Below are 56,112 nucleotides of genomic sequence, written 5' to 3' on the forward strand. Positions count from 1 at the left end.
TCCGCCTGCGCGCGAGTGCCGGGCCGTCCCGCCGTGGACGACGACATCAATCCCGTCAAGGATCAACGATATGGCCGTTCCGAGAAGAAAAACTTCGCCCTCGCGGCGTGGCATGCGCCGGTCGGCGGACGCGCTCAAGCGCCCGACCTACGCGGAAGACAAGGATTCCGGCGAACTGCGCCGCCCGCATCATCTCGACCTCAAGACCGGGATGTACAAGGGCCGCCAGGTCATCAAGAAGAAGGACGCCTGAGCCGCGCTCAGGTGTGATCGGCGCGGCCCCGCCGCGCCGACTTTCCGGGCCTGCCGACCAGATCGCTCGATGGCGATGCTGATCCGGCGGATGCGATCGCGGGGTTGCGTGGCCCGACCGGGTGCGACTCTCTGATGATCGCTGCCGACGCCCGAATCTGCTCCAACTGTTGCGTTAGAGAGTAGCTCGCGGCCACCCGAACGGGCGCGCCTCGGTAATGGTCTTTCTGAACAACAGGCTTTGCGGATGTCGATCATCGGTTTCCCGCTGCTGCTGATCCCGATCGCGATCTGCAACATCGTCATCTTCATGATGCCCGGCGTCGGTTTCGACGCGGTGCTGGCGCGTGTGCCGCTGCCCTCGGGCGCGGTGTGGACGATCAGCGGCGGCGACATGCTGGTCGCGTTCGGCGTGCTGTTGCTGCTCTTCGAAGTGATCAAGGCCGGCCGGCCCGGCGCCAGATATCTCACCGATCACCTGCTGTCGCTGCTGGTTCTGGCCGGCACCGTGGCCGAGTTCGTGATGCTGCCGCAGTTCGCCAACGCCACGGTGTTTCTGCTGGCGACGCTGATGCTGGTGGATTTCATCGCCGGCATTGCGCTGCGCCGCCGGCCGCAGCCACGTGCCGCGCGGCGAGCAGCGGTCATCTCGATCGAACCGGACGCCGCTTCGGCGGGACCGACTCCCGCTGTCGCCCTCCCCCCCGAACCGGTCAGCCCTTCAGGATCACCTCAAACACCGGTGTCGGCGGCTTCCACGTCGGCGGCTTCGATCGCCGAGGCTGTCCTGCTTGACCGCCCCGAACCGGTCGCGACGCCCGCCGGCTCCGCAAAAATGCCTTCGCCGACACTGCAGCCGGTCGGCGATTCTACCGGCGCTCAGCCGCCCCGCTGAAAATCCAACTTCGTTGTAAGATTAGGACATCCGGCGGGTGCGCCCGGTGGCGCAAACCAGAGCCGTTCGATAGGCCGCCGTGGCCTGGTCCGGCTCGGCGCCAAACAGGCCTCGGGTCTGCTGATAGCCGCCTTCGATGGCCATCAATTGTGCGATGAAATTTGCCGAGGGCCGCACCGGCCGGTCGGTGTAGCGCGTCCGAGATTGCGCCGGCGTCGCCGGCACTGGCATGGGCTCGATCAACTCGGCTTCGACGGCCTCGGCCGGTGGGAAGCCGCGAGTGTCGTCATCCTGCTCGATCCGGATGCCTGCCATCGTTGTTCAACCTGCACCGCTTCGGGACACTTGCCTCTCAACAAGAAGAGCTTCGCAAGTAGTATGCCCGATGGCCTCGTTCCGTTCCCTGGCCCAGGCCGAATTAGGTTTCCAGATTGTTAACGAACTCGGCCTAGCCTGAATAGTCTGGGGTAATCTATTCTGCGGTGGAGAGTTGATCTGGTCCCGTCCCGAAACGAGGCAGCTGTGTCAGCCGCGGATTCCATGTTCGACCAGAAGGCGGCGTCGGCAATTCGCCCGGAGCCATCCCGGATCCTGTCGGCGCTGGGGCAGGCTGCTTTCGTGTGGAATCTGGCCACCGACGCGCTGGCTTGGACCGACCGCGCGTCGGATCTGTTTCAGGACATCCCCGCCGATATCCTCGCGACCGGCAGCAGTTTCGCCACGCTGATCGAACCGTCGCGCACCATCCGCGCCGACGCCTTGCTGAACACCTTCGCTGCGGCGGGGAGCCGCTGCGTGCCGTACCGGATCGAGTACGGGGTGAGGGCCACAACGTCAGCGCCGATCACCTGGATTGAGGAAAGCGGCTGCTGGTACCCCGGTCCGGACGGACGCCCGGCCCGGGTCGAGGGTCTGGTCCGCATCAATAACGAACGTCACGCCCGCGACGAGCAACTGCTCAGGCTTTCACAGCACGATCCGCTGACCGGCGAACTCAACCGCACCCATTTGGTGGCGGCGCTTGCCGAAGCGATCGAGGAGGCGTCGCGCTTCCGCAACGGGCTGTGCTTCATGCTGATCGGCCTCGATCATTTGGCGCGGATCAACGATTCGTTCGGCTTCGACGTGGCCGACGAAGTGATCGCCACCATCGCGCAGCGAATCCGCGCACGGTTGCGTGCCGGCGATCAGTTCGGTCGCTTTTCCGGTAACAAGTTCGGACTGATCCTGAAGAACTGCACGGCGGACGATGCACAGGTCGCGGCCGAGCGTTTCCTCGCCGCGGCGCGCGACGAGATCGTGCCGACTCGCTCCGGCCCGGTGTCGGTGACGACGTCGATCGGCGGGGTGATCTCGCCACGCCATGCCCGCACCGCCGACGAAGCGATCAACCGCGCCCAGGAGGCGTTGTCCGCCGCCAAGCACCGCCGCAGCGGCACGCTGTCGATGTGGCGGCCGAACGTCGAGCGCGACGCCCAGCGCCGGGTCAACATCCGCGTCACCGACGAAATCGTCACCGCGCTCAACGAGCGCCGGATCGTGCTGGCCTACGAGCCCGTGGTCGATGCCGTGACCCGGGGGCCGGCTTTCCACGAATGCCTGGTCCGAATGATGCAGCACGATGGGCAGATGCTACTGGCGCCCGACATCGTGCCGGTGGCCGAGCGGCTCGGGCTGATCCGGCTGGTGGACCATCGCGTTCTTGAACTGGTGGTGGCCGAACTCGCCGCCGCGCCGCAGGCCACGTTGAGCCTGAACATTTCGCCCGACACCACGATGGACGCCGACTGGTGGGCCGGCATCGAGTCGCTGATACTGGCGCACCCCGGCGTCGCCGACCGGCTGATCGTCGAGATTACCGAGACTGTCGCGATCCAGGACATCAACGAGGTGCGGGGCTTCGTCACCCGGTTGAAGAAAGTCGGTGCCAGGATCGCGATCGATGATTTCGGCGCCGGCTACACCTCGTTCCGCAATTTGCGGAATCTCGGTGTCGACATCGTCAAGATCGACGGCGCCTTCGTGCAGAACATCTCCCGCTCCGCCGACGACCGCGCCTTTGTGCAGACGCTGATCGATCTGGCCCGCCGCCTCGGCATCAAGACGGTGGCCGAGTGGGTGCAGGACGACGAGTCCGCGCAACTACTCCGCGATTGGGGCTGCGACTACATCCAAGGCCGACTGATCGGTCTCGCCTCGGCGCACCGGCCATGGCACAGGCCGGACACGGCGGAGACCGCCGCGATCCGGGAGCGTGCCGCGAATTAGCTACCCATCCTTCTTGGGCTGTTCGATCGACATGCGGTCGAGCCGCTCCTGCATGTCCTTCATCTGCCGACGCAGATCGTCGATATTGTCGGCTTCGCGCGCCGGCTCGGCTGGCGTGGCTTCGCCCTCGACCTCGTGACCCGTCTTGCGCGGGACGAACATCGAGAAGGTCTGCTGAAACAGCTCCATGTTGCGGCGGACCGTTTCCTCGAGCGGCGCAAACGGCGTCATGCTCAAGGTCGAGCTCATCTGCTTGCGAAACTTCTCCTGCTCGCGGGTCAGTGAATCGATCGATTGCTCGAGATATTTGGGCACTACCATCTGCATGCTGTCGCCATAGAAGCGGATCAGCTGGCGCAGAAAGGTCGTCGGCAACAGGTTCTGTCCCGCCTTGTTTTCCTGTTCGAAAATGATCTGGGCGAGCACCGAACGGGTGATGTCGTCGCCGGTCTTGGCGTCGTAGACGAGGAAGTCTTCGCCGTCTTTGACCATCGACGCGAGGTCTTCGAGGGTCACGTAGGTACTGGTGCCGGTGTTGTAGAGCCGCCGGTTCGCGTATTTTTTGATTGTGGTTGGTTGGTCTGATTTCGCCATGGCACCCACACGCATGGAGGAAAGGAACCCGCCGCTCCCTGACGACGGGGCAGAGACGCAATGCAATAAAGTAAGCACTTCCAATGCGTTTCGGCTACAGTTTTGTGCGACAAGGCGAAACGGCGGGCACAGGGTGCCTTGAACCGCGGCGACGGCGTGACTTTATGAGCAGGAAAGCCACGTCCGCGATTGACACGCCGGGGCGGCATTCTCAGGATGGCCGCCGACGCTGGCCGATCCAACCGGCACCCGCCGTCCAAACAATTCGTTCAAACAACCCGAGCCCCAGGAGATGTCCATGTCGGACGATGTCGTCATCGTCAGCGCTGCCCGCACCGCTGTCGGAAGCTTCAACGGCGCCTTCGCCAATACGCCTGCGCATGACCTCGGCGCGGTCGCCATCAAGGCGGCGCTCGAACGCGCCGGCATCGAGCCGGGCCGCGTCTCCGAAGTCATCATGGGCCAGATCCTGACTGCCGCACAGGGCCAGAACCCGGCCCGGCAGGCGTCGATCGCCGCCGGCATTCCGGTCGAAAGCCCGGCCTGGGGCGTCAATCAGTTGTGCGGCTCCGGCCTGCGCACCGTCGCGCTCGGCTATCAGGCGCTGATGAACGGCGACTCCGACATCGTCGTCGCCGGCGGTCAGGAATCGATGAGCATGGCCCCGCATGCGCAGTATCTGCGCGGCGGCGTGAAGATGGGCGGCGTCGAGTTCATCGACACCATGATCAAGGATGGTCTATGGGACGCCTTCAACGGCTACCACATGGGCAACACCGCCGAGAACGTAGCGCGGCAGTACCAAATCACCCGGCAGCAGCAGGACGAATTTGCGGTCTCGTCGCAGCAGAAGGCCGAGGCGGCGCAGAAGGCCGGCAAGTTCAAGGACGAGATCGTCCCGGTGACGATCAAGACCCGCAAAGGCGACATCGTCGTCGACAGCGACGAGTATCCGCGCCATGGCGCGACCATCGAGGCGATGACCAAGCTGAAGCCCGCCTTCGAGAAGGACGGCACCGTCACCGCCGCGAATGCCTCGGGTATCAACGACGGCGCCGCTGCGGTCGTGCTGATGAAGGCGAGCCAAGCCGCCAAGGAAGGCAAGACGCCGCTGGCGCGCATCGTGTCGTGGGCGCACGCGGGCGTCGATCCGAAGATCATGGGCACCGGCCCGATCCCGGCGTCACGCGCCGCGCTGAAGAAGGCCGGTTGGAATATTTCTGATCTCGATCTGATCGAAGCCAACGAAGCATTCGCCGCGCAGGCCTGTGCGGTGAACAAGGATCTCGGCTGGGACGTCACGAAAGTGAACGTCAATGGCGGCGCGATTGCGATCGGTCATCCGGTCGGTGCGTCCGGCGCGCGCGTGCTGGTGACGTTGCTGCACGAGATGCAGAAGCGCGATTCGAAGAAGGGACTCGCGACGCTGTGCATCGGCGGCGGTATGGGAATCGCGATGTGCCTCGCGCGTGATTGAGGCATCATCACGCCGCTGCTGCGGCATGATGATGCAGTACGCGTAGCAAGGTGCAGTGCATCAACGAATGTTCAAACGCCCGGCAGATTGCCGGGCGTTTTTGCTTGATGTTCGATCGACGTGCGGATTTTATTCGAGGCGACACAATCGAAATCTACAAAGAATGAGCATTGCGGAGGGAATTAGAAATGGCGCGTGTGGCGTTGGTAACTGGGGGAACGCGCGGGATCGGTGCGGCGATCAGCAAGGCACTCAAGGCTGCAGGTCATGGCGTCGCCGCGACGTATGCGGGCAATGATTCGGCGGCGGCGCGCTTCAGGGATGAAACTGGTATTCCAGTATACAAGTGGGACGTGAGCTCGTTCGATGCGTGCGCGGCAGGCGTGAAGCAGGTCGAAGCCGATCTCGGGCCGGTCGACATTCTGATCAACAATGCCGGCATCACGCGCGACACCGCGTTTCACAAGATGACGCTCGAGCAGTGGAATGCGGTGATCAACACCAATCTCGGTTCGCTGTTCAACATGACCCGGCAGGTGATCGAAGGCATGCGGGCGCGCAAGTTCGGCCGCATCGTCAACATCTCGTCGATCAACGGCCAGAAGGGTCAATTCGGCCAGGTCAACTACTCGGCGGCGAAAGCCGGCGACATCGGCTTCACCAAAGCGCTGGCGCTGGAGAATGCGCGCGGCGGCATCACGGTGAACGCGATCTGCCCGGGCTACATCAATACCGAGATGGTGCAGGCGGTGCCGAAGGATGTGCTGGAAAAGGCAATCCTGCCGCTGATCCCGTGCAATCGGCTCGGCGAAGCCGACGAGATCGCCCGCGCGGTGGTGTTCCTCGCCGGCGAGGACGCCGGCTTCATCACCGGCTCGACGCTGACCATCAATGGCGGCCAGTACATGACGTGAGACGCGCGCCTCGTCGAATCCTGGAGGGCGGACCGGCGATCGGTCCGCCCTCGCCTTTTCAACCGCCAGCCAGCGAATCGACGATGACCCCGCGGACCGCAACGCTGATCGGGCTCTCCGCCATCCTGATGTGGTCGCTGCTCGCGGTACTCACGGTAGGCACCGGAACGATCCCGCCGTTTCAGCTGGCGGCGATGACCTTCGCGATCGGCGCGCTGGCGGCCGGAACGGGGTGGATCTTGCGCCCCGGAGCGCTCCGGGCGCTTCGGCAGCCGCCCATGGTCTGGGCGGTCGGTGTCGGCGGCCTGTTCGGCTACCATGCGCTGTATTTCGTCGCGCTGCGCCTTGCCCCGCCGGCCGAGGCCGGACTGCTGAACTATCTGTGGCCCTTGCTGATCGTGCTGTTCTCCTCGGCGCTGCCGGGCGAGCGGCTGAAGCTGCACCATATTGCCGGAGCACTGCTCGGGCTGGCCGGCACGGCGCTGCTGCTCGGCGGCGGCGCGGGGCTTGACCCAGCGCATTGGCCTGGGCTGGCAGCGGCCTTTGTGGCGGCCTTCGTCTGGGCGACCTATTCGGTGCTGTCGCGGCAGCTGAAAGCTGTGCCGACCGATGCGGTGGCGGGCTTTTGCCTGGCGACCGCGGTGCTCGCCGCATTGGTGCACGCCGCCATCGAAACCACGGCATGGCCGCAGAGCGCGGCGCAATGGCTGGCGATCCTAGCGCTCGGGATCGGTCCGGTGGGGGCGGCGTTCTACGCCTGGGATATCGGCATGAAGCGCGGTGACATCCGGGTGCTCGGCGCGGCCAGCTACGCGACGCCATTGCTGTCGACGACGTTTCTGATACTCGCCGGCTACGCTAACTCCACCGCCACGCTCGCGCTCGCCGCGCTGCTGATCGCCGGCGGCGGCCTGCTTGCCGCCAAGGATATGTTGATCCGCCGCGGATGAACGCTTCGGACACGAGAACGCGGAGCAGCGGGCCTCGCCTGCTGCTCCGCGTCTCTCCTGCGACCTGCGATTAGTAACGGTGCTTCTTGATCACCACGACGCGATCGGCATGGCGGTGATTGTGGCGGTGCCAGCCGCGATGATAGCCACGATCGTGGTGCCGCATCTCGGCGCGCGGACCGTCGCGATACACCTTCTTGATGACGGTGGTTTCAGCCGACGCGATCGAGGGCAATGCGATCACAGCGGCTGTCACGGCGGCAAGGGCAAGACCGAGCTTCATGAGTGTTCCTCCTGATTAAAATCGCAGAGAGAACACCAACACTGCCGTACCGTTCCGGGGGAACTCAGCCGAACCGCAGAAATCGGCTTCGGCGATCACTCCGCGGTTGTTCGCCTCACTGCTCGAGCAGCATCTGGCCATTGGCATATTCGAAGCGCTTCAGCTTCGACAGGAACGACAGCCCGAGCAGATTCTCCGACAGCGCCTCGTCGGGCAGCACCAGCGCATCGACGTCGCGCACGATCAATCCGCCGATGTCGAGCATGGCCAGCCGGGTCCGGGCCGCCTTGATCGTACCGTTGGCGGTGGAAACCTTGGCGGTGTAATCGGCCGGACGCGGTCGCAACCCGAACTGCGCCGCCGAGCGCTCGTTGAGGGCCACCACCGACGCGCCCGTATCGACCATGAAGCCGATGCGCTGGCCGTCGATCCGGCCGTCGGTCTGGAAATGGCCGCGCGCATCGCGCGGGATCGCCACGCTGCGCCCAGCGGTCTGCGCCATCGCGACGGTGGCATGCGGGGCAACACTCGCCTGCGCCGGCCCCGGCGTCATGCGGTCGGCCAACTGAGCCATCGCGGCACCGAGAACCGCAAACACCACGGCAATCATCAAGATGCTACGCATGACGCATACCCACACCAGCCAAAGCACGCGATTGGATCACGCGCGTGCGGCGCTCGCGACCGACGCGGGTGCCACCACTTGTTATTTTGACCAGAAGGGTGAGCAAAGGCTTAAAGCCCGCACCGGAACCGCGGCTCAGCCTGCGATTACGTCCCGCGCGGCTTGGCGCGGCGGGTCGGCGGCGCACTGGCCGGATCTTCCGGCCAGGGATGGCGCGGGTAGCGACCGCGCAGATCGGCCCGCACCCCCGCATAAGAGCCGCGCCAGAAACCCGGCAGGTCGCGGGTCACCTGCACAGGGCGATGCGCCGGTGACAGCAACTCGAGCACCAGCGCGACCTGGCCCCCGGCAACCGAGGGATGCGTCGTCAGGCCGAACAGCTCCTGCAGCCGCACCGCGATGGTCGGACCCTGCTCGGCCTCGTAGTCGATCGGCAGATGACTGCCGGTCGGCGCCTCGAAATGCGTCGGCGCCTCGCGGTCGAGCCGGTTGCGCAGCTCCCACGGCAGCAGGTTCATCAGCGCGTCCGACAAATCGGAGGCGGACACGTCCTTCAGTCCGGTCTTGTCAAACAGCGCCGGCACCAGCCACGCCTCACGCTGCGCGGCAAGGCCGTCGTCCGACAGGTCCGGCCACGGATCGCCTTCGGCCTTGCGCAGGAACATCACCCTTCCGCGCCATTGCTGCAGCTGCTTCGACCACGGCAGGCGATCGAGCCCGGCGGCAATCAACCCGTCGGCCAGCACCTGGGCAGTGTGCTCCGACGGCGTCAGCGCCAGCGGCGCTTCGGAGAGCGTGATGGCATGCAGCCCGCGCCGGCGCCGCGCCCGCAGCGCCATCGCGGCGCGGTCGAAGCTGACCTCGTCGGCGTCGCTGATCTGATCGCCGAAATGCCGCTCGATCTCGGCCAGCGTGATCGGTGCCGCCAGCAGGATGCGCCCCTGCGCTGCCGTGCCGGTCAGTTCCCCCACCGCCAGATACGGCGCCCGCGCCAGCGCCGAGGTTTGCTCAACACTGGCGCCCCGACCATTGGCCAGCACGAACGAGCCATTGCCGCGGTTCTTGGCGATGCGGTCCGGGAAGGCGAAAGCAAGCAGGACACCGGAGCTAAGCGCCTCTCCGGCCGACTCTCTCTGTGCGATACCACCTCGCCCCGAGCCGCGGCGTTGCTCCCCTCCCCCGTTGGGGGGGGGGGGGGGGGGGGGGGGGGCCCGGGGAGGGCGGGGCGGGGGGGCCCCCCCCCCCCCCCCCCCCCCCCCCCCCAGGGGGGGGGGGGCGGGGGGCGCCCCCCCCCCTCCCCGAGGAAGGCCTCGCCTGTGGCCACCCCCCACCCCGACCCTCCCCCGCAAGGGGGGAGGAAGAAGAGGACGCCGCGTCGCGCTTCGAGGATGAGGGCGAATTATCTTCTCTCGTCGCAGCCGCCTGCCTGGCCCATCGCTCGGCCATCTGCCGCGCGCTCATCGCGCGCTGCGAGCGGTCGCGGCGGAAATTGTCGCGGCGGGCGTCGAGATCGGCGCTGTCGCCGCCGAGGCCGCGCTCTGTCAACAGCGCGGCGATCTCGGCGGCCTCCCCGGCATGATCGAAGCGCGCCGCATCGACGATCATCCGCGCCAGCCGCGGCGGCAACGCCATCGCCCGCAGCGCCCGGCCCTCGTCGGTGATGCGGCGGTCCGCGTCGAGGGCGCCGAGCTCGCGCAGCAGCTCGCGCGCCTCCTTCAGCGCCGGTGCCGGCGGGGGATCGAGAAACGCCAGCGACGCCGGGTCGCTCACGCCCCATTGCGCCAGGTCGAGCAGCAGCGACGACAGATCGGCGCTGAGGATTTCCGGCTGGGTGTAGGCCGGCAGCGACGCGGTCTGCGGCTCGTCCCATAGCCGGTAGCAGACGCCCGGCTCGATGCGGCCGGCGCGGCCGCGGCGTTGGTCGACCGCGGCCCGCGAGGCCCGCACCGTCTCCAGCCGCGTCAGCCCGAGGTCCGGTTCGTAGCGCGGCACCCGGGCTAACCCGCAATCGACCACGATGCGCACGCCCTCGATGGTCAGCGAGGTCTCGGCGATAGAGGTCGCCAGCACCACCTTGCGCTGGCCCTTGGGGGCCGGCTGGATGGCGCGGTCCTGCACGGCGGCGTCGAGCGCCCCGAACAGCGGCACGATCTCGATCGACGCATCGTGCACGCGCTCGCGCAGCATGGTCTCGGTGCGGCGGATCTCCGCAGCTCCGGGGAGAAACGCCAGCACCGAGCCGGCATCGCTGCGCAGCGCCGCGGCGATCGCCTCGGCCATCTGCCGCTCCATCGGCGCGTCGCTGCGGCGGCCGAGATAGCGGGTTTCGACCGGAAACGCCCGGCCGCGGCTCTCGACCACCGGTGCATCGCCGAGCAATTCGGCGACGCGCGCGCCGTCGATGGTCGCCGACATCACCAGGATACGCAGATCTTCGCGCAGCCCTTGTTGCGCATCGCGCGCCAGCGCCAGGCCCAGATCGGCATCAAGGGACCGCTCATGAAACTCGTCGAACAGCACGGCGCCGACGCCGGTCAGTTCCGGGTCATCGAGGATCTGCCGCGTGAAGATGCCCTCGGTGACCACTTCGATCCGCGTGGCGCGCGAGACTTTCGAGCCGAACCGAACGCGGTAGCCGACGGTCTCGCCGGCCCGCTCGCCCAGAGTCTTCGCCATGCGTTCGGCAGAGGCGCGCGCGGCGATACGGCGCGGCTCCAGCACGATGATCTTCTTACCCTGCAGCCACGGCGCCTCGAGCAGCGCCAGCGGCACCCGCGTGGTTTTGCCGGCGCCGGGCGGCGCTACCAGCACAGCCGTGCTGCTCGCCTCGAGCGCGGCGGCGAGATCCCCGAGCGCGTCGTCGATCGGCAACGATGTGGCGAAGGTGCGGGGCAAGACTCACTCGTGGGCAGCGGAACGCGCGGATGGTTAACAGAAACCATAATCCGCAGCAAAACCGTCGCAGGTCTTTCGGTCCCAGAAACCCGGCACATTCCTTGATCGGCGCAACACTAACGCAACCGATCCCGCGGAAGATGCGTCCGAGCCGCATCAGACAGGAACAGCGATGACCGCGAACGGCACACATGCTCCCGCCCGCATGCACGGCGACCGGATCGACTGGGTCGACTACGCCAAGGGCATCTGCATCATCATGGTGGTGATGATGCATTCGGTGCTGGGCGTCGAAGCCGCGGCCGGCCAGACCAGCTTCATGCACTACGTGGTCGAGTTCGCCAAACCATTCCGGATGCCGGACTTCTTCCTGATCTCTGGCCTGTTCCTGGCGGTGGTGATCGACCGCGACTGGCGGACCTACCTGGACCGCAAGGTCGTGCACTTCGCTTACTTCTACGTGCTGTGGGTGACGATCCAGTTCGCCTTCAAGGCGCCCTCCTTCGCGGCCGAGATGGGCTGGGCGGGCGTGGCAAAGCTCTACGCGCTGTCCTTCATCGATCCGTTCGGCACGCTATGGTTCATCTATCTGCTGCCGATTTTCTTCGTCGTCGCCAAGGCGACGCGCGGCCTGCCGCCGCTCTTGGTGTGGGGCGTCGCGGCGCTGCTGGAGTCGCTGCATCTGCAGACCGGCTGGATGGTGCCGGACGAGTTCTGCGCGCGGTTCTTCTATTTCTACACCGGCTATCTGTGCGCCCGGCACGTCTTCGCGTTCTCGGACGCGGCGCGTGCCCGGCCGGCGCTGGCGCTCGGCGGGCTCGCCGCCTGGGCCGTGATCAACGCCGCACTGGTGCATGTCGGGCTCAGCGAATGGCCAGTGATCTCGCTGCTGCTCGGGCTCGCCGGCGCCGGCGCCATCATCGCCACCGGCACGCTGCTGGCGCAGAAGCGCTGGCTCGACGGGCTGCGGTTCTGCGGCGAGCATTCGATCGTGATCTATCTGGCGTTCTTCCTGCCGATGGCGATCAGCCGGTCGCTGCTGCTGAAATTCGGCGGCTTCCTCGACCTCGGCGTGATTGCACTCCTGGTCAACATCGCCGGCGTGGTCGGCGCGCTGCTGATCTGGTGGCTGGCGCTGAAGACCGGCGCCCGCTTCCTGTTCGAACGCCCCGATGCGTTCTGGATCGCGCCGAGGAAGAAGGCGACGCGGCTGCAGGCGGCGGAGTAGCGGTCGAGGCAATCCAAAGTAAGCGTCATCCGGAGAGCCCGGCCGGAAACTAAGGCCGAATTCTCAGCCAAATTTTTCAGCCGGGTAGTTTGCTCACAATCTCCGTCATGGCCGGGCTTGTCCCGGCCATCCACGCCTTTTCTGCATTTACGGCCGTAAGGCGTGGATGCCCGGCACAAGGCCGGGCATGACGCGTGGATAGAAAGGTGCCTACTTTCAAAGGGCGTATTTCCGGTCAGGCTCTGAGGTGCCGCCGCGCAGCGGCGGCCTCGAAGGATGGGCCTACAAGCGCACGTGGTAGTCATCCTTCGAGGCGCGCCGAAGAGGGCGCTCACCTCAGGATGACGGACACGCTGCTTGTTAGCGCACCACTCTCACCGCCACACATCCGCCTGTACCACTGCGTCCTCGCGCCAGGCTTCGCGCGCGGCCTTGTTGGCCATCCAGTTCGGCAGGAAGGTCAGCGCCTCGTCGAGGATGTGCGGTGTGTGCAAGCCCGGCGAGTATTCCAGCGCGCGCTTATAGTATTCCTTCAGCGCCGGCTTGAAGGTCGGGTGCGCGCAGTTCTCGATGATCACCTTGGCGCGCTGTTTGGGCGACAGGCCGCGCAGATCGGCGAGGCCCTGCTCGGTGACGATGACCTGGACGTCGTGCTCGGTATGGTCGACATGCGACGCCATCGGCACGATGCAGGAGATCTTGCCGCCCTTGGCGGCCGACGGCGTCATGAAGAACGATAGATAGGAGTTGCGGGCGAAATCGCCCGAGCCGCCGATGCCGTTCATGATGCTGGTGCCCATGATGTGAGTCGAATTGACGTTACCGTAGATGTCGGCCTCGATCAGCCCGTTCATGGCGATCACACCGAGCCGGCGGATCACCTCCGGATGGTTGGAGATCTCCTGCGGCCGCAGCACGATGCGCTCACGATAAAAATCGAGGTTGCGGAGGAATTCGTCATAGCCGTCCGGTGACAGCGACAGCGCGGTTGCCGAAGCATGGGTCAGCTTGCCCTTGCGCAACAACTGCAGCATGCCGTCCTGCAGTACTTCCGTGTAGGCGGTCAGGTTGTCGAACGGTCCCTCCTCGAGGCCAGCCATCACCGCGTTGGCGACGTTGCCGACGCCGGACTGCAGCGGCAGCAAATTCGGCGGCAGCCGCCCCTTCTTCACCTCATGGCCGAGGAAGTCGAGGATGTGGCCGGCGATCGCCTGCGAGCTTTCATCCGGCGCGGAGAAGGCCGAATTGCGGTCCGGCAGATTGGTCTCGACGATGGCGACGATCTTGGAGGGATCGCAGCGCAGATACGGCTCGCCGATGCGATCGCCGGAAGCAACGATCGGAATCGGTTTGCGATGCGGCGGCAGCTGCGTGCCGTAGTACACGTCGTGCATGCCCTCGAGGCGAAGGTCCTGCCAGGCGTTGACTTCGAGGATCACCTTGTCGGCGAGATCGAGCCAGGTCTTGTTGTTGCCGATCGAGGACGACGGGATCAGGCTGCCGTCCTCGCGGATGCCGGCGACCTCGACGATGGCGATATCGAGCTTGCCGAGAAAGCCGAACCAGACGTGCTGGGCGACGTGAGACAGATGGATGTCGATGTATTCCATCCGGCCCGCGTTGATGCGTTTGCGGCAGGTCGGATCGGACTGATACGGCAGCCGCATCTCGATGCCGTCGACCTTGGCGAGCGCGCCGTCGAGCTCGGGCGCGGTCGAGGCGCCGGTCCAGACCGAGACCTTGAATTTCTGACCGCGGGCGTGGTGGGCGTTGATACGCTCTGCGAGCGCCAGCGGGAGCAGTTTCGGATAGCCCGACCCAGTGAAGCCGCTCATCCCGACATTCGCGCCGGACGGAATCTGCGCAGCGGCGTCGGCCGCGGTCATGACCTTGGCACGGAGGTGAGGAGCAAGCACGCGAGAGCTGGGAAGGACCATCACGGTTCTTTCTGTTTGGCTGGGCGCCGTCACGGGAGTGATCCGATTCGTCTAGCCGCTCCGCTGAAAAGCACCATCCGACCTATGGCTGACGGCGCGGCCGGGTCGAACGATAGTTTGACGACCGGCCGGCGACTGCGGTGACGGCACTGCGGCCCAGTGGCGGTGCCGCTTTTTTTTGCGTGGGTTTCTAACACCCACCCGAGAACCGGCCAAATCACGCGGCAGCGATGAAGCAGCAGGTGTTGGTATGCGACAATCGCAGTGCTGGTTCGCTTTGAATGCAAGGAGACGTTTGGCGGGACCTTGGTGGACGCGAGCGCCGATGTGGGACGGATGATTATCCGAGGTGCGATTGATCGGCGATGAGCCAGCTCTGCTACCGATGGGAGTGGCTCTACGACCCGGTCGTAGTGCCCCCTTCAAACTTGAAAACCTCCGGCAGGGCATTGCCGGAGGTTTCTTGGAGGTATTACATTTGGAAAGAAGTCCTGGCGATCTCCTTCGCTGCCACCGGCGACTCTGCGCCGATGGTGGAATTATAGGCATCGATTGATTGACTTCAATAGCTGACTTACTCATCGACTGGCCGAATATTGAGCAATGGCGTCCCCAACCGAGAGATGGTGCAGGATTTAAAGGGTCAGCTGACGCGTTGATCGTCAGACCCCTGCGGGATGTTTCTGCGGCTGAGTTCCTACGCCCACGCGCAGACAATGATAACAGCCCATACGCGACAAAACCCCGGCGGTTGCCCGCCAGGGTTCAGTCGCTTCACCGCTAGGAGCGGATCAGAAGGTGCGCTGAGCGCGGAGGTTGCCGCTCCAGACGCCCTGATCCTTGTACTCATAGATCGCGCCGGGAGGCTTGGTAGCGCCCGGTGCGGTCAGCACGACAAGACCGCTATTGGCTTGATCCAGATAGGTGTACATGAACTCACCCGAGAAGGTGAGGTTCTTGACCGGATTCCAGCGCGTAATGGCGCCGATCTGGGCAATCCGGATGTCCGGATTGTATGGACTGCCGAACGCTGTGGAGATCAAAGCGGTCGCGTTGGAGTTGAAGTCCACCGAGCTGTACGACCCGAACACCGATGTCGACCAGGAGGGGCTCCAGTTGTGGTTGAAGGCACCACGCACGCCCCAGGCAGTCGTCTTTTGGATGTTGGTGCCGACGATGTTGTTCAGGCCGCCGAACACGCCGTCAGGTGAGCCGCCGAACGCGATGCTCTGATACACGCCCGGAATTCCCGAGCTGCCGTAGATCGCGAACGAATTCGGGCTGACGCCGCCGATCACGTAGCGGGTGGCGCCGTTTGAATAGGTCGCGGTGATGTTGAAGCTGTCGCCCGGTCCGGTCGGCAGGTTTTTGAGGGACAGGGCGCCCTGCACCGCGTAGCCCCAGGTATCGCTCGGGTGACCGGAGGTCTCGAGCGAGGGGGTGTAGTAGCTGGCGCGGACCTGGTGCGCCGCTGCCGACACCTGGAACAGGCCCCAGGCCTGGTCGACGCGGATCTGTCCGACGATATCCGGGACCGCGACGCCGGCATAAGAGTTGGTGCCGAATACGCCGGCCGGATAGGCGGCATTGATCTGGGCGGCAGTCAGGCCCGGGTTGCTGGTGTTGTACAGGCCGGATTGCAAATAGCTCGACGGATCTTCCAGCGAAATCGCGGCCGACACGCCGTTGCCGAACTGGGCGGTGTAGGAAATCTGGTTGATGCCGGTGACGTCGTCGTAGCCGCCGATCAGGAACGAGGTGTTGTTGCCCGGATAGCCGGTCCAGGGCGTGTCGAACTGCGACACCGCCTTACCAAAGGTGAAGCCGGCGAACTGGATGAATGCGTAGTAGACGCCGAGCGTGCCACCTGCGACCGCGTCACCCGAGGTCCAGTTGAAGGTCGCATCGAAATAGGTGCGGACCAGGCCGTACTCGGTCGCGGTGCGGGTATCGATGTTGATATCCTGACGCGAGCGGAAGATGAAATTGTTGGCCAGACGGTTCTTCTGGCCGGCGTTGCCGGCCCACGCCGGCGCGTTATAGGCGCTCGAGCCGTATAGTGTGACGTCGGCGCGCAGATAGCCGCCGAGCTTGATGCAGGTGTCTGTGCCCGGAATGTAGTAGAAGCCCGCTCCGTAGATCGAGCAGATCTTGACGTATTCGACGGCCTTGGCCTTCAGCGGAAGATCCGCCGCTTGGGCGCTGCCGTACGCCAGCAGCGCCGCCGTCGAAGCCAGCGCCAGTGTTTTGATCGGTGCGGCTTTGATCAGTGCGGTTTTGATCAGTATCGTTTTGATCGATGTCATCACAGCCCTCCAGAGCAATTAGCGAGAAGGTCCGACCCTGCAGGTCATAGCCTCAAGGCGACCCTGTACTTCGATGAGTGCCGGCTGTTGCGAGCCGATCACACGTCTCAACGGGACGATATTTGTGCCCCACCCGTCTGCACCGGATCATGGTTGATTTTATTAGCTGATGGAAATTCTTTATCTAATCAGCTAATTGATTGCCGATCGCCGTTGTATTTGCGCAACAGGCATACATTCGCCGCGTACCAATTGCCGGATATGCCGCGGCCACGCCGAATTGCCAGACGTATCAGCCCGGACGCCGTCCCGCATTGCTGCCTTGGGCGAAAGTCGCGCAGCTAACCCGTCTGGCCCACTCTGATCCGACTTGACGACGCAGTGCCGCGGCTGGCATCTCACCCGCCTCATTCTGGTACCAATGTTTGAGATAGAAACTGATGTGCAAAAGGTGATATGGTCCGCCATCGGATTGACCCGGAGGATGAATGCCCAGGAAGGCGAAGCTTGGTTTGGCGGTGCGATCGTCTGCGGTCGACGCCGTCACGGCCCGTGAGTTCAGCACGATCATCGGCAGCCTGGCTGTCCATCTTGATGAGATTCGGCACTATCGCGCCGGTAGTCTTGGTATCAGCGGTCCGCAATTCGCGATCCTGACGACCATTCAGCGCCTGGACGAGGGCGATGGAGTCTCGGTTCGTCATGTCGCGGGGGCGCTGCATGTCGATTCGTCATTCATCACCACCCAGTCCAAGTTGCTGGAGAAGAAGGGCCTGCTCGGCCGGCAGGCCGACGAAGCGGACGCTCGTGTGGTCAAGCTGTTCCTGACCGACAAGGCCAAGAAGCAGATCGCCGGCCTCGCGGCTGGTGAGCGCGCCCTCAACGCTTTCATCTTTGCCGGCCTGACCAACGATGCCGTCGCCGAACTCACCGACCAGCTCACCGAGCTGAGCGGCCAGCTGGAAAAAGCCTGCTTGAAGATTGCCGGCGGCTTCTGAGCCGGGCCAGGGTGTCAGCCGATACGCTCGCGAAGCCGGTCGCGCACCCAATCCAGAATTGATCCGACCTGCACCCGCGACTTCGCGCCGCCGAGATCGACAAGTTTGCCGCCCGCGTCTCCAGAAACCCGGGGCAGTCTGGACACCAGCAGCTCCTGTGCATGCGCCGGATCGATATCCTTGGCGCGGCGGAGCGGGATCAAGGTCGGGCACGGCATTGCCAGCCCGAACGGCGGCGCCACGTCATCGAGCGGCATGGGCGACGGCCAGGAATGACTGCTGGCCCAGCGCTCCCACAATCCGCCGTCGCACACCGCCGCTGCGGCGCGGCCGTCGAAAGCGACACCGCGCGCCACCAGCGACGATGCGCTGCCATCGCCCATCACGGCAATGCGCGCCGGATCGATCCCGGGCTCGTCGGCCAGGTGATCGATCAGCGCCGAGATGCAGGTCTCCGGACGGATCGACCGGCGCAGCGTCGGCGCCGCTGGGTCGCCGAGGTCGGCACAGAGCAGCGCCAGCCCACGCGCGCGCGACGGCCTCGCCATCAATCGAAAGAGAGCTTCCTTGCTGCGGGTCTCGCCGATGCAGATAATACCCGGCGTCCCGGTCGGTTCAGCGGATCCGGGCGGCAGATAGTAGGCCTGGAGCTCCGCATCCTCGCGCCAGCTTACCGTAACGACGCGAGCGGGCGGACCAAACCGCGTCAGGAACGCGCTAATGCGTTCGGCTTTGCCCGGTTGATCGGGGCCCGGCGTGTTGCACAATAACAGCTCCAGCAAATAACAATGAAAACAACTGCTCAAAATTGCTGACTAGCTCATCCAACAATATCAGGACGTGTCAATTCCCCTGTAGGCGCAGGCGGAGCGAGCGGGTTGGCGACGGTCCTTGCCGCCGGCGCGGCAGCGGATCCGGTGGTGGGGCTAACGCCGAGCCAATCAGCAGGCAGCAGGTCGCGCTCGGCGATTGAGGAGACCGGCGCCCTCAGGGGTCGCTGCCGTGGCCGAAAATGGTGCCCCTGGCCGGGATCGAACCAGCACTCCTTGCGGAACTCGATTTTGAGTCGAGCGCGTCTACCAGTTCCGCCACAGGGGCCCGCGCCGCCGGACCAGCCGGTTGCGAAGCGGCCGGGACTATAGCGGCCGGGAAATCGGGGTCAACCCGGCGGAGCTGCCGGCGCCGGCGCTCCTACACCTCGGTTTGATCGGCGACGATCTCGACAGCCGGCGGGCGCCGCGATACGACCCCGGAACTGGAGATCACCGTGACGGCTCGTCCTGTCGACCCCTATCATATCGGCGCACGTCTCGACCGCGGCACCCGCGTCGCCCAGAACGTCGCGTTGGCTTATGCGGTGATCGCCGCGGCCGCGCTCGGCGGCGCATGGTATTTCCAGCTCGCGCTCGACTTGCAGCCGTGCCCGCTCTGCCTCGAACAGCGCTACGCCTATTATGCGGCCGTTCCGCTGGCGGCCTTGGTGGCCTTTGCCGCAAAGCGGGAGACGCCGGTGTCGCTGCTGCTTGCGGGCCTTGCGGTGCTGGCCCTGCTGGCGCTCGGCAATGCCGGGCTCGCCGCCTACCATGCCGGCGTCGAATGGAAGTTCTGGCCCGGGCCAAGCGATTGCAGCGGGCCGGTGCTGGATCTGAGCAAGGCCGGCAGCCTGCTGGATCAGCTGGACAAGGTGAAGGTGGTGCGCTGCGACGAGGTGCAGTGGAAGTTTCTCGGCCTGTCGCTGGCCGGCTACAACGTGCTGCTGTCGCTCGGGCTGGCGGCGCTTGCCGGCTGGGGCATCCTCCAGATCCGGCGCTGATCGCGGCCACACGCAAGCCCTCAACCCGGCTGCCCCTTCCGGAACAATGTTCCATACGGCGCGTTGTCATGTGTCGTCACTCAGGCGGTCGGTACGAACGCTCATCACAGCTTTCGTGTATGGCTGACAACTCGCGTCCCGTGACCGCTCCAGAATCGACAGCGATATGCCTACCGAACAGAGGCCGGTTTATCCGACAGCCTCCGATACCTCGCACGATCATCTTCAGGACGAACTTCCCTACCGCCGCCGTCAGCAGGCTCTCCTGCGCGAATTCGGAACGGCCGCGCTTCAGACGCGCGATTTTCAGCAGATTCTGCGGCAGGCCGCCAATCTCAGCGCGCGTGGCTCGGGATGCGCCTACGCCAAGGTTCTTGAATACGATCCGGGCGGAAAGCGCCTGGTGGTGCGTGCCGGGATCGGCTGGCCCGCCGGCACGATAGATCACGTGTCGCTCGGCGCCGACATCGAGTCACCCGCCGGCTATGCGTTTCAGACCGGGCAATCGGTTATTTCCAATCATCTGCAGAAAGAGACGCGTTTCCGGACGCCGAAACTTCTGGCCGACCACGGCATCCGGCGTGCCATCAACGTCCTGATCCGACGCGGCGGCGAGGGCAACACACCGTTCGGGATTCTCGAGGCGGACAGTCCCGATCCGGGGCAGTTCGACGATGCCGATGCAGACTTTCTCGCCGGCTTCGCCGGTCTGCTCGGCATCGCCATCGAACGCCAGCATGCCGATGCGAAGCTTCAGGCCGCGCTCGACCACGAGGAGTTGCTGACGCGGGAAATGAGCCATCGGGTCAAGAACAGCCTGACATCGGTGGTCGGCCTGCTCCGCGTCCAGGCCCGCAGTTCGGACTCGGCCGACGTCAAAAGCGCGCTGGAAAATGCAGCAATGCGCGTCGCCTCGATCGCGGAGGTGCACGATCATCTGTGGCGTGGCAGCAAGGTCGGCTTCGTCGATCTGTCCGATTTCGTCGGCCATCTTTGCAAGAATCTGCAGAGTTCGGCGCCGGAACACACGCTTCAATCCCGGTCCGACCCAATCATCCTGTCCGCCGACAAGGCGATACCTTTGGGTCTGCTGGTCAACGAGCTGGTCACCAACGCCGTCAAATACGCCTATGTCGACGGGCCTGGGGTGATCCGGATGGACGCCCGGGAGATCAACGGCCACCTGCTCGTCGAGATTTCCGATGAAGGCGCCGGTCTGCCCGACGAATTCGACATCAATCAGCCGCGTAAGAGCCTCGGCTTCCGGGTCATCATCGGCCTGGTGCGACAATTGATGGGCGAACTCACGATCTCGAAGAACATCCCCCAGGGTGCGCTTTTCACCATCAAATTCCCGCTCGACCCGCCGTGAGGAACACGTGATGCACGAATGCACGTCACCTTCCTGGCCCCGCGCCATCCGCCAATTATTGTGAGTCCCCATTTCATGCCTTCAAGCCCGCACAGAATCCGCATCCTCGTCGTCGAAGATGAAACGTTCATTCGCATGGACGTGGTCGAGATGCTGATCGAGGCGGGGTTCGACGTCGTGGAGGCGGTGAGCGCTGACGAAGGCATTCGCACGCTCGAGCGCGATCCCGATATCCGGCTGATGTTCACTGACATCGATATGCCGGGCGCAATGAACGGGCTGAAACTTGCCGCCGCGGTTCGGGAACGGTGGCCGCCGATCAGGATCATCGCGACCTCGGGGCAATTCAAACTGCAGGATGGGGATCTCCCGCCGGACGCCCGGTTCTTCGTCAAACCCTGTCAACCAGCGCAGATCATCAACGCCATTCGCGAGCTGACCGGCGGAGCCTGACGCCCCCGCCTCGCCGGATCGCGGCCGCGCGCTGCGCGGCCTCGCTGCAATGCCCGAAGCCCGGGCGAGAAAGACGGCTCTCCATGACGATCGGACGAATAGTGATAGCGGCTGCGGTGTTCAGCGCCGTCGGCATGACACAAGCGCTGGCCGAGTGCGAACTCGCCGATGCCCGGCTGGAAGAAGCGATCCAGGACAACCCGCGATTTCGGGGGCCGGCGAATAGTCAGTCGGTCCGCGACCTCAGGAGTCTGCGCGACGCGGCCCTGACGCTTCGATCTTATGGCCGCCACGACGACTGCGAGCGTCTCCTCGCCAATATTCGCGAACTCATCGCCGGACCGCCGATGGGATCGCTGGGCGACAATGACGAGGAGCAGGCCGATATTCAGAATGCTGCACGCGAGCCGAAGGTCCGGCACGGGGCGCCGTTGGGCAGCCGTGACAAGAAGGGCGCCAGACCGCTGATCCGGATCGACCAGCTGACGCCCGGATTGCGCACCGATCAGATGATCGGGGCGGAAGTCCGCAGTGCCGACGACAAGATCGTCGGCGAGGTCCGCAACATCGTGTTCGGCACCAAGGACGGCCGGGACTACGCGATCGTCGCCTCGGGAGGTTTCTTCACCACCGGCAAGGACAGCATCGTCGTCCCGATCAAGTCACTCAAGGTGACGCAGGATCGATCGAGCTTCTTCCTGCCGATAGCCAAGGACGTCATGCAAAAGGTGCCGCTGATGCCCGACCAGGACTACAACTGGCTCTCCGATCAAGCCTGGCGCACCCGCAACGACGCGTTCTTTGCCGCACCCTGAACGGTCGTATCGCTGTGCTGACCCCGGCGCGGACCATCAATCGTCGAGATCGTCCGGGCTGCGGCCGAACCAGTGGACGATGCCGGGCGTGACGATCGAGACGTAGATGAAGCGCGACAGATGGTGTGCGCCGACGAACACCGGATCGATGTGCAGGGTCAGCGCCAGCGCCATCATGGCGTCCATCGCGCCGGGGGAGAACGCCACCACCAGATCGGCGAGCCGGACAGGCGTGGTCAGGATGATGCCAACCACGAAGACGGCCGAGATCGCGATCGCCACCGCGAAGGAGCCGAGCGCGGCGCCGAGATAGCTGAGGATGGTGCGGGCCTTGATAGCGCCGAAGCGCGAGCCGATCAGCGTGCCGATGCCGACCAGCGCCGGCAGATAGGCCCATTGCGGCAGCGTGCCCTCGACCAGTCCGGAGCCGTGCAGCACCGAGGAGCCGAGCATCGCGCCGAACATCCAGCTGGCCGGAAAATTGATCAGCCGCAGCAGCAGCGAGGCGGCGATCGCGACCGCCGACAATTCGAGCAGCACCAGCGGCGTCGCCTCCGGCCCGCGCGACGGCAGCGGACCATGCGCCATCATGCCGGTCGCCGCCAGCAGCAGCGGCACCGCGCTGGTCAGGATGATGACCCGCATGATCTGCACTACGGCGATACCCGGCACGTTCGCCTTGCGCTCGGTTGCCAGCATGATGATCTGCGACAACGCCCCCGGACTGCCGGCGAGCAGCGCCGAGGTGCGATCCCAGCCGTGCACCCGCTGCAGATAGATGCTGCTGCCGAAAGTGGCGCAGAACGTCGCCACCGCCAGCAGTCCGATCGTCACCGGATAGGACGACAGATTGTGGATCATCTGCGGCGACACCATCGAGCCGAGCGAGACGCCGAGCGCCATCAGCACGATATGCGACAAGGGCGGCGGCAGCCCCATCTTGCGTCCGGCAAGGCCCGCAGCCGCCACCGCCACCATCGCGCCGGTGATCAGCCCGCCGGGAAGCTGAGCCCAATAGGACAACCCGCCACCGGCGGCGCCGATCGCGATGGTTTCGAGCACGTTCAAAGTCTTGGACCGCAGGCTCGGCGCGGCGAGAGTTGTATTTTCTGACACGCGACCTTATGGCAAATCAAAATACCGCCGGCAAATGCGAACCACGCGCGCGGCCATGCCCGAGGCGCGGGGGCAACGGTAATAGGCGCGAACTAATCAGTTGGCGATTGTCAGCCCCTCGCCCGGCGCTAGGATGCGGCGGTTTCACGACTGCAGGAGACCGGGACGATGACGGATCGAAGTTTGACGAAACTTACAGCCGGTGCGTTTCTCATGATGCTGGGCTCCGCAGCGCCCAGCTACGCGCTGACTGCTCAGGAATGCAGCGCCAAGTATCAGGCCGCCAAGACTGCCGGCACGCTCGACGGCCAGAGCTGGAACGATTTCCGCAGGGCGCAATGTGCCGAGGTCAGCACTCCCGCGGCATCCGACGACAAGGCTGCCGCGACCGAGCCGAAAGCTTCGGAAATTAAGAGTACGGAAACCAAGGCTTCGGAGATCAAGCCGGCGGAGCCCAAAGCGGCAGACACCAAACCGGCCGCAAGGCCGAAGGCCGCCGCAGCGCCGGCGACCCCTGCCGGCCCCGCCACCTATCCAACCGCGGTCGATCCGAAGTTCGCCAAGGAGCCCGCCACGCGCGCCCGGCTGCACACCTGTGCCGAACAGTGGAAAGCCAACAAGGCCGCCAACACCACCGGCGGCCTGAAGTGGATCCAGAAGGGGGGCGGCTACTGGAGCGAGTGCAACAAGCGGTTGAAGGGCTGACGCGGTAGTCCCGCCACGGCTCGACGCGCGCGGGACATTGATTTGACATGCCCGCGTGAAGCGGCTCATCGGTGCCCATCTCGCACATCCGGGGCATCGCATGATCGCTAGTATCGGACTCATTCTGCTTTGCCAGCTCACAGCCGAGGTGGTGGTTCGCGCGCTCGCGCTGCCACTGCCCGGCCCCGTGGTCGGGCTGGTGTTTCTGCTGCTGTTGTTGCTAGCGCGCGATCGCTTCGGCTGGCTGGCGATCGGACCGCTGCGCAATGAGGGCGTTGAAAATGCCTCGAAAGGCATGCTGGCGCATCTGTCGCTGCTGTTTGTGCCGGCCGGCGTCGGTGTCGTCCAGCAGCTCGACATGATCGCCAGCCACGGCATCGCGATCGCGCTGGTGCTGGCCGGCTCGGTGTTGATCACGCTGCTGGCAACGGTGGCGACGTTCCTGGTCACGGCGCGGCTGCTGGCGATGTGGGGCGCCCGATGAGCAGCAATCCGTTTTCGCTGTGGGTGTATCTGTCGCAGACGCCGCTGTTGTGGCTGACGGTGACGCTGCTGGTCTACGCGGCGACCGATGCGGTGTCGCAGGCCACCGGACGCAACCCGCTGGTCAACCCGGTGCTGCATGCGATGTGGATCATCGGGGCGTTTCTATGGATCACCGGCACGTCCTACACGACCTATTTCGGCGGCGCGCAGTTCGTGCACTTCCTGCTTGGTCCCGCCACCGTGGCGCTCGCGGTGCCGCTTTATGAAAACCGTCATCAGGTCATCACCGCAATCCTGCCGATGGCGCTGGCGCTGGTGGTCGGCTGCATCGCCGCGATCGTCTCGGTGGTGGTGCTGGCGCAGCTCGCCGGGCTGCCCAATGTCGTGGTGCTGTCGCTGGCGCCGAAATCGGTCACCGCCGGCGTCGCGATGGGCATCAGCGAATCGCTCCACGCCGATCCGTCGCTGACCGCCGTCGCGGTGATCATCACCGGCATCATGGGTGCTATTGTGGTGACGCCACTGATGAACGCCATCGGCATTCGCGATTTCCGCGCCCGCGGTTTTGCGGTCGGCCTCGCCTCACACGGCATCGGCACCGCCCGCGCCTTCCAGGTCGACGCCATCGCCGGCGTGTTCGCCGGCATCGCCATGAGCCTCAACGCTCTGATCACCGCTCTGCTGGTGCCGGTGTTGGTGACGCTGCTGATGAAGTAGATGGCGACGCCGTTACTACACAGTCAGGTCGCGAGGCGCTCACCCCACCTCCGACCGTCACCCTCCGCGAAAGCGGAGGGCCCAGTGTTGCAGAGCGTGGGCAAGTCACACGAACGCCCTGGAATACTGGGTCGCACGGACGAGCCGGGCGATGACCACGGGGGTGGGGTGAACGCCGTGCCAACAACACAACAGCCCGACCTACAGCGCGCTACGCGCCTCTCTCAGTCTGTATTCGCCATCCACGTCAACAGCGCCGCACTGATCTCGCGCGGATAAGTGTGGCTGAGGTCGTCGATTTCGCGGTAGGTGACGTTGGCGCCGGTGGCGACCAAAGCCTGCTGGGCCTGGCGCGCGAGCTCGACCGGAAACATCCAGTCATGGCGGCCATGCACGATCTGAATCGGCAGGCCGCGCAGCCGGTCGGCGTCGGCCATACTGGCGATCATCGGATGAAAGCTGGCGGCGATCGGCGCCAGGTGCGTAAAGGGTGAGGCGGGACCGAGCCCGCTCACGTAGCAAAAGGTGCCGCCGTCGCTGAGCCCCGTCAGCAGCAGCCGCTCTGGATCGATCGACCAGCGCGAGCGGATGAATGCGACGATCCTGTCGAGGTTCGGCGTATCGGTATCCTCGCCCTTCAGCGCCCAGGTCGGCCCGAGCGCGGTCGGCGCCACCACGATGGCGCCGTGGCTGCGCGCTGCGCGCAGCCAGCTCCACAGGAACAGGCGGCCGTGGCCGCTGCCGCCATGCAGCGCCACCACCAGCGGCCAGGCGCGATCCGGGTCGTAGGTCTCGGGCACGTAAAACGAGAAGCCGCCGCGGCTGCCGGGCTCGTTGTCGTGATGAAACACGCCGCTGTCGGGATGCTTCGGCTGCGCGAGGCGCACGCGCAGATCCTCGTCGGCACGGGCGTTCTCGTCAAGGAACAGGTCCGACACCGGCGGCAGCGTCGCGGCGAGCGGATACAGCGCCTCCATCGCCTGCGGCAGATGCCGCAGCGCGCGAAACACGGTGACGAGATCGCCGTCGCCGGACTCGGCCTTGCGTAGTCCGTCGAACGCCGCTGTCACATGATCAGCCGCCACCTGCAGCGGGCCACGCAGATGCGCGAACGCGTCCGGCCAATTCGCCAGCCGCGGCACCTCGGCGCGCAGATCGGCGTCCGGCGCACCCGCCATCCGCATCACCTCGCCGAAGTCCGGCGGGTGCAGATAGCGCGCGACGAAGCCGAGCGTTTCGATCGATTGCAGCAGCGGCGGCAGCAGCGCCACGATGTCGTCGACGACGGCGTCGCTCATCCGGCTTCCTTCCTCAATGATTCGGCTGCGCGACATCGCTGCGCACGGCTGCGGGCAACACTGTCAGTGCTGGGTACAAACCGCAAATCTGGCTGTCTCCTGGCTCGGCCGTGTCTTGCGGCAAGCATGGTCGTCCTGCCGTCCTCGGCCTTCCGGGGCTCGTGTGTAGTTCCGATACAAGCCCGAGGTGAGGCGGAGTGAGTGACGGCGTCGCCGCCGCCCCGAAGCTCGGCCTGGCGTTGGCCGCGGATGTTGCGGCGCGGAACTCTTGCTTGGCACATTTCTCCCGCCTGCCTCTCCAGGGCTAATGGACGGACCTTCATCGTCATACGCGGTTTCGCACTTGGACGGCGGCAGCGGGCAGCTGCTCGGCGAGTCCGCCGAGCATTTCAATTCCCTTTGTAATGACTTACCGTGCGGAGGGAGATGTGCAGACCGGCACGGTCGAACGGCGGCTTGCGTGAGCGCCGATGAAGGCTGACGGAATGTCGCGGGTCGAGCGGAGCGATTGACAGTTCTGGTCGTTGTGCTCTGCCACCACAAAGGGGATCACATTGGGAATGCGTGCGTCGGAGAACCCGTTCTTCATCCTGCTGCTGGTGGCGGTCTCGATCGGCTTCGGCTGGATCCTGCTGCCGCTCTATAGCGCGGTGCTCTGGGGCATGGTGATGGCGATCATCTTCGCGCCGCTCAACCGGCGGTTCACCCAGCTGCTCGACGGCCGCCGCAATCTCGCGGCGCTGGCGACGCTGCTGATCATCGTCATGCTGGTCCTGCTGCCGCTGTCGCTGATCGGCGCCGCTCTGGCGCAGGAGGCCAGCGCAATGTATCGGCGGGTGGAATCCGGCGATCTCGATGTCCTGCGCTATCTGAAGCAGCTGATCGCCGAGCCGCCGGGCTGGATCAGCGGCGTTCTCGACCGCTTCAACATCGGCAGCCTCGCCGATCTGCAGCAGCGGCTGTCGAGCGGGTTGATGCAAGGCAGCCAGTATATCGCCAGCCAGGCGATCGGCATCGGCCAGGGTACGCTCGACGTCGTGGTGAACCTCGGCGTGATGCTATATCTGCTGTTCTTCCTGCTGCGCGATGGCGATCTGTTGGCGGGCCGCATCCGGCGCGCGATTCCACTGCCGGTCGAGCAGGAAAGCCAGCTGCTGCGCAAATTCGCCGTGGTGATCCGTGCCACCGTCAAGGGCAACATGCTGATCGCGCTGATCCAGGGCGCGCTCGGCGGCGTAATCTTCTATCTGCTCGGCATCAAGGGCGCGCTGTTGTGGGGCGTGGTGATGTCGTTCCTGTCGCTGCTGCCGGCGGTCGGCGCCGGCCTGGTCTGGCTGCCGGTGGCGATCTACATGCTGGCCACCGGATCGATCTGGCAGGGCGTCGTGCTGATCGCGTTCGGCACGCTGGTGATCGGCATGGTCGACAACGTGCTACGCCCGGTATTGGTCGGCAAGGACACCAGAATGCCGGACTATGTGGTGTTGATCTCGACGCTCGGCGGCCTGCAGGTGTTCGGCCTCAACGGCTTCATCATCGGTCCAGTGATCGCGGCGCTGTTCATCGCCACCTGGGACATTTTCTCGATCTCCCGGCAGCCGGCCGAGACGCAGGCGCTGACGTCCGGTGCTCCGATGGCGGGACCTGTCGTCGCCGATGCCCCGGGCCACGTGGCTGCGGTGCGCGCGGGCGACTGATCCGCGCGCCCGGCGAGCGTCTGAACCAGGCCAATGAACTGATCGACCAAAGGTTGGTGCGCCGCGGTTCGCAGCGCGTACACGTCGGCGGTGATCGGCGGGCCCGCAAGCGGCCGATACACCACATCCCCATGCGCCAGCTTGCTGACGAACGCCGAATGAGCGCGACGCCGAGTTCAACCTGATAGCAAGAATCGCAGCGAGACGCCCATGAACGCTCCGACCTACAATCACCCCGTGTTCGTCAACCGCCATTTGGCGCTTGGCCGCCGCGGGTGCGGACGATGACGGGTCCGACCAATGGACGGACCCTCACCGCGCAACCGCTGACCGCTGCAGCATTCGCGCGGTTCGGCCGAGTGATCGACACCGCGCAGGGCGTGCCGCGACCGATGAACGCCGGGATGGCGCAACGCTATCACGACCTCGCTGCGATCGACGTGATCGGCGACGGCGCACACGTGGTGCTCGGGCTGGTCGAGGCGCAGCCTTACGCATTGCCGCTGCGGCTGACGCTGGTCGAGCGCCACCCGCTCGGTGCCCAGGCGTTCGTACCGCTGAACGCCGCGCCGTTTCTGGTGATCGTGTGCCCGGACGAAGCGGGCTTACCTGGTACGCCGCAAGCCTTCGTCACCGCCCCGCATCAGGGCGTCTGCTACGCCCGCAATATCTGGCACGGCGTGCTGACGCCGTTCGGCGCCGCGCAGAATTTCGTGGTGATCGACCGCGGCGGACCGGGCGACAATCTGCAAGAGCACGTGTTCGACGCGCCGTGGACAGTATGCCTGCCAGCGGCGGGCTGATTACGGCGTCTCTGCTCAGCGCTATGGGTCCAGCTCTGTATCCCAGTACAAGTAATCGAGCCAGCTCTCGTGCAGATAGTTCGGCGGAAACAGCCGGCCGTTGCGATGAAGCTGGTGCACTGTCGGGGCGAAGGCGGCCTGGCGCGGGAACATCTTGGCTTGCGCCGGGGTCAGATTGCCCTTGCGCAAATTGCATGGCGAGCACGCCGCCACGACGTTCTCCCAGGTGGTCTGGCCGCCCTTGGAGCGCGGGATGATGTGGTCGAAAGTCAGATCGTCCGGCGCGCCGCAGTACTGGCAGGAGAACTTGTCGCGCAGGAAGACGTTGAACCGGGTGAAGGCCGGATGGGTCGACGGCTTCACGAAGGATTTCAGCGAGACGACGCTCGGCAGCTGGATATCGAGATTGGGGCTATGAACCGCGCGGTCGTAGTGCTCCACGATGTTGACGCGATCGAGAAACACCGCCTTGATCGCGTCCTGCCACGACCAAAGCGATAGCGGATAGTAGCTGAGCGGCCGGAAGTCCGCGTTCAACACCAGCACCGGCCAACCGCCTTGTGAGACATGCGCGTTCAAGAAACGCTCCTGACTCCCGTCCGATCGACGCTGCGAAGCAGCATGCTGCAGAGATACTACAGCCAGCGTGACGCCGTTGTGAAGGGCGCGGCACCAAATGGAAGCCATTCCGGCGCGGGAATTCCGTCCAAATTGAACGCGAACGGGAGAATGGACATTCCGGAACACCTGGCAGCAGAGGGGAATGTTCCATATTTACCGGCCGCGTTGACGACCGCGTGATCCATCTATCAGATGAACAGCAACCAGGCCTCATTCGACCCTGACCAGCCAGGAGACGTCCATGTCCACCGCAGCCACCGCTTCGCTCAAGCCCGTCGCCACCCCAGCCCATCAGCCCGGCCGCGGCCGTGTCTATGATTCGATCGCCGATGCCTATGGCGATACGCCGCTGGTGCGCCTGAACCGGCTGCCAGGGCTGAACGGCGTCAAGGCGACGATCCTGGCCAAGCTGGAATATTTCAACCCGGCCTCCAGCGTGAAGGACCGCATCGGCGCCGCGATGATCGCCGCAATGGAGCGCGAAGGCATCATCAAGCCGGACACCATCCTGATCGAGCCGACCTCCGGCAACACCGGCATCGCGCTGGCATTCGTGGCCGCCGCTAAAGGCTACCGGCTGAAGCTGGTCATGCCGGAATCGATGTCGGTCGAGCGTCGCAAGATGCTGGCCTTCCTTGGCGCCGAGCTGGTGCTGACGGAGGCCGCCAAGGGCATGAAGGGCGCCATCGCCAAAGCCGAGGAGCTGATCGCCTCGACCCCGAACGCGGTGATGCCGCAGCAGTTCAAGAACCTTGCCAATCCGGAAGTGCACCGCCGCACCACCGCCGAGGAGATCTGGAACGACACCAACGGCGGTATCGACATTTTCGTCGCCGGCGTCGGCACCGGCGGCACCATCACGGGCGTCGGCCAGGTCCTGAAGCCGCGCAAGCCATCGATCAGGATCGTCGCGGTCGAGCCGGAGGAAAGCCCGGTGCTGTCGGGCGGCCAACCCGGCCCGCACAAGATCCAGGGCATCGGCGCCGGCTTCGTGCCGGACATCCTCGACCGTTCGGTGATCGATGAAGTCGTGAAAGTCGCCGGTCCGACCGCGATCGAAACCTCGCGGGCGCTGGCCCGCCACGAAGGCATCCCGGGCGGCATCTCGTCCGGCGCCGCGATCGCGGCCGCGATCGAACTCGGCAAGCGCCCGGAAAACGCCGGCAAGACCATCGTGGCGATCGTGCCGTCGTTCTCGGAACGCTATCTGTCGACCGCGCTGTTCGAAGGCGTGTGAGGCCGCTCGCCTTGCGACACGATCATCGGGGTGCGAGCACGCACCCCGAACACCCCGGTCATCGCCCGGGCGACCCAGTATTCCAGAGCGCCACGTTGTCAGCACGCGGCGTAATAACGAGTTCACTGGGATACTGGAATCCCCGCCTTCGCGGGGATGACGGCTGTGAGAGGGGCTGGCTCTGCCGCACCTGATCGACAGCCGCAGGCACGTCATTCCGTGGCGCGCGGCAAAGCCGCGCGAACCCGGAATCTCAAAGTTGTTGTGCACCGGTCTGCCGCAGAGATTCCGGGTTCGCTGCGCTGCGCTACGCGCCCCGGAATGACTCGGGGTGAGGCCCGGGATCCGTAACTGCAGCTATCCGTAAGAGTCAGACTTCCGCCACCAGCTCGCGATACAGCTTCGCGTAGTGCTGCGCCGGGTTTTTCCACGACACATCGGTGGTCATGCCGTTGATCTGCAGATTGCGCCAGGTGGTGTGGTCGGCGTAGAGCGCGCTGGTCTTGGTCAGAGCTTTGGCGAGCATCTCGGCCGTCACCGGCGAGAATTGCACGCCGGTGGCGACCCCGGTGGCGATCGCCATTTCGTTGGCGTCCACCACCGTATCGGCAAGGCCGCCGACCCGCGCCACCACCGGCACCGCGCCGTAGCGCAGCGCGCATAGCTGAGTGAGGCCGCAGGGCTCGAACCGCGACGGCACCAGCAGCACGTCGGCACCGGCCTGGATCTGATGCGCCAGCGCTTCATCATAGCCGATCACCACGCCGACCTGCCCCGGATGCGCCAGCGCGGCCGCGCGAAATCCCACTTCCAGCGGGGCGTCGCCGGAGCCGAGCAGCGCCAGCTGGATGCCCTCCGCCAGCAGGGCGGGCAGCACCTCGAGCAGCATGTCAAGGCCCTTCTGCCACGACAGCCGGCTGACCACGCCCAGCAGCAATGCCGCCGGGTCTGTCTTCAGTCCGAACCGGGTCTGCAGCGCCTGCTTGTTGCGGGCACGGGCGCCGATCGTCTCCAGATCGTAGGTGACAGGTATCAACTCATCCGCAGCCGGATCCCAGACCTTGGTGTCGATGCCGTTGAGGATGCCGCTGAGCCGATCGGCACGCAGCCGCAACAGGCCTTCCAACCCCATGCCGGCCTCGGAAGTTTGGATCTCCTGCGCGTAGCTCGGCGACACCGTGGTGATTCGGTCGGCGAGCTGCAGCCCAGCCTTGAGAAAGCCGATGCCGCCCCAATACTCGACGCCATCGAGGCTGAACGACCGCGCGGGCAGCCCGAGCCGCTCGAGGAGTTCACGCTCGAACCGGCCCTGATAGGCGAGGTTATGGATGGTGAAGACCGTCTTCGGCCCCGGCCTGCCGGAATAGCGCAGATAGGCCGGCACCAGGCCGGCCTGCCAATCATGCGCGTGCAGCACGTCCGGCGCGTAGCCCGGCAGCAGACCCTGGCCGATCTCGGCCGCGACCTTGGCGAGCGCGGCGAACCGGAAGGCGTTGTCGGGCCAATCCATGGCGTCCGGCCCGACATACGGATTGCCGGGGCGCACGTAGAGATGCGGCGCGTCGAGCACCAGCAGCTCCAGCTCCTCGCAGCGCGCCGCAAGTAATCGCGCGCTGCCGCCGAACAGATCGGCGAAGCTGTGCACGATCTGCGGCGGCTCAATGCCGCCGAGCACGGCCGGATAACCGGGCACCAGCGTGCGCATCGCGATGCCGTGCGGCTTCAGCGCGCTCGGCAGCGCGCCGGCGACGTCGGCGAGACCGCCGGTCTTGATCAGCGGGAAGATTTCCGACGCGATCGACAGCGCCGCCAGAGATGTCATTGCTCGAGCTTCTCGATCATGGCGCGGGTGATGAGGCAGATGCCGTTGTCGGTGCGCCTGAACCGCTTGGCATCGAGTTCAGGATCTTCGCCCACCACCAGCCCGTCGGGTATCCGCACTTCGGCGTCGACCACCACATTCTTGAGCCGGCACGACCGCGCGATGTCCGCGTAGGGCAGGATCACCGCGCCCTCGACATGCGAATAGGAATGCACCCGCACGCCGGTGAACAGCAGCGTGTGGCGCAGCGATGCGCCCGAGATGATGCAGCCGCCCGACACCAGCGACGACACCGCCTCGCCGCGGCGTCCGTCCTTGTCGTGGACGAATTTCGCCGGCGGGGTGATTTCGCCATAAGTCCAGATCGGCCACTCACGATCATACAGGTCGAGCTGCGGCACGATGTCGGTGAGGTCGATATTGGCGGCCCAATACGCGTCGACGGTGCCGACGTCGCGCCAATAGCTGGTGGCTTCCGAATTCGATCGGCGGCACGATTTGTCGAACAGATGCGCGACGGCTTTGCCGTGCTTGACGATGTAGGGGATGATGTCCTTGCCGAAATCGTGCGACGAATTCGGATCGGCAGCGTCGCGGCGCAATTCGTCGAGCAGGAATTTGGTGTCGAACACATAGATGCCCATGCTGGCGAGCGCCTTGTCGGGCTTGCCGGGCATCGCGGGCGGATCGTCGGGCTTCTCCAGGAACGATTGGATGACGTCCTTGGCGTCGACATGCATCACGCCGAAGGCGCGCGCTTCGCTGCGGTCGACTTCGAGGCAGCCGACGGTGACGTCGGCGCCCTGCTCGACGTGCTGCTGCAGCATCAACTCATAGTCCATCTTGTAGACGTGGTCGCCGGCCAGCAGCACGATGAACTTCGGATCGTAGCTCTCGATGATGTCGATGTTCTGATACACCGCATCCGCCGTGCCCCGGTACCACATGTCGTCAGACACACGCTGGCTCGCCGGCAGGATGTCGAAGCTCTCGTTGCGTTCCGGACGGAAGAAGTTCCAGCCGCGCTGCAGATGCCGGATCAGGCTGTGCGCCTTGTACTGCGTCGCCACCGCGATGCGGCGGATGCCGGAATTCAGCGCGTTGGACAGCGCGAAATCGATGATGCGGGACTTGCCGCCGAAATACACCGCCGGCTTGGCGCGCCAGTCGGTCAATTCCATCAGCCGGCTTCCGCGCCCTCCCGCCAACACATAAGCCATGGCATGGCGAGCGTACGGAGCGGTGACACCTTGACTCATGAAGCCTCTCAATATGCCGCCGGTGGCGGACCTTCCAATTCAGACGATGCTGCGGCCGACGATACGCAGCGCCAACAGTTTGGCGGAGGCCGGGAAGCGTTGCAATGCCACCACGACGCCGCGGCGGCAGACGTCACCGCGCGCGATCCAGTCAAAGCTGGTGTGAGGCTGCGGCGCAACGCCCTCGCACGAAAAACCAGCCCGCATCGGCTCATTTCAGACGAATGATCGATGCAGGTGAAGTTTCGATGACGCGATCGCGTCACATGGTTATGCGCGGATCCGGACCGGCACGGACTTGTTGGCAGGCGTCTTCGATTCCTTGTCATGGTGGCTGAGCGGGATCAGCGGATTGAGCTCGGGATAATAGCCCGCGAGGCAGCCGTCCGGCAGCCGGAATGGCGTCACCTTGAGCGGCCCGACCTCGCGATGCACGCCGTCGGCCGCGTCGGTCTCGAGCCAGACCATCTGACCGTCCGAGAGGCCGGCCTTGGCCATCTCGTCCGGATTGATCAGCAACACATCGCGGCGACCTTCGATGCCGCGCAGCCGATCGCTCATGCCGTAGATCGTGGTGTTGAACTGATCGTTGGAGCGCAGCGTCATCAGCCGGTAGCGGCCCGGCGCGTCGTCGAAGCCGAGCGAACTCAATCGATCGGGCGTCGTGAACTCGGCCTTGCCGCTTTCGGTTTTCCAGATCCGCTCGCGCGCGGCGTTGCCCTTGTAGAACCCGCCGGGGGTGAACATCCGGCCGTTGAAGTCGTGGAACATGTCCGGATAGCTCTCTTCGATCAGGTCGCGCACCATGCCGTAGTCGGCAACCCATTCGTCCCAGCGCACCTTCGGGTTTGACGGCAGCGTCGCCTTGGCGATGCCGGCGACGATCGCCAGTTCGGATTTCAGATTGGCGCTCGCCGGCTGACGCAGTCCGATCGAACCCTGGATGCAGCTGAACGTATCCTCCATGGTCACGGCCTGCGGACCGCTGGCCTGCACGTCCTGCTCGGTGCGGCCGAGACACGGCAGCAGATACGCGACCTTGCCGTTCACCAGATGGCTGCGATTGAGTTTGGTGGCGATCTGCACGGTGAGCTGCATGCGCGTCCAGGCTTTCTCCAGCACCTCCTGGTCCGGAATGGCGCGGACGAAATTGCCCCCGAGGCCGATGAACGCCTTGACCTTGCTTTCGAGCAGGCCATGACAGGCTTCGACCGTGTTCATGCCTTTGTCGCGTGGCGGCGTGAAGCCGAACTGCTCGGCCATCTTGTCGAGCGGCACCAACTCCGGCTTTTCCGAAATGCCGACGGTGCGCTGGCCTTGGACGTTGGAGTGACCGCGCACCGGCGAGATACCAGTGCCGTCGCGGCCGATATTGCCCTTGAGCAGCAGCAGATTCAGCAGCATCGCAACGTTGTCGAAGCCGTGCACATGCTGGGTCAGCCCCATGCCGTAGATGCCGATGACACGGTCGGCTTCGACATAAACCTGCGCGGCGGCTTCGATCGCGGCGCGGCTGAGACCCGACTCGGCCTCGATCTGTTGCCACGACGTCGCCCGCACCTTGGCTTCGAATGCGTCGAGCCCGCTGGTATGCGCTTCGATGAAAGCGACGTCGAGCACGCGCTTGCCTTGGAGCTTCGCTTCGTCGTCCTTGGCGAAGACGTGCTTGCACATGCCGATCAGCACCGCGATGTCGCCGCCGGCCTTGACCTGATGATACTGGCTCGAGATCGGCGTCTCGCGGCCGGTCAGCATCTCGGTCGGGCTCTGCGGATTGACGAAGCTTTCGAGGCCCCTCTCGCGCACCGGATTGAAGGTGACGATCGGCACGCCGCGCTTGGCGGCGTCCTGCAACGGATGCAGGAAGCGCGGGCTGTTCGAGCCGGTGTTCTGGCCGAAGAAGAACATCGCGTCGCACTTGGCAAGATCGTCGAACACCACCGTGCCGACGCCGACGCCGATGGTTTTCTTCAGCGCCACCGAGGTGGTCTCGTGGCACATGTTGGAGCTGTCCGGCAGATTGTTGTTGCCGTACAGCCGCGCCAACAGCGCGTAGAGATACGACGTTTCGAGGCTGGCGCGGCCCGAGGCATAGAAGATCACCGATTTCGGATCGAGCGCGCTCAGGTGCTCACCGATGGCTTGGAACGCCTCGTCCCAGCCGCAGGGCACATAGCGATCGGTTGCCGGATCATAGCGCAGCGGGTCGGTCAGCCGGCCTTGCATCTCCAGATCATGGTCGGCCCAACTGCGCAGCTCGGTGACGGTGTGGTCGGCAAAAAACTCCGGCGTGCAGCGCGCGGTGGTCAGCTCCCACAGCGTCGCCTTGGCACCGTTCTCGCAGAATTCGAAGGTGTGATAATCGGCCGGCTTGGCCCACGAGCACGACACGCACATGAAGCCTTTCGGCTTGTTCTGCCGCATCAGCGTCTCGATTACCGTCGGCGTATTCCATTCCTTGCCGAAGATTCGCGCGATGCCCTGCAGCGAGCCCCAGCCGCCGGCCGGACCGTCGTATTCGACCGTGCGATCACCGTTTTCGGGAAGGTCCGCTTCGTGGGTTCGGGTGTCGTCCTGGGCCATGATCCGCTCCTGGCTGGCGCCTGTGCCAAGCGGACGGACAACAGGTGGTTCCGGCAACAGTTCCGAACCGGGCGGTCACGCTTGCGCGTTGCAAAAAGCCGAGCCCGGCGCTGCGATCACAACCGCTCGATCACCACCTCGCCGCACAACCGATCGACATCCGCCGGCCGGCACAATTCGGTGCCGTGCATGGTCAGCGACGCAGAACCCGAGGCCAGTGCGCGACGGAAGCCATCCTCGATTGAGCGCCCTTGCGCCAGGCTATAGGCGATCGCGCCGAGAAAACTGTCACCGGCCCCGACGGTCGAAACCTGATTGACCGGCAGTGCCGGCGAGCGCAACGCTTCGTCTTTCGTCACCAGCAGCGCGCCGAGATGACCGAGCGACAGCGCGACGATCTCGACCTTGCCGGTCTGGATCTGTTGCCGCGCGGCCGCTACGTAGTCCTGGTCGCTCGTGAGCGACCGGCCGGCCAGTTCCTGCATCTCGCGCAGATTAGGCTTGATCAGCGTGACGCCGTGATCGAGCGCCGCCATCAGTGGCGCTCCGGACGTATCGAGATAGAAACTGCCGCCGATCCGCTTCGCCACTGCGGCGGCCTGGGCGTAGAAATCAGTCGGCACGCCGGGGGGCAGGCTACCGCTGCCGACCACGATCTTCGGCGCAGGCGAGGTGCCGCCGAGAATCTCCAGCAGCCCGCGCCATTCTGTTTCGGCCAGCGGCAGGCCCGGCAGCACGAAACGGAATTGCTGACCGGTCGCCGCTTCGGTGACCGAGAAATCCTCGCGGGTCTCGGCTTCGGATGCAATTACGCGGCTGGGGATCTGTTCGCGGTCGAGCAGCGAGCGCAGCAGCCGGCCGGTGAAACCGCCGGCCGGATAGATCGCCTCGACATCGCCGCCGAACCGCTTCACCACCCGCGCCACATTGATGCCGCCGCCGCCCGGATCCCGCTGCTGCGCGGCGCAGCGCAACTTGCGGCTCGGCACCAGCCGCTCGACCGAGGTCGACAGATCGATGGCAGGATTGGGCGTGAGGGTCACGATATCGACCATCGCGGGCAGTCTCCGGGTCTGGCGTGCTGGGGAAGGGGGCGGGGGAAAATCCGAATGACAAACGAACGACGCCAGCGGCGCGTCATCGCGCTGCCGGCGCGATCATGTCTGACGCGCAGCTCCCGTTCTGCCGTTGACGCGCGTCAACCGTCTAGCCGCCGGGATGTCGCAGCGACTGAGACGTCTGCTTCTCGACTGCGTCGTCACCCTGAGGCGCGAGCGCAGCGAGCCTTGAAGGGTGCGGCCGGAATGCGCAGTCTATCCCCCGGATCCGCCGCTAACTTGGCGACGGCTCAGAATGATGTCGGGTGTGTGTTGCAGCCATCAACTCCTGGACCGAGCATGCGGGGGCAATGACAGCCGCCTCAATGCGACATCACTACCGGCACGGTCATCGACGCCAGCATCTCGCGCGTCACGCCGCCGAGCACGAATTCGCGCAGTCTTGAATGGCCGTAGCCGCCCATCACCAGCAGGTCGGCGGCCGTATCCGCGACGTGCGACAGGATGGTGCCGGCGACGCCGATATCGGGCGCGGTGATCACCTTGATGTCGAGCTTGATGCCGTGGCGCGCCAGATGATTGGCCATCTCGATGCCGCGCAGCTCGCTGTCGTCGCGCACCTTTTGGTCGCGCACGATCAGCAGTTCGACGACGGCGGCGCGGCGCAGGAACGGTCGTGCGTCGTTGATGGCGCGGGTCGCGGCGCGGCTGCCGTCCCAACAGCACACCACGCGATCGAGCTTGACCGCATCCTTCTGGATGTAAGGGACGATCAGCACCGGCCGGCCGGAATCAAACAGCACCTGTTCGATCAACACGTCGTTGTCGCCGTTTTCCGGATCGGACTGCATGATCACCGACAGGTCGAACCGCCGCGCCATCTTGGGAAAACGGCCCGAGGTGCCGTAGGGCGTCTCCAGCAGATGATGCGCGGCCGATACGCCCTCGCGCTTGCAGGCCGTCTCGAATCGCTCGACCGCGAGGCGCGCCGCCGCCTCGTTGGCGGCCAGCATCTTGGTCAGCACCTCGGACGGGAAGTCCGGCATCGTGAAGCTCGGCAGCGAATCATAGGCGAAGCAGACACCGGACACATGGGCGTCGAAGGCTCGGGCGATCGCCAGCGCTACGTCGACGACGCGGTCCCGCGCCGCGTTCGATTCGAGATTGACGATGAGATCCTTGATCATGGTGCGTCCCTCTTAGCAGGTGATCGTTTGGCGCGTGCGCAACGCGCGCATGTGTATAGCATTGCGGGGGTGGCTTTCGCGCGACGGTTGGCGCGTGACTGCAGGACTCATTGGGGCGCCCCGGTGGGCTCGACATCGGCGGCGCTCCAGCCTTCGGCGCCGATCAACGGCACGAAGCGGACGTCGGTCAGGTCTTCGGTGACGAACTGCCCGTCAGCCGCGCGGGTGACGCGCACCAATTTCTGCGTGAGCTGATCGGCGCCGACCGGCATCACCAGCCGGCCGCCGGTTGCCAGCTGCGCTTTCAGCGAGTCAGGCACTTGCGGGCCGCCGGCCGCCACCACGATGGCGTCGAACGGCGCACGCTCCCGACAGCCGCGACTGCCGTCGCCTTCGCGGACCTCGACATTGCGAATACTGAGGTCTGCCAGCGTGGTGCGGGCGCGCTCGGCCAGCGCGGCGACGCGTTCGATCGTCACCACCGTCCCGGCGATCTCGGCCAGCACCGCCGCCGCATAGCCGGAGCCGGCGCCGATCTCCAGCACGCGCTCGCCACCTTTGAGCTGCAGCGCTTCGATCATCACGGCGACGATGTAAGGCTGTGAGATGGTCTGGTCGCAACCGATCGGCAGCGGCGAATCGTCATACGCAAGCTGACGGGTGAGTTCGGGCACGAAGGCCTCGCGTGGCACCCTGGCCATTGCGGCCAGCACGCGCGGGTCCTGGACGCCGCGGGCGCAGATTTGTGTCTCGACCATCCGGGCGCGCCGCTCCGCAAAGCTGTCGGCCGGCCCGCAAGCCGGCGAACGCCGAGCCTCTGGAGATGCCATCGCACCCTCCCCGATCGTCGGCCAAGCCTCTGCCCGTCCCGACTTGAAGCGTATCCTAGGTCGAGATCCCCCAGCGCCTTTGATCCGCATCAAGGACAGGCCGCCGCTGCCGCGTGGGTGACGCGAGCCCGCCGCAATCGGGTGCGAGCGTTTCGGCCAATGCGCTGCCGACCACGGGGGCAGCGCAACGATTCAAGCCGCTTCGGGGACGCCGCGATGCCGTATAGTTCGACCGATGATCTTCCGCCAGCGCTGCAGGTCCGGTTGCCGCTGCATGCCCAGGAGATCTATGTCGCGGCATTCAACAACGCTTGCGCCGAGTACCAGGATCGCATCCCCGAAGATCAGGAAAGCTCCGCGCACCGCGTCGCCTGGGCGGCGGTGAAGAAGCAGTACCGCAAGCAGGGTGAAAACTGGGTGGCGCGGGATCGGAAGTAACAGGCGTCTTTGAACGATCGCTGCGGCCGCGATATGGTCGGCGGCAGTCGATATCTGCCATCGGAGCCCCACCATGGAGGCGATGGTCTTGACGGCGCCGGGTCAGCCATTGGTGCTGCAGCAGCGAGACACGCCGCAACCCGGCGACGGCGAGGTGCTGGTGAGCGTGGCCGCCTGCGGCGTGTGCCGCACCGACCTGCACGTCGTCGATGGCGAACTGCCACACATCCGCACTCCGATCATTCCCGGCCACGAGATCGTCGGACGCGTCGCGGCGCTCGGCAGCGGCGTCGCCACGCATCAAATTGGTGCCCGCGTCGGCATTCCGTGGCTCGGCCATACTTGCGGGGTGTGCCACTACTGCACGAGCGGCAGGGAGAATTTGTGCGATGCGCCGCTGTTCACCGGCTACACCCGCGACGGCGGCTTCGCCACCCACGTCATCGCCGATGCGCGCTACGCGTTTCCGCTCGGCGAGGCCGGCGACGACGTCGCGATCGCACCGCTGCTGTGTGCCGGACTGATCGGCTGGCGTTCGCTGGTGATCGCCGGCGCGGCGGAGCGGCTCGGCATCTACGGGTTCGGCGCCGCCGGGCATATCGTGGCGCAGGTCGCGCGCTGGCAGGGCCGGCAGGTCTATGCCTTCACCCGCGAGGGCGACGTCGCCGCGCAGGATTTCGCCCGCAGCCTTGGCGCGGTGTGGGCCGGCGCATCGGCGCAGCTGCCACCGCGGCCGCTCGACGCCGCGATCATCTATGCGCCGGTCGGCAGCCTGGTGCCGGCCGCGCTGAAGGCGGTGCGCAAAGGCGGCCGCGTGGTCTGCGCCGGGATCCATATGAGCGACATCCCGAGCTTTCCGTATGATCTGCTGTGGGAAGAACGCCAGCTCGTCTCGGTTGCCAACCTGACCCGGCAGGACGGCGTCGATTTCTTCAAGGTGGCGCAGCGGGCCGGCATCAAGACCGCGACCCACGCTTTCCCGCTGCGCGATGCCAATGCCGTGCTGACGAAGCTGCGCGCCGGCGAACTGCTCGGCGCCGCCGTGCTGGTACCGTAGCGACATCTTGCCCCGTCATTACGAGCCGAAGGCGAAGCAATCATTAGCCGCGCGTGCCGAGCTGGATTGCTTCGTCGGCTTCGCCGCCTCGCAATGCCGCAGAACACCACTACATCTGTCTGCGAGGAGACCCGATCATGTCCGACAATCTCGTAGTGTGTACGCATTGTGGTGGCGTCAATCGGCTGCCGGAGCAGCGACCGGCGCTGGACGGCAAATGCGGCAAGTGCGGCAACAGACTTTTCGAAGGCCATCCGGCCGACGTGAGCGGCGAGGTGTTCGACAAGCAGCTGGCGCGCAGCAGCGTGCCGGTGCTGGTAGACGTCTGGGCCCCTTGGTGCGGGCCGTGCCACGCGATGGCGCCGGCCTATGAGTCCGCGGCCCGCGAACTCGAACCGAGCGTGCGGCTGATCAAGCTCAACTCCGACGCCAATCAGCCGATCGCCGCCCGGCTCGGCATCCAGGGCATCCCGACCATGATCCTGTTCGAGAACGGCCGCGAGCGCGCCCGCACCTCGGGCGCAATGCCGGCACAGCAGATCGTGCGCTGGGTGCGGCAGCATCTGCCGACGTGATCAGGCCGGCAGGGGCAGCGGACCGTTGAGCTTGTAGCTGCGCATCGCGAACGAGGTGCGGATATCCCGCACCAAGGGCAGCGCCAGCAGGCCGCGCAGCACGGTTGCCTCATAGCTGGCGATATCCGGCACCACCACTTCGAGCAGGAAGTCGCTGTCGCCCGACACCAGATGGCAGGCGATCACCTCCGGCATGGTCTGCACCGCGGCGATGAAGCTGTCCGCATTATCGCGCGAATGCCGTTCAACCCGGATGAAGGCGAACGCGGTGACCGCCAGCCCGACCGCGGCGCGGTCGATCAGCGCCTGGTAGCCTGCCAGTACGCCGGCCTGCTCGAGCAGCTTCACCCGGCGCGAGCACGGCGATGGCGACAGCCCGACCTTCTCGGCCAGCACGATATTCGGGATCCGCGCGTCGGCCTGCAGCGCGGCAAGGATTCTCAGGTCAATCGCATCAAAGGCGATTTTGGCAGGACCAAGCATTTGCTGCGCCAAATAATGATCAATATTGCTAAGCTTTAGTTCTTTCTTAGCATGATTGGCAAGTTTGACGGCTGCTTTCCGGCCATACTGGCGGTCAAGGAGGCATCCATGACCGAATCCGCTCGTAGCCCCGGCTTTGCCACCACGGCAATCCACCACGGCTATGACCCGCTGGCGCATCACGGCGCGCTAAATCCACCGCTGTTCCTGACCTCGACCTACGCGTTCACCAGCGCCGCCGAGGGCGCCGCGCGGTTCGCCGGCGAGGCCGAGGGATTTGTGTATTCGCGGGTCGGCAACCCAACGGTGGCGGTGCTGGAAAGCCGGCTGGCGGCGTTGGAGGGCGGCGAGGCTGCGCTCGCCACCTCGTCGGGCGTCGGCGCCCTCACGGCGGTGATCTGGACGCTGCTGCAGGCCGGTGACGGCATCGTCGCCGATCAGATGTTGTATGGCTGCACCTTCGGGCTGTTCGAGCATCATCTGCCGCGGTTCGGCATCCAGGTGACCTTCGCGGATCTTACCGAGCCGGCCAATCTGCAGGCCGCGCTTGCGCCGAACTCCAGGCTGGTGTTCACCGAGACCCCGACCAATCCGAACATGCGCGTGGTCGATATCGCCGCCTGCGCCGAGATCTGCCGCCGCGCCGGCGTGCGCCTGGTCGTCGACAACACCTATTGCACCCCCTACCTGCAGCAGCCTCTCGGGCTCGGCGCCGATCTCGTCGTCCATTCGGCCACCAAATATCTCGGCGGCCATGGCGACCTGCTGGCGGGCGCGGTGGTGGGGCCGAAAGAGGTCATCGACCAGCTCCGCTTCGTTGGTATCAAGGAGCTGAACGGCGCCTGCATCTCGGCGTTCGACGCCTTCCTGATTCTGCGCGGCCTCAAGACGCTGAACCTGCGCATGGACCGCCACAGCGCCACCGCAACGAGGCTCGCGCACGATCTGCAGGCCCATCCCGCTGTCGCCGCCGTCTACTACCCGGGCCTCGACAGCCATCCGCAGCACGCGCTCGCGCAGCGTCAGATGCGGCAACCGGGCGGCATGGTGGCACTTGAACTGAAAGGCGGCCTCGCCGCCGGACGCGGCTTCATGGACAACGTCAGGCTCGCCACCCGCGCGGTCAGCCTCGGCGACGCCGAGACCCTGATCCAGCACCCGGCCAGCATGACGCATGCCACTTATGACCCCGCCGAGCGTGCGCGGCACGGGTTCACGGACGGTCTGATTCGTATCTCGGTGGGGCTGGAAGACTACGAAGACCTGCGCGCGGATTTGATGGGGGCGTTGCAAGCGCCTCGCTTTGCACGTGATGCGCTTGGGGAAGCTGGTAGCTCTTATTAAGTCCGTCTGCTCACCGATCGCCCGCGGGCACGACGGTTGAAGCAGCGGCACAGCGTACGCTGCGAGACGCCGCAACAGAGTTCCACCAGCCTACGGTTTCACTCGGATTGTGAAGTCTCGGTGACGCTGGCTGGCTTCACGTAAATTACACCACGATCAAGAACGCTGCAGCTTCGCCAAGACTTGCCGCTCTGATGCGGGGTCGCGTCGTGCTACGAAATAGGCGGTACCATTGTGCGTGCTCGTCTTGATTGGGGAAAGATGGCCGTTCGGGGAGTGTCATTGCGGCAGCCTTCCGCACGCGACGCGCGAGGCTGGAATCAGGAATCGTCGCTGCGGCGCGCGATGAGGCTGGCACGTATCGCGTATTGGGAGTCGTACAGCGCGGCTGCGGTCAACTTCTGGATGTCGCCCGATTTTGCCGCCCTCTACGAGACGCCCCCGCTCGATGAGTTCGCGCCGGTTGCGGCGCCGCACAACCGCCACCTGATCGACAGTCGCGACGTTCTGCAGGCCGGTTACGTGGCGTGCTGGGCGGAGGGCCGGCCGTTTGCGATCGAGACAAAGCTGCTCCAGGCAGATGGCCGCCAGCTCGATTGCGTCGTGCACGGCGAGCCGGAATTCGATTCAGACGGTCAGGTCCGGCGGGTGTTCGGCATCGTCCGCGACATCACGTCGGAAACATCCGCGCTGCGGCTGTTGGCCAAAAGCGAACAGCGCCTCGCCGATTTCGTCAGCACCGCTTCGGACTGGTGCTGGGAAAGCGGCCCCGACCATCGGCTGCTTCCTTATCCGAAATCACTCGACGGCAATGCGGCGCTGCTCACCGTCGCTTCCGGCGGCAGGGCGCGCTGGGAGCTGTCCTATGCGCCCGAAGAAGAAGTTTCGATGGCCGGACATCGGGCCGACATGGAAGCCCGCCGTCCGTTTCGCGACTTCGTCTACACCTCGATCGGCAACGATGGCTCCCGCATCAGTATCTCGACCAGCGGCAAGCCGATCTTCGCCGAGGACGGCAGCTTCCTCGGCTATCGCGGCACGGCGAGCGATATCACCCAGCTCGAAGCGGCGCGCGCCCTGCTCGACCAGCGCACGCGGGCCCTCGAAGAAGCCCATCGGCTCGGCAAGATCGGGACGTGGCATCACCGGCTGGACACCGGCCGCACCGTCTGGTCGGCCGAACTGTATCAGCTGCTCGGTTTGGACCCTGACGCGCTCGAGCCGACCTATGAGAACACGATCTCGTTTTTTCTGGGCGACGATGCTCGGCGTCTGCTGAAGCTGCAGGGCCGCGTTCTTCGCAGCAGCACGACGGAAGCCGCAGACATCCGCATCCGCCACGCCGACGGCGCGCCGCGCGATCTGGCGATCATCTGCAAGGCCGAAGTCGTAGGCGGCAAGATCATCGGCCTGATCGGCACCGCTCAGGACGTCACCGATCGCAAGGAGGCCGAGCGCCGGCTCGAACAGCTCGCCTACACGGATCCGCTGACCGGGCTCGCCAATCGCGCGCTGTTCAAGCGCAAGCTTGCCGATCTGTTCGAGAGCCCGACCTCGGCGGACGGACACGCGCTGTATCTGATCGACCTCGACCGCTTCAAGGAAGTCAACGACTCGCTCGGTCATTCCACCGGCGACAGCCTGCTGATCCACGTCGCAGGCGTGTTGCGGCAGCAGCTCGGCCCCCAAGCCTTCATCGCCCGGATCGGCGGCGACGAATTCGCCGTGCTCGCCGACAGCCGATGTGCGCCTGACGAAGCGCCGCTCGATCTTGCTGATCGGCTGATCGCCAACCTATCAGTCCCGGTCGAACTCGCCGAGGGCGAGGCCTGCATCGGCGCCACCATCGGCGTCGCCGTGCTGCCGGAGCATGGCGCGACCGCGGAGAAAGCGTCGCGCAACGCCGATCTGGCGCTGTACATGGCCAAGGAGTCCGGACGCGGCCGGGCGCAGCTGTTCGAGCCGATCTACGCCGAGGCGGTCGATCAGCGACTGGATCTCGGCCGGCGCCTGCGCCACGCCGTCGAGAGCGGCGGCCTCACCACGCACTTTCAGCCACAGATCGACCTCAAGACCGGCCGTGTCAGCGGCTTCGAGGCGCTGCTGCGCTGGAGCCATCCAGAACGCGGGCCGATCTCGCCGTCGGAGTTCATTCCGATCGCGGAGAGCACCGGCCTGATCGTCGAGCTCGGCCATTGGGTGCTGCGCGACGCCTGCCGGCAGATGCGCGTCTGGCTGGATGCCGGATGGCCGCGCCGAACCATTTCGGTGAACGTGTCGCCGGCGCAGATCTGGAACGGCGATTTCGAGAAAGTCGTGGCCACGGTGCTGGCCGAGACCGGCCTGCCCGCTGAGCTGCTGTGCCTGGAGCTGACCGAAAGCCTGTTCGTCGATCACACGAAGCAGAAAGTCAGTCAGACGCTCGCGGCGCTGTCGAAGCTCGGCATCCGGCTGGCGCTGGACGATTTCGGCTCCGGCTATTCGTCGCTCGGCTATCTGACGCGGCTGCCGTTCAACTGCCTGAAGATCGACCGTACCTTCGTCGCCGGCATCGCCACCGTGCCGGAAAAACGCAAGCTGCTCGGCGGCATCATCGCGCTGGCGCACGGCCTCGGCATGTGCGTCGTCGCCGAAGGCGCCGAACTGGCCGAAGAGGTCGACCTGCTCACGATGTTCGATTGCGATTTCGTGCAGGGGTATGTGTTCGCGAAGCCGGTCGCGGCGGATCAGGCGGTGGGGGTGGCGGGGGAGATCGAGCGGGAGCGTGGATTGGCGACGGCGAGAAGCCGCGCCCGACGGGCGGCGGTTCCGACGGAAATCTGAACCGAAGGGAAGGCCGCCTCGTAAGCCGGGCCGGTCACGAACCTTGCTAACGACGGGACGATGCGTCGCGCGATATGCCTGGGTCTCGAAGTGAGCTTGTGCGCCATTCAGGACAAATCGGCGAGCGTATTTATGTTGAAAGACGCGGACGTCTCCGGAGCGATTGGATTGCGCGCCAATTAACAGTTTATCTGACTCATTAACCCACGATTAGGCGTCCTAGCTCGATACGCGGCGATATTGCACGCACTGCAATATCTTAAATAGAACTTCAGGTCGGAGATACTTAACTGCGCCGATGTGATGTCGATTACACGATGCTAGGAGGCATCATGAGCGCCGGACATAATGAAGCTGAACGGCTGGACGCTCTGATGCGGCTCAGGTTGCTCGATACGCCGCCGAGCGAAACATTTGATCGAATCACGCGTACCGCGAGCAAGCTGTTCGGTCTCCCCATCGCCGCAGTGTCCCTGACGGATAGCGAGAGACAGTGGTTCAAATCACGGATTGGCGTCGAACACGACTCGATCCCGCGCGATAAAGCACCATGCGCGGAGGTTGCCGAGACGCGTCGTGTTGTCGTCATTCCCGACCTGATGGCAGACTCGTGCTATTCGACGAGTCTGTTGGCGACACAAGGAGTTCGATTTTACGCCGGCGCGCCACTCGTGACCCGTGACGGGCATGGGCTCGGCGCGCTGTGCGTTCTCGGTGTCGAGCCGCGAACAGCCTCAGAATCCGAGCTGACTGCGTTGACCGACATGGCCGAGATGGTCATGGCGCAGATCGAGCTGCAGCACGCCTTCGGCCGGGTCGATCCGGTGAGCGGTCTGCCGAACCGCCTGCAGTTTTTCGACGACCTGATGGATCTTGGACGCGACCCTAACGACACTCAGCGGATTGCCGTTCTCGTCGATCTTGCGAGGATCGAGCAGATCAGCAACGGCACGCGCGTGATGGGCGCCGGCTATGTGGACGACATGGTTCGCGTCGCGGCTCGGACGATCCGCGAAGCGCTTGGACCGAACCGATTAGCTTACCACGTCGGTGCGACGCAGTTCGCTTTCCTTGCGCCTCCTGACGTTGATCCATCCGACTATCAAGACATCGTGCAGGACGTTCTCGACGGACTTCCGAAAGGAGCGACTGATGGCTTCATGGTGACGGCCGCGATCGGGTTGGCGCCGTTTAGTCCCGGCAAGACCGAGCCTTCGGTAATCCTGAGAATGGCACACAGCGCCGCGCTGGAAGCACGAGGATCGCGAGATCCCGTCCGGATCTACTCATCTGAGGAAGATCAGGTACACGCACGACGCTTCCAACTTATGAGAGAGTTCGGGACTGCGCTGCACGAAGGGGGCAATCAGTTCAAGCTCGTCTTTCAGCCTCGCATCGACATGAGCACCGGTGACTGTACCGGCGCCGAGGCTCTGATGAGGTGGCGTCATCCGCTGTTGGGGGCGGTTCCGCCGAGTGAGTTCATCCCGATCATCGAGCAGACGACGCTGGCCCGTGAAACGACCAACTGGGTCCTCGAGAATGCGATCGGGCAACTCGGAACTTGGCACGCCGAGGGCCGGCAGCTGACGCTTTCGGTCAACATTTCTGCGGCTAATCTCGAAGAGACAGATCTCGTTCAGCGCATTCAGTTGCTGTTGCTGAAGCATCGCGTTCGCCCGAGTTTCCTCGAGTTGGAACTGACCGAGAGCGCGGTCATGCGCAACAGCGAACGGTCGATGTGGCAGCTGAATGCGTTCCGTTCCGCGGGCGTGAGGCTGGCCATCGACGACTTTGGGACGGGGCAAAGCAGTCTGTCTTATCTGCAGAAGCTGCCCATGGACGTCGTGAAGATCGATCGGTCGTTTATCAAGGAGCTCGGAACAGGCGCTAAGCCGGAATTGTTGGTCAACTCGATGATCAATCTGTCACACGAGTTAAATTATCGCGTGGTCGGTGAAGGCGTCGAGACCGCGGAGATTGCAGAGATTCTGCGTCAACTCGGATGTGACGAAGCGCAAGGCTATCTGTTCGCGAAACCGATGGGCGCGGCGGAGTTCGAATCGTGGTTGTCCGCCTCTGCCGAGCGGATTTCGCAGCGGATCGCTTCCTAAAGAAGCTGCGACGGAAACTCGAATTGCTGGTGCTGAACTGCTGCCGATTTGATCGACGCCGATCGGGCAGTCTGGCGCTCCCTAGGGGAATCGAACCCCTGTTTCAGCCTTGAGAGGGCCGCGTCCTAACCGCTAGACGAAGGGAGCGTGAGGCGCAGACCAATAGCCGCGAAACGGCGCGGCTGCAAGATCGCGGGCGGGCAATTTCTGTAGCTATGCCCTTGCTGGTCGCAGGAGCGGCGTCGTGGGGCTGAACGGTGACTCTGGACGGCCGGGTCACGCGCGAGGACCACGTCGATCGTTTGGTTTGCCCAGACTCCGGTCATGGCCGGGCTTGTCCCGGCCATCCACGCCTTTTTAGGCGTTTGCGTCAGCAAGGCGTGGATGCCCGGCACAAGGCCGGGCATGACGCGTGGAGACGTAAACTGCCGAACTTCGATGCGCTCATTTCCGGCAAGTTTTCGGATCGGCAGGCGAGGGTCATGCGCCCGCGATGCTCGCCGAACCGAGAGGCCCTCAGGGCGATCCCGTGCTTGCAGCCCGCCCTACGGCTCGTTCGCGAACGTCAGCCGGCCGGCCGGCTTCATCGTCCTGGCATCAAAGCTGCGGAGTTCGGTGGCGCCGGCGATGTCCAGCGTGACCACGACGTGGTCGCCGGCGACGGCGGTGGCGACCACCCGGGCGCCCTTGGGGATGCGCAGGGTCTGTTCGGCGACCACCGGGGCGCTTCCCTCCGAGCGGAAAAGCTTATAGCCGATGGCGATCAAGACCGCCGCGAGCGCCAGCGCCGTGGTCAGGCCCGCGATCATCATCATCCGCCGCACCCGCGCAAACAGCGCGGCCTGTTCGGGGGTCGGTTCGGGCAGGGCGGTTTCGGTCATGCAACACTCGGTTTTTCGGAAGGCTCAAACGTGAACGATTCGTCGGGACATCTGCTGGAAGTGGTCGTGGCCGGCGACGAAGGCTCGCCGCGGCTCGACCGCGTGCTGGCGGCGCGCTGCCCCGAATTATCGCGCTCGCGGCTCAAGGTCCTGATCCTGGACGGCCGCGTCGCGGTCGCCGGCAACGCCGTCCGCGACCCCGCTTATCATGCGAGCCCGGGCGAGACGATCACAATCGACGTGCCGCCGCCGGTGGCGCCGGAGCCGCAGGGCGAAGCGATCGCGCTCGACATCGTCTATGAGGACGACGACCTGATCGTCATCAACAAGCCGCGCGGCCTGGTGGTGCACCCGGCGGCCGGCCACGAGACCGGAACCCTGGTCAACGCCCTGATCGCGCATTGCGGCGCGTCGCTGTCCGGAATCGGCGGGGTGCGCCGGCCCGGCATCGTGCATCGGCTCGACAAGGACACCACCGGGCTGATGGTGGTCGCCAAGAACGACAAGGCGCACCAGTCGCTCAGCGCCCAATTCGCCGACCATGGCCGCACCGGGGAACTGCGCCGCGGCTATTTTGCCTTCGTCTGGGGCGTGCCGAGCCGCGCCCGCGGCACCATCGAGGCGCCGATCGACCGCCACCCTTACGCCCGCGAGAAAATGGCGGTGCGCGACGGCGGCCGTGAGGCAATCACCCATTGGGACGTGCTGGAAACCTATACGGGCCGCAGCGGCGGCGAGGTGGTATCGCTGATCGCCTGCCAGCTCGAAACCGGCCGCACCCACCAGATCCGCGTGCATCTGGCCCATCTGGGCCACCCGCTGCTCGGCGATGAGACGTATGGGCCGCACTTCAAGACCAAGGCCAGCCAGCTCACGCCGGAAGCCCGTGCCGTATTGGCCGAACTTGGCCGGCAGGCGCTGCATGCCTATCTCTTGGTGCTGGAGCACCCTTCCACCGGCGCCGTGATGGAGTGGCAATCTAACCTGCCGCCCGACCTGAGCCGCCTGAAGGCCGCGCTCACGGTGACGGAATGACGCAGTCGGGTGAGAAAACGGTAAGCATTTCAGCGCGTTGTTTATACGTCACAGTCAAGTAACAAGACCGTAACTAAACTTGCACGACTAACCTCGTGTATATTGCAGGTGCGTTGGGATGGCTCAACGCGGAACATCGCAGGCCGGCCGGCTTTAGGAGAGCGACCCGTCTGCCAAGCCGCCCGCGGATCGGGGGCTTGAAACCACTGGAGGGCGCTGATGGCCCGTGCAGCTACGTTACCCGTTCTCAACGGTGAATCCGGCCTCGCTCGGTATCTGGCGGAAATCCGCAAGTTCCCGATGCTCGAGCCCGAGCAGGAATACATGTTCGCCAAGCGCTGGCGCGAACACGATGATCGCGACGCCGCGCATCAGCTCGTGACCAGCCACCTTCGACTCGTGGCGAAGATCGCCATGGGCTATCGCGGCTACGGCCTGCCGATTTCCGAAGTCGTTTCGGAAGGCAATGTCGGCCTGATGCAGGCGGTGAAGCGGTTCGAGCCCGATAAAGGCTTCCGCCTCGCCACCTACGCGATGTGGTGGATCAAGGCGTCGATTCAAGAGTACATTCTGCGTTCTTGGTCGCTCGTGAAGATGGGCACCACCGCGAACCAGAAGAAGCTGTTCTTCAATCTGCGCAAGGCGAAGAGCAAGATCTCGGCGCTCGACGAGGGTGATCTGCATCCCGATCAGGTCAAGCTAATCGCCACCCGCCTCGGCGTCGGCGAGCAGGACGTGATCGACATGAACCGCCGCCTCGGCGGCGACGCGTCGCTCAACGCGCCGATTCGCGACGACGGCGAGCCCGGCGAATGGCAGGACTGGCTGGTCGATCAGTCGCCCAATCAGGAAGCCGTGATGGCCGAGCACGAAGAGCTCGATCATCGCCGCCGTGCCCTGACCGGCGCGATCGGCGTGCTCAACCCGCGCGAACGGCGGATCTTCGAGGCGCGCCGCCTCGCCGACGAGCCGATGACCCTGGAAGACCTTGCCGCCGAGTTCGGCGTGTCGCGCGAGCGCGTCCGCCAGATCGAGGTGCGGGCGTTCGAGAAGGTGCAGAGCGCCGTCAAGGGCACCATCGCCCGCCAGGAGCAGGCCGCGCTAGAAGCCGCGCACTAATCACTTCCGGCGCCGACCAACGACGACGAACCCCGCCCTCGCCGGCGGGGTTTTTGTTTGTGCCGAGTGATGGGCAATGCCCATCCACTCGTCATGCCCGCGCTTGTCGCGGGCATCCACGCCTTCAGGCCTTGCAACGGTCAAGGCGTGGATAGCCGGAACGAGTCCGGCCATGACGAGGCAAGCATTCGCCCGGTCGCGGCTCAGGCGCGCTTGGCGGTGCCGGTGACGAGGCCGGTCTGGCCGGTGACCGGATCGGTGACGGCGGTGCGGATCGAGGCGGTGTCGTTCTTGCCGAGTGCGAACTTGGTATCGCCGACCCGGAAGGCGCCATCCTTGATCAGCACGCTCTGATACTTCACCGTGCCTTCGCTCTGATACTTCACCTGGGCGCGAAAGCCCTGCACGTCGCTGACGGTGATCGAGAACTTCTTGGTGTTCGAATACGTGCCGCTCCACGTGCCCTGATAGGCCTTGGCATCGACATTGACGTATTTGGTCTTCGACGGCGTCTGCAGCGCCGCGGACGTATACCCCGACGCCAGGACGCTCATGATGTCGGCCATCGCGCGGCTCCCATGGCGAATCTCGCCCGGCACTCCACACCCCGACGGGTTAACAGCGTATTAAGCGATGCTGCCGGCCGGCTCGCCCGCGCCGAGCCGTCCCGCCTCCCATCCGATCATCGCCTGCTTGCGCGTCAGGCCCCAGTGATAGCCGGTGAGGGCGCCGCTTTTGCCAAGCGCGCGGTGGCACGGCACCACGAAGGAGATCGGATTCTTGCCGATCGCGGCGCCGACCGCGCGCGAGGCCTTCGGAGACGCGATGCGATCGGCGATGTCCGAATAGCACAACGCCTTGCCCATCGGGATCTTCAGCAACGTCTGCCACACCCGCACTTCGAAATCGGTGCCGATCAGCACGACGCGCAGCGGCTGCTCGGCGCGCCATTGCGCCGGGTCGAACACCCGCTCGGCGAACGGCGCGGTGAATTCCTGGTCTGGAAGGCAAGTCGCGCGCGGCCAGCGCTGCTGCAGATCGACGAACGCTGCCTGCTCGCCGCCCGGATCGGCAAACGCCAGCCCGGCGAGGCCGCGGTCCGATGCGATCACCACCCCGGTGCCGAACGGCGACGGATGGAAGCCGTAGCGCAGCGTCAGCCCGGCGCCGCCGCTCTTCCATTCGCCCGGCGACATCGCCTCATGGGTGACGAACAGATCGTGCAGCCGGCCGGGACCTGACAGTCCCGATTCCAGTGCGGCATCGAGCACGCTGGCGGAATCGCGCAGCAGCGACTTGGCGTGGTCGAGCGTCAGCGCTTGCATAAAAGCCTTCGGCGTCAGCCCGGCCCAGCGGCGGAACAGATGGTGCAGTTCGTCGGGCGTCAAGCCGGCGGCGTCGGCAATCGCCTCGACGGTCGGCTGCGCCTTCCACTTCTGCGAGATGAACGCAATGGCGCGGCGGACGCAGTCGTAATCGGCGAGCGCGGCGTCGCGCGGGCCGGGCTTGGCGAGGATGTGGTCGGAGACGGCGAGGTTCATCATGCGGCCGATGATAGCCGGCGCCGCGGTCGTCGCCACCCGCTTTCAGGCTTCAATTGTACACCGGACCGCGCCGTGCGGCCTCGAGCGCGGCGCTCAAGGCCTTGGCAAAATTCGCCTTCTCGTCGGCGCCAAGGAAGCTGGCGATGCTGACGCGGCGGCCCGACGAAACCAAGTACAGCCGCTCGATGCCGAATTCGGCATGCACGATCTTCTCCAGCCGGACCCAGAGCGGGTTCAGCACCCACTCCACCACGTGACCGCGATGGGACGTGCGGCGGATGCGTAACTCGTTGGGCGTGATCAGGATTTCCTCACTGGCGCGGCCGCGGGCGAAGGCCACGCGGAACGCGATGTAGATCCCCAGCAAGTCGAGGCCGAAGAAGCCGAACACCGGCCAGGCGCCCATTATCCAGAAACCGATGCCGGCCGCGAAGCTGATCGTGCCGAAAAAACCCATCAGCACCAGGAAAGCCTTGTGACTCAAGGCGCGATGCGGCTTGAGCAATGCCGAAAACAGTTTCGGTTGCGCCCGATCGGGATCAAGATCGCTGTCTGTCGTCATTGCGGAATATTATACCTCGTCCATGCCGAAATCCACGCGCAGCACCGCCCTTCCCATCGCCCCGAAATCCGCCAAAACGGCCGCTGTCACGAAGCGGAAACCGCCGGGCAAACCTGTGGCAAAGCCGGGGCCGGCCCAGAAGCGCCCGAAAGCCCCGCGCCGCTGGACCGCCGCCGAGGTCCGCGAGGCCTTCACCCGGTTCGCCAAGGCCAACCCTGAGCCGAAGGGCGAACTCGAGCACGTCAATCCGTTCACGCTCCTCGTCGCCGTGGTGCTGTCGGCGCAGGCGACCGACGCCGGCGTCAACAAGGCAACGCGCAGCCTGTTCGCGATCGCCGACACGCCGGCCAAGATGCTGGCGCTCGGGGAGGAGCGGGTGCGGGAGGCGATCAAGACCATCGGCTTGTTTCGCACCAAGGCGAAGAACGTGATTGCGCTGTCGCAAAAACTGATCTCCGACTTTGGTGGGCAAGTACCAAGTACGCGCGAAGAGCTGGAGACGCTGCCGGGCGCCGGCCGCAAGACCGCGAATGTGGTGCTCAACATGGCGTTCGGCCAGCCGACCATGGCGGTGGACACCCATGTGTTCCGCGTCGGCAATCGCACCGGGCTGGCGCCGGGCGACACGCCGCTGGCGGTGGAACTTGCGCTCGAGAAGGTGATCCCGCCCGAGTTCATGCAGCACGCCCACCACTGGCTGATCCTGCACGGCCGCTACACCTGCCTCGCCCGCAAGCCGCGCTGCGAAGTTTGCCTGATCAACGACCTGTGCCGCTGGCCGGAGAAGACGGTGAGTTAGTTCGAAGGCCTCTCGTCATTGCGAGCGAAGCTAAGCAATCCAGCGCCGTGCACTGGGCTGGATTGCTTCGCTTCGCTCGCAATGACGGGGAAAGGCTTAGGCCCACTAACTACTTCATCATCGCCCTGACGTCGTCGTGCAGCGCCTGCCGAGCCGGGTCGTCGGCGTAGAACATGTGACCTCCGGGATAGACCACGAGGCTCACGCGGTTCTGCGCCAGCGTCGGCGGCAGCTGGTCGAGCACGATCTGGTTGCCGAAATACGGCGCGGCGAGATCGTACAGGCCGCCGGTGACCAGCACGCGCAGCTTGGGATCGACCGCGAGGATCTGACGCAGCTGCGTGATGGACTCGACCGGATGCCGGCCGCGGCCAAAATCCCACTGCCCGGCGACCGCGCCGTTGAGCAGCTGATACGAGCCGCTCGGCCGCCAGTTCAGCTTGTTGCGGGTGAGATCGACCGCGGCGCTCGTCAGCGGCGCGATCAGCGCGTCGGCCGAGGGATCGCCGAACTGGCCGTCGCTGGAATCCGGGAACGGATCGAGCCCCTGCACCGAGCCGTCGAACCGGCCGGTGACCTTGCCGCTGGCGCGGGCGAATTCGCGCTGGAATTCGGAGGTGTCGAATCGTCCCGCCAAGCGCCGGCTGACCACCGGATCGATCCCGGTCAGCGCGGCGACGCGGTCGGACAGCCGCCTGGTCGCGTCCTGATCGGCCTCGCCCTTGACGAGATCGGCCAAGTACTCTCCGCGCGCGTAGCTCTCGACATCGGCCATCGCGGCGCGCGTCACCGGTCCCTTCTGCTGCCGCGCCACCGCCGCCATGCTGGGCAGCCGCGTCACATATTGCAGCAGACTCGACCCTGAGAGTTCGCGGAAGTCCATCACCGGCGACACCAGGATCAGGCCCTTGACGCCGATGCCCTGCTTGGTCTGCAGGTCGCGCACCACGCGCGGACCGCGGATGCCGCCATAGCTCTCGCCGGCAACGTATTTGGGCGACAGCAGCCGGTCGTGTTGTTCGAGCCAGCGGCGGATCACCAGCGACAGCGCCGCGATGTCGCCCTCGATTGAGTAGAACCGCTTGCGCACGTCCTCGCCGTCGGCAACGAAGCGGCTATAGCCGGTGCCGACGGGGTCGATGAAGACGAGGTCGGTGAAGTCGAGCCAGGTCTCGGCGTTCGGCAGCAGCGCCGGCGTCGCCGAGGCGGATGCGGCCTCGCCCGCCAGCGGCAATCGCCAGGGCCCGGCGGCGCCGAGTTGCAGCCACGCCGAGGAGGCGCCGGGCCCGCCGTTGAACAGGAACGTCACCGGCCGCGTCCGTGCATCGGCGGAGTCGAGCTGATACGCCGTATAGGCGATGTCGGCCTGCGGCTCGGTCTTGTCGTTGAACAGCCGGATGGTGCCGGCCGTCGCGGTGAAGGCCAGGCTGCGGCCGGGCAGCGCCAGCGTATGCTTGGTGATCGAGTCGGGCGGCAGGCGATTGGATTCCGCCTCGGATGCAGCGGCCTTGCCGGACGATGCCCCGCTGGGCTTGCCATGCCCGGCCGCGGGTGCAGCGTCCTGCGCCTGCAGCGGCGCCAGCGACGTCGTGGCAATCAGCATCCCCAGCAACGCGGCGCGGCAGAATCCGAACGACTTCACCATGGTGTCTCCTTGAGCGGGCCCCCATCAGGCGATGCGACGGGGGCGATCGTTGCCAAGGAGCAATGCCGGCGAACTACGTCGGTTTGGCGACGGGTGTGCGCCGGCTCGGAGGCCGTCATTCGCGGACTTGACCCGCCTGCGCGGCCGTAGCCGCTTCGGCGCGGCGGAGGCCCGCGCATCCATTGCGCGCGCAAGCGCG

The 56,112-nt window shown here is 65.3% G+C and carries 50 protein-coding genes, 2 tRNA genes and 1 pseudogene; 27 read left to right on the plus strand and 26 right to left on the minus strand.

The features are described 5' to 3' along the window. The first annotated feature begins 70 nt into the window (after positions 1 to 70). Positions 71 to 253 (plus strand): 50S ribosomal protein L32, encoded by a 183-nt coding sequence (rpmF, locus tag D4Q52_RS08435; RefSeq protein WP_011439415.1) that lies wholly within the window; start codon positions 71 to 73, stop codon positions 251 to 253. A 246-nt stretch (positions 254 to 499) separates the two neighbouring features. Further along, positions 500 to 1,147: a hypothetical protein gene (locus D4Q52_RS08440; RefSeq protein WP_119856108.1), complete on the plus strand. Its 648-nt coding sequence runs from the start codon at positions 500 to 502 to the stop codon at positions 1,145 to 1,147. Positions 1,148 to 1,168: 21 nt separating this feature from the next. Here the strand turns inward: D4Q52_RS08440 and D4Q52_RS08445 are convergent, their stop codons facing one another. Next, positions 1,169 to 1,462: a hypothetical protein gene (locus D4Q52_RS08445; RefSeq protein WP_119856109.1), complete on the minus strand. Its 294-nt coding sequence runs from the start codon at positions 1,460 to 1,462 to the stop codon at positions 1,169 to 1,171. Between the two features lie 225 nt (positions 1,463 to 1,687). On the opposite strand from D4Q52_RS08445, the gene D4Q52_RS08450 reads away from it, so the two are divergent. Next, entirely contained in the window at positions 1,688 to 3,415 is a 1,728-nt protein-coding gene (locus tag D4Q52_RS08450) for a putative bifunctional diguanylate cyclase/phosphodiesterase (protein WP_119856110.1), read from the plus strand. On the opposite strand, the gene phaR is transcribed toward D4Q52_RS08450, so the two are convergent. Beyond that, the gene (phaR, locus tag D4Q52_RS08455) at positions 3,416 to 4,009 is read right to left on the minus strand and encodes a polyhydroxyalkanoate synthesis repressor PhaR (protein ID WP_119856111.1); all 594 of its coding nucleotides are present in this window, start codon (positions 4,007 to 4,009) and stop codon (positions 3,416 to 3,418) included. A 298-nt stretch (positions 4,010 to 4,307) separates the two neighbouring features. Between phaR and D4Q52_RS08460 the strand changes: the two genes are divergently transcribed. The 3 genes from D4Q52_RS08460 (at position 4,308) to D4Q52_RS08470 (ending at position 7,350) form a co-directional block, all read left to right on the plus strand. Then, positions 4,308 to 5,486, plus strand: coding sequence for an acetyl-CoA C-acetyltransferase (locus tag D4Q52_RS08460; RefSeq protein WP_119856232.1), 1,179 nt, complete (start codon positions 4,308 to 4,310; stop codon positions 5,484 to 5,486). 188 nt (positions 5,487 to 5,674) lie between these two features. Then, positions 5,675 to 6,400 carry an acetoacetyl-CoA reductase gene (phbB, locus tag D4Q52_RS08465; RefSeq protein WP_119856112.1) on the plus strand — a complete coding sequence of 242 codons (726 nt, stop codon included), beginning with the start codon at positions 5,675 to 5,677 and terminating at the stop codon, positions 6,398 to 6,400. A gap of 83 nt (positions 6,401 to 6,483) precedes the next feature. Next, the gene (locus tag D4Q52_RS08470; protein WP_119856113.1) at positions 6,484 to 7,350 is read left to right on the plus strand and encodes a DMT family transporter; all 867 of its coding nucleotides are present in this window, start codon (positions 6,484 to 6,486) and stop codon (positions 7,348 to 7,350) included. A 70-nt stretch (positions 7,351 to 7,420) separates the two neighbouring features. On the opposite strand, the gene D4Q52_RS08475 is transcribed toward D4Q52_RS08470, so the two are convergent. The 3 genes and pseudogenes from D4Q52_RS08475 to hrpB all read right to left on the minus strand — a co-directional run bounded on the left by D4Q52_RS08475 (position 7,421) and on the right by hrpB (position 11,153). Then, complete coding sequence (locus tag D4Q52_RS08475) at positions 7,421 to 7,633, minus strand: hypothetical protein (protein ID WP_119856114.1); 213 nt, start codon at positions 7,631 to 7,633, stop codon at positions 7,421 to 7,423. A gap of 115 nt (positions 7,634 to 7,748) precedes the next feature. After that, positions 7,749 to 8,258 (minus strand): TIGR02281 family clan AA aspartic protease, encoded by a 510-nt coding sequence (locus D4Q52_RS08480; protein ID WP_119856115.1) that lies wholly within the window; start codon positions 8,256 to 8,258, stop codon positions 7,749 to 7,751. Positions 8,259 to 8,404: 146 nt separating this feature from the next. Continuing rightward, positions 8,405 to 11,153: pseudogene (gene hrpB, locus D4Q52_RS08485) on the minus strand (ATP-dependent helicase HrpB). A gap of 172 nt (positions 11,154 to 11,325) precedes the next feature. Here hrpB and D4Q52_RS08490 point away from each other — a divergent pair. Beyond that, positions 11,326 to 12,381: an acyltransferase family protein gene (locus tag D4Q52_RS08490; protein ID WP_119856116.1), complete on the plus strand. Its 1,056-nt coding sequence runs from the start codon at positions 11,326 to 11,328 to the stop codon at positions 12,379 to 12,381. A 374-nt stretch (positions 12,382 to 12,755) separates the two neighbouring features. Here D4Q52_RS08490 and D4Q52_RS08495 read toward each other — a convergent pair whose 3' ends face one another. Both D4Q52_RS08495 and D4Q52_RS08505 read right to left on the minus strand, forming a co-directional pair. Further along, positions 12,756 to 14,318: an acetyl-CoA hydrolase/transferase family protein gene (locus tag D4Q52_RS08495; protein WP_119856233.1), complete on the minus strand. Its 1,563-nt coding sequence runs from the start codon at positions 14,316 to 14,318 to the stop codon at positions 12,756 to 12,758. 791 nt (positions 14,319 to 15,109) lie between these two features. Then, positions 15,110 to 16,624: a porin gene (locus D4Q52_RS08505; RefSeq protein ID WP_119856118.1), complete on the minus strand. Its 1,515-nt coding sequence runs from the start codon at positions 16,622 to 16,624 to the stop codon at positions 15,110 to 15,112. 488 nt (positions 16,625 to 17,112) lie between these two features. Between D4Q52_RS08505 and D4Q52_RS08510 the strand changes: the two genes are divergently transcribed. After that, positions 17,113 to 17,622: a MarR family winged helix-turn-helix transcriptional regulator gene (locus tag D4Q52_RS08510; protein WP_119856119.1), complete on the plus strand. Its 510-nt coding sequence runs from the start codon at positions 17,113 to 17,115 to the stop codon at positions 17,620 to 17,622. Between the two features lie 14 nt (positions 17,623 to 17,636). On the opposite strand, the gene D4Q52_RS08515 is transcribed toward D4Q52_RS08510, so the two are convergent. Beyond that, positions 17,637 to 18,404 carry an alpha/beta hydrolase family protein gene (locus D4Q52_RS08515; protein ID WP_119856120.1) on the minus strand — a complete coding sequence of 256 codons (768 nt, stop codon included), beginning with the start codon at positions 18,402 to 18,404 and terminating at the stop codon, positions 17,637 to 17,639. 231 nt (positions 18,405 to 18,635) lie between these two features. After that, a tRNA-Leu gene (locus tag D4Q52_RS08520) sits at positions 18,636 to 18,720 on the minus strand. A 169-nt stretch (positions 18,721 to 18,889) separates the two neighbouring features. Here D4Q52_RS08520 and D4Q52_RS08525 point away from each other — a divergent pair. From D4Q52_RS08525 to D4Q52_RS08540, 4 genes are all read left to right on the plus strand, one after another. Further along, entirely contained in the window at positions 18,890 to 19,435 is a 546-nt protein-coding gene (locus D4Q52_RS08525; RefSeq protein ID WP_425328464.1) for a disulfide bond formation protein B, read from the plus strand. Between the two features lie 166 nt (positions 19,436 to 19,601). Next, positions 19,602 to 20,807, plus strand: coding sequence for a sensor histidine kinase (locus D4Q52_RS08530; protein ID WP_119856121.1), 1,206 nt, complete (start codon positions 19,602 to 19,604; stop codon positions 20,805 to 20,807). Between the two features lie 75 nt (positions 20,808 to 20,882). Next, on the plus strand, positions 20,883 to 21,260 hold the full coding sequence (locus D4Q52_RS08535) for a response regulator (RefSeq protein WP_119856122.1): 378 nt from the start codon (positions 20,883 to 20,885) through the stop codon (positions 21,258 to 21,260). 83 nt (positions 21,261 to 21,343) lie between these two features. Then, positions 21,344 to 22,075: a PRC-barrel domain-containing protein gene (locus D4Q52_RS08540; protein WP_119856123.1), complete on the plus strand. Its 732-nt coding sequence runs from the start codon at positions 21,344 to 21,346 to the stop codon at positions 22,073 to 22,075. Positions 22,076 to 22,111: 36 nt separating this feature from the next. Here the strand turns inward: D4Q52_RS08540 and D4Q52_RS08545 are convergent, their stop codons facing one another. Continuing rightward, on the minus strand, positions 22,112 to 23,191 hold the full coding sequence (locus D4Q52_RS08545) for an AbrB family transcriptional regulator (RefSeq protein WP_119856124.1): 1,080 nt from the start codon (positions 23,189 to 23,191) through the stop codon (positions 22,112 to 22,114). Positions 23,192 to 23,359: 168 nt separating this feature from the next. Between D4Q52_RS08545 and D4Q52_RS08550 the strand changes: the two genes are divergently transcribed. The 3 genes from D4Q52_RS08550 (at position 23,360) to D4Q52_RS08560 (ending at position 25,099) form a co-directional block, all read left to right on the plus strand. Then, positions 23,360 to 23,896: a hypothetical protein gene (locus D4Q52_RS08550; protein ID WP_119856125.1), complete on the plus strand. Its 537-nt coding sequence runs from the start codon at positions 23,360 to 23,362 to the stop codon at positions 23,894 to 23,896. A 100-nt stretch (positions 23,897 to 23,996) separates the two neighbouring features. Then, on the plus strand, positions 23,997 to 24,380 hold the full coding sequence (locus D4Q52_RS08555; RefSeq protein WP_119856235.1) for a CidA/LrgA family protein: 384 nt from the start codon (positions 23,997 to 23,999) through the stop codon (positions 24,378 to 24,380). Next, positions 24,377 to 25,099, plus strand: coding sequence for an LrgB family protein (locus tag D4Q52_RS08560; RefSeq protein ID WP_119856126.1), 723 nt, complete (start codon positions 24,377 to 24,379; stop codon positions 25,097 to 25,099). Before D4Q52_RS08555 ends, D4Q52_RS08560 begins: the two co-directional genes overlap by 4 nt. A 224-nt stretch (positions 25,100 to 25,323) precedes the next feature. Here D4Q52_RS08560 and D4Q52_RS08565 read toward each other — a convergent pair whose 3' ends face one another. Next, a complete protein-coding gene (locus D4Q52_RS08565) occupies positions 25,324 to 26,397 on the minus strand; it encodes a phospholipase (protein ID WP_119856127.1) in 1,074 nt (357 codons plus the stop codon). Positions 26,398 to 26,957: 560 nt separating this feature from the next. On the opposite strand from D4Q52_RS08565, the gene D4Q52_RS08570 reads away from it, so the two are divergent. Together D4Q52_RS08570 and D4Q52_RS08580 are read left to right on the plus strand one after the other, a co-directional pair. After that, the gene (locus D4Q52_RS08570) at positions 26,958 to 28,094 is read left to right on the plus strand and encodes an AI-2E family transporter (RefSeq protein WP_119856128.1); all 1,137 of its coding nucleotides are present in this window, start codon (positions 26,958 to 26,960) and stop codon (positions 28,092 to 28,094) included. A gap of 284 nt (positions 28,095 to 28,378) precedes the next feature. After that, positions 28,379 to 28,897 carry an ureidoglycolate lyase gene (locus D4Q52_RS08580; RefSeq protein ID WP_119856129.1) on the plus strand — a complete coding sequence of 173 codons (519 nt, stop codon included), beginning with the start codon at positions 28,379 to 28,381 and terminating at the stop codon, positions 28,895 to 28,897. A 21-nt stretch (positions 28,898 to 28,918) separates the two neighbouring features. Here D4Q52_RS08580 and D4Q52_RS08585 read toward each other — a convergent pair whose 3' ends face one another. Continuing rightward, complete coding sequence (locus D4Q52_RS08585) at positions 28,919 to 29,476, minus strand: HNH endonuclease (RefSeq protein ID WP_119856130.1); 558 nt, start codon at positions 29,474 to 29,476, stop codon at positions 28,919 to 28,921. A 283-nt stretch (positions 29,477 to 29,759) separates the two neighbouring features. Here D4Q52_RS08585 and cysK point away from each other — a divergent pair, with 283 nt between their 5' ends. Next, on the plus strand, positions 29,760 to 30,755 hold the full coding sequence (gene cysK, locus D4Q52_RS08590) for a cysteine synthase A (RefSeq protein WP_119856131.1): 996 nt from the start codon (positions 29,760 to 29,762) through the stop codon (positions 30,753 to 30,755). 370 nt (positions 30,756 to 31,125) lie between these two features. On the opposite strand, the gene glgA is transcribed toward cysK, so the two are convergent. From glgA to D4Q52_RS08620, 7 genes are all read right to left on the minus strand, one after another. Then, positions 31,126 to 32,577: a glycogen synthase GlgA gene (gene glgA / locus D4Q52_RS08595; protein WP_119856132.1), complete on the minus strand. Its 1,452-nt coding sequence runs from the start codon at positions 32,575 to 32,577 to the stop codon at positions 31,126 to 31,128. Then, the gene (gene glgC, locus D4Q52_RS08600) at positions 32,574 to 33,836 is read right to left on the minus strand and encodes a glucose-1-phosphate adenylyltransferase (protein WP_119856133.1); all 1,263 of its coding nucleotides are present in this window, start codon (positions 33,834 to 33,836) and stop codon (positions 32,574 to 32,576) included. The genes glgA and glgC overlap by 4 nt, the downstream gene beginning before the upstream one ends. A 39-nt stretch (positions 33,837 to 33,875) precedes the next feature. Continuing rightward, on the minus strand, positions 33,876 to 34,043 hold the full coding sequence (locus D4Q52_RS26455; RefSeq protein ID WP_182915271.1) for a hypothetical protein: 168 nt from the start codon (positions 34,041 to 34,043) through the stop codon (positions 33,876 to 33,878). Between the two features lie 63 nt (positions 34,044 to 34,106). Continuing rightward, entirely contained in the window at positions 34,107 to 36,419 is a 2,313-nt protein-coding gene (locus D4Q52_RS08605; protein ID WP_119856134.1) for an FdhF/YdeP family oxidoreductase, read from the minus strand. Between the two features lie 116 nt (positions 36,420 to 36,535). Then, entirely contained in the window at positions 36,536 to 37,474 is a 939-nt protein-coding gene (locus D4Q52_RS08610) for a 1-phosphofructokinase family hexose kinase (protein ID WP_119856135.1), read from the minus strand. Between the two features lie 365 nt (positions 37,475 to 37,839). After that, positions 37,840 to 38,664: a universal stress protein gene (locus D4Q52_RS08615; protein WP_119856136.1), complete on the minus strand. Its 825-nt coding sequence runs from the start codon at positions 38,662 to 38,664 to the stop codon at positions 37,840 to 37,842. Between the two features lie 107 nt (positions 38,665 to 38,771). Further along, positions 38,772 to 39,494, minus strand: a complete 723-nt coding sequence (locus D4Q52_RS08620; RefSeq protein ID WP_119856137.1) for a protein-L-isoaspartate(D-aspartate) O-methyltransferase — start codon at positions 39,492 to 39,494, stop codon at positions 38,772 to 38,774. A gap of 216 nt (positions 39,495 to 39,710) precedes the next feature. Between D4Q52_RS08620 and D4Q52_RS08625 the strand changes: the two genes are divergently transcribed. The 3 genes from D4Q52_RS08625 to trxC all read left to right on the plus strand — a co-directional run bounded on the left by D4Q52_RS08625 (position 39,711) and on the right by trxC (position 41,564). Continuing rightward, a complete protein-coding gene (locus D4Q52_RS08625) occupies positions 39,711 to 39,932 on the plus strand; it encodes a ChaB family protein (protein ID WP_119856138.1) in 222 nt (73 codons plus the stop codon). Positions 39,933 to 40,005: 73 nt separating this feature from the next. After that, the gene (locus D4Q52_RS08630) at positions 40,006 to 40,989 is read left to right on the plus strand and encodes a zinc-dependent alcohol dehydrogenase family protein (protein ID WP_119856139.1); all 984 of its coding nucleotides are present in this window, start codon (positions 40,006 to 40,008) and stop codon (positions 40,987 to 40,989) included. Between the two features lie 137 nt (positions 40,990 to 41,126). After that, the gene (gene trxC, locus D4Q52_RS08635) at positions 41,127 to 41,564 is read left to right on the plus strand and encodes a thioredoxin TrxC (RefSeq protein ID WP_119856140.1); all 438 of its coding nucleotides are present in this window, start codon (positions 41,127 to 41,129) and stop codon (positions 41,562 to 41,564) included. On the opposite strand, the gene D4Q52_RS08640 is transcribed toward trxC, so the two are convergent. Further along, positions 41,565 to 42,047 (minus strand): Lrp/AsnC family transcriptional regulator, encoded by a 483-nt coding sequence (locus tag D4Q52_RS08640; RefSeq protein ID WP_119856141.1) that lies wholly within the window; start codon positions 42,045 to 42,047, stop codon positions 41,565 to 41,567. A gap of 108 nt (positions 42,048 to 42,155) precedes the next feature. On the opposite strand from D4Q52_RS08640, the gene megL reads away from it, so the two are divergent. From megL to D4Q52_RS08655, 3 genes are all read left to right on the plus strand, one after another. Next, positions 42,156 to 43,391, plus strand: coding sequence for a methionine gamma-lyase (megL, locus tag D4Q52_RS08645; protein ID WP_119856236.1), 1,236 nt, complete (start codon positions 42,156 to 42,158; stop codon positions 43,389 to 43,391). A 261-nt stretch (positions 43,392 to 43,652) separates the two neighbouring features. Then, on the plus strand, positions 43,653 to 46,214 hold the full coding sequence (locus D4Q52_RS08650) for a sensor domain-containing protein (RefSeq protein WP_119856142.1): 2,562 nt from the start codon (positions 43,653 to 43,655) through the stop codon (positions 46,212 to 46,214). A gap of 332 nt (positions 46,215 to 46,546) precedes the next feature. Further along, positions 46,547 to 48,328, plus strand: a complete 1,782-nt coding sequence (locus tag D4Q52_RS08655; RefSeq protein WP_119856237.1) for a sensor domain-containing phosphodiesterase — start codon at positions 46,547 to 46,549, stop codon at positions 48,326 to 48,328. Between the two features lie 72 nt (positions 48,329 to 48,400). Here D4Q52_RS08655 and D4Q52_RS08660 read toward each other — a convergent pair. Together D4Q52_RS08660 and D4Q52_RS08665 are read right to left on the minus strand one after the other, a co-directional pair. Next, positions 48,401 to 48,475: transfer RNA gene (locus tag D4Q52_RS08660), tRNA-Glu, on the minus strand. A gap of 398 nt (positions 48,476 to 48,873) precedes the next feature. Next, the gene (locus D4Q52_RS08665; RefSeq protein WP_119856143.1) at positions 48,874 to 49,209 is read right to left on the minus strand and encodes a hypothetical protein; all 336 of its coding nucleotides are present in this window, start codon (positions 49,207 to 49,209) and stop codon (positions 48,874 to 48,876) included. A 30-nt stretch (positions 49,210 to 49,239) separates the two neighbouring features. Here D4Q52_RS08665 and D4Q52_RS08670 point away from each other — a divergent pair, with 30 nt between their 5' ends. Both D4Q52_RS08670 and rpoH read left to right on the plus strand, forming a co-directional pair. Then, the gene (locus tag D4Q52_RS08670; protein ID WP_119856144.1) at positions 49,240 to 50,244 is read left to right on the plus strand and encodes an RluA family pseudouridine synthase; all 1,005 of its coding nucleotides are present in this window, start codon (positions 49,240 to 49,242) and stop codon (positions 50,242 to 50,244) included. Between the two features lie 219 nt (positions 50,245 to 50,463). Further along, entirely contained in the window at positions 50,464 to 51,363 is a 900-nt protein-coding gene (gene rpoH, locus D4Q52_RS08675; protein WP_119856145.1) for an RNA polymerase sigma factor RpoH, read from the plus strand. 203 nt (positions 51,364 to 51,566) lie between these two features. Here the strand turns inward: rpoH and D4Q52_RS08680 are convergent, their stop codons facing one another. From D4Q52_RS08680 to D4Q52_RS08690, 3 genes are read right to left on the minus strand one after another with little or no spacing between them, the layout of a single operon-like run. Next, the gene (locus tag D4Q52_RS08680; protein WP_119856146.1) at positions 51,567 to 51,929 is read right to left on the minus strand and encodes a hypothetical protein; all 363 of its coding nucleotides are present in this window, start codon (positions 51,927 to 51,929) and stop codon (positions 51,567 to 51,569) included. 60 nt (positions 51,930 to 51,989) lie between these two features. Then, positions 51,990 to 52,907: a methylated-DNA--[protein]-cysteine S-methyltransferase gene (locus D4Q52_RS08685; RefSeq protein WP_119856238.1), complete on the minus strand. Its 918-nt coding sequence runs from the start codon at positions 52,905 to 52,907 to the stop codon at positions 51,990 to 51,992. Between the two features lie 49 nt (positions 52,908 to 52,956). Then, a complete protein-coding gene (locus tag D4Q52_RS08690; RefSeq protein ID WP_119856147.1) occupies positions 52,957 to 53,469 on the minus strand; it encodes a DUF2244 domain-containing protein in 513 nt (170 codons plus the stop codon). Positions 53,470 to 53,491: 22 nt separating this feature from the next. Here D4Q52_RS08690 and nth point away from each other — a divergent pair, with 22 nt between their 5' ends. Continuing rightward, a complete protein-coding gene (nth, locus tag D4Q52_RS08695) occupies positions 53,492 to 54,268 on the plus strand; it encodes an endonuclease III (RefSeq protein ID WP_119856148.1) in 777 nt (258 codons plus the stop codon). A gap of 109 nt (positions 54,269 to 54,377) precedes the next feature. Here the strand turns inward: nth and D4Q52_RS08700 are convergent, their stop codons facing one another. Continuing rightward, entirely contained in the window at positions 54,378 to 55,913 is a 1,536-nt protein-coding gene (locus D4Q52_RS08700; protein ID WP_119856149.1) for a S10 family peptidase, read from the minus strand. Positions 55,914 to 56,112 lie beyond the last annotated feature (199 nt).

Origin of the sequence: Rhodopseudomonas palustris (assembly GCF_003591005.1) — a bacterium.
Classification (GTDB): domain Bacteria; phylum Pseudomonadota; class Alphaproteobacteria; order Rhizobiales; family Xanthobacteraceae; genus Rhodopseudomonas; species Rhodopseudomonas palustris_K.

Excerpts from the sequence above, each read along its gene's own strand:
- rpmF (WP_011439415.1), top strand. The coding sequence starts at position 71 with ATGGCCGTTCCGAGAAGAAAAACTTCGCCCTCGCGGCGTGGCATGCGC.
- D4Q52_RS08440 (WP_119856108.1), top strand. The coding sequence starts at position 500 with ATGTCGATCATCGGTTTCCCGCTGCTGCTGATCCCGATCGCGATCTGC.
- D4Q52_RS08445 (WP_119856109.1), bottom strand. The coding sequence starts at position 1,462 with ATGGCAGGCATCCGGATCGAGCAGGATGACGACACTCGCGGCTTCCCA.
- D4Q52_RS08450 (WP_119856110.1), top strand. The coding sequence starts at position 1,688 with ATGTTCGACCAGAAGGCGGCGTCGGCAATTCGCCCGGAGCCATCCCGG.
- phaR (WP_119856111.1), bottom strand. The coding sequence starts at position 4,009 with ATGGCGAAATCAGACCAACCAACCACAATCAAAAAATACGCGAACCGG.
- D4Q52_RS08460 (WP_119856232.1), top strand. The coding sequence starts at position 4,308 with ATGTCGGACGATGTCGTCATCGTCAGCGCTGCCCGCACCGCTGTCGGA.
- phbB (WP_119856112.1), top strand. The coding sequence starts at position 5,675 with ATGGCGCGTGTGGCGTTGGTAACTGGGGGAACGCGCGGGATCGGTGCG.
- D4Q52_RS08470 (WP_119856113.1), top strand. The coding sequence starts at position 6,484 with ATGACCCCGCGGACCGCAACGCTGATCGGGCTCTCCGCCATCCTGATG.
- D4Q52_RS08475 (WP_119856114.1), bottom strand. The coding sequence starts at position 7,633 with ATGAAGCTCGGTCTTGCCCTTGCCGCCGTGACAGCCGCTGTGATCGCA.
- D4Q52_RS08480 (WP_119856115.1), bottom strand. The coding sequence starts at position 8,258 with ATGCGTAGCATCTTGATGATTGCCGTGGTGTTTGCGGTTCTCGGTGCC.
- D4Q52_RS08490 (WP_119856116.1), top strand. The coding sequence starts at position 11,326 with ATGACCGCGAACGGCACACATGCTCCCGCCCGCATGCACGGCGACCGG.
- D4Q52_RS08495 (WP_119856233.1), bottom strand. The coding sequence starts at position 14,318 with ATGGTCCTTCCCAGCTCTCGCGTGCTTGCTCCTCACCTCCGTGCCAAG.
- D4Q52_RS08505 (WP_119856118.1), bottom strand. The coding sequence starts at position 16,624 with ATGACATCGATCAAAACGATACTGATCAAAACCGCACTGATCAAAGCC.
- D4Q52_RS08510 (WP_119856119.1), top strand. The coding sequence starts at position 17,113 with ATGCCCAGGAAGGCGAAGCTTGGTTTGGCGGTGCGATCGTCTGCGGTC.
- D4Q52_RS08530 (WP_119856121.1), top strand. The coding sequence starts at position 19,602 with ATGCCTACCGAACAGAGGCCGGTTTATCCGACAGCCTCCGATACCTCG.
- D4Q52_RS08535 (WP_119856122.1), top strand. The coding sequence starts at position 20,883 with ATGCCTTCAAGCCCGCACAGAATCCGCATCCTCGTCGTCGAAGATGAA.
- D4Q52_RS08540 (WP_119856123.1), top strand. The coding sequence starts at position 21,344 with ATGACGATCGGACGAATAGTGATAGCGGCTGCGGTGTTCAGCGCCGTC.
- D4Q52_RS08550 (WP_119856125.1), top strand. The coding sequence starts at position 23,360 with ATGACGGATCGAAGTTTGACGAAACTTACAGCCGGTGCGTTTCTCATG.
- D4Q52_RS08555 (WP_119856235.1), top strand. The coding sequence starts at position 23,997 with ATGATCGCTAGTATCGGACTCATTCTGCTTTGCCAGCTCACAGCCGAG.
- D4Q52_RS08560 (WP_119856126.1), top strand. The coding sequence starts at position 24,377 with ATGAGCAGCAATCCGTTTTCGCTGTGGGTGTATCTGTCGCAGACGCCG.
- D4Q52_RS08565 (WP_119856127.1), bottom strand. The coding sequence starts at position 26,397 with ATGAGCGACGCCGTCGTCGACGACATCGTGGCGCTGCTGCCGCCGCTG.
- D4Q52_RS08570 (WP_119856128.1), top strand. The coding sequence starts at position 26,958 with ATGCGTGCGTCGGAGAACCCGTTCTTCATCCTGCTGCTGGTGGCGGTC.
- D4Q52_RS08580 (WP_119856129.1), top strand. The coding sequence starts at position 28,379 with ATGACGGGTCCGACCAATGGACGGACCCTCACCGCGCAACCGCTGACC.
- cysK (WP_119856131.1), top strand. The coding sequence starts at position 29,760 with ATGTCCACCGCAGCCACCGCTTCGCTCAAGCCCGTCGCCACCCCAGCC.
- glgA (WP_119856132.1), bottom strand. The coding sequence starts at position 32,577 with ATGACATCTCTGGCGGCGCTGTCGATCGCGTCGGAAATCTTCCCGCTG.
- glgC (WP_119856133.1), bottom strand. The coding sequence starts at position 33,836 with ATGAGTCAAGGTGTCACCGCTCCGTACGCTCGCCATGCCATGGCTTAT.
- D4Q52_RS26455 (WP_182915271.1), bottom strand. The coding sequence starts at position 34,043 with ATGCGGGCTGGTTTTTCGTGCGAGGGCGTTGCGCCGCAGCCTCACACC.
- D4Q52_RS08605 (WP_119856134.1), bottom strand. The coding sequence starts at position 36,419 with ATGGCCCAGGACGACACCCGAACCCACGAAGCGGACCTTCCCGAAAAC.
- D4Q52_RS08610 (WP_119856135.1), bottom strand. The coding sequence starts at position 37,474 with ATGGTCGATATCGTGACCCTCACGCCCAATCCTGCCATCGATCTGTCG.
- D4Q52_RS08615 (WP_119856136.1), bottom strand. The coding sequence starts at position 38,664 with ATGATCAAGGATCTCATCGTCAATCTCGAATCGAACGCGGCGCGGGAC.
- D4Q52_RS08620 (WP_119856137.1), bottom strand. The coding sequence starts at position 39,494 with ATGGCATCTCCAGAGGCTCGGCGTTCGCCGGCTTGCGGGCCGGCCGAC.
- D4Q52_RS08625 (WP_119856138.1), top strand. The coding sequence starts at position 39,711 with ATGCCGTATAGTTCGACCGATGATCTTCCGCCAGCGCTGCAGGTCCGG.
- D4Q52_RS08630 (WP_119856139.1), top strand. The coding sequence starts at position 40,006 with ATGGAGGCGATGGTCTTGACGGCGCCGGGTCAGCCATTGGTGCTGCAG.
- trxC (WP_119856140.1), top strand. The coding sequence starts at position 41,127 with ATGTCCGACAATCTCGTAGTGTGTACGCATTGTGGTGGCGTCAATCGG.
- D4Q52_RS08640 (WP_119856141.1), bottom strand. The coding sequence starts at position 42,047 with ATGCTTGGTCCTGCCAAAATCGCCTTTGATGCGATTGACCTGAGAATC.
- megL (WP_119856236.1), top strand. The coding sequence starts at position 42,156 with ATGACCGAATCCGCTCGTAGCCCCGGCTTTGCCACCACGGCAATCCAC.
- D4Q52_RS08650 (WP_119856142.1), top strand. The coding sequence starts at position 43,653 with ATGGCCGTTCGGGGAGTGTCATTGCGGCAGCCTTCCGCACGCGACGCG.
- D4Q52_RS08655 (WP_119856237.1), top strand. The coding sequence starts at position 46,547 with ATGAGCGCCGGACATAATGAAGCTGAACGGCTGGACGCTCTGATGCGG.
- D4Q52_RS08665 (WP_119856143.1), bottom strand. The coding sequence starts at position 49,209 with ATGACCGAAACCGCCCTGCCCGAACCGACCCCCGAACAGGCCGCGCTG.
- rpoH (WP_119856145.1), top strand. The coding sequence starts at position 50,464 with ATGGCCCGTGCAGCTACGTTACCCGTTCTCAACGGTGAATCCGGCCTC.
- D4Q52_RS08680 (WP_119856146.1), bottom strand. The coding sequence starts at position 51,929 with ATGGCCGACATCATGAGCGTCCTGGCGTCGGGGTATACGTCCGCGGCG.
- D4Q52_RS08685 (WP_119856238.1), bottom strand. The coding sequence starts at position 52,907 with ATGATGAACCTCGCCGTCTCCGACCACATCCTCGCCAAGCCCGGCCCG.
- D4Q52_RS08690 (WP_119856147.1), bottom strand. The coding sequence starts at position 53,469 with ATGACGACAGACAGCGATCTTGATCCCGATCGGGCGCAACCGAAACTG.
- nth (WP_119856148.1), top strand. The coding sequence starts at position 53,492 with ATGCCGAAATCCACGCGCAGCACCGCCCTTCCCATCGCCCCGAAATCC.
- D4Q52_RS08700 (WP_119856149.1), bottom strand. The coding sequence starts at position 55,913 with ATGGTGAAGTCGTTCGGATTCTGCCGCGCCGCGTTGCTGGGGATGCTG.